Genomic DNA, 55587 nt, shown 5'->3' on the forward strand with positions numbered 1-55587 from the left:
AAGATGAAGGATACCGACACTTGAACCTGGAAGTTGTTCTCCCGATTCTGATCCCCCTGACCGCCGGCGCCCTGTCCCTGGCGCTGTGGCGCTCGGTTCAGCTGCAACGCCTGGTTGGCGTGGTAGCCACCGCTCTTTTGCTGGCCGCCAGCATCTGGCTGATGCGCTCAACCATCGACAAAGGCTTTCTGGTGGTTGAAATGGGCAGCTGGCCGGCGCCGTTCAGCATTGTGCTGGTGGCGGACATCCTCAGCGCCATCATGATTGTGCTGACTGGCATTATCGGGCTCGCCATCGCCATCTACTCCTTGGCTTCAACGCCTCCGGGCCACGAAAGGTTCGGCTACTACCCGCTGATGCACCTGTTGCTTGCCGGGGTCGCTGGTGCCTTCCTGACCGGCGATATTTTCAACCTCTTCGTCTGGTTTGAGGTCATGCTGCTGGCCTCCTTTGCCCTGCTCACCCTCGGTGGCGAGCGTGCCCAGATGGAAGGCGCCATCAAATACGTTACCCTGAACCTGTTTTCATCGGCCCTATTCCTGTCAGCCGTCGGCCTGCTGTACGGCATGGTGGGCACCCTCAACATGGCGGATATCGCCCAGAAGGTGAGCCGAGTTGAAGATCCCGGCATGATCACCGTTGTGTCGCTGATGTTCATGGTGTCGTTTGGCATCAAGGCGGCGGCATTCCCACTGTTTTTCTGGCTCCCGGCCTCGTACCACACCCCTCAGGTCGCAGTATCCGCACTGTTTGCGGGATTGCTGACGAAGGTCGGGGTGTATGCGCTCTATCGGGTATTTACACTGATATTCACCCAGGATGTGGAATACACCCACACCATCCTGCTCTGGGCGGCGGCACTGACCATGCTGACCGGTGTACTCGGCGCCGCCGCACAGTTCGAGTTCCGCAGGATTCTGTCCTTCCACATCGTCAGCCAGATCGGCTACATGCTTCTGGGACTAGCCTTGTTTACGCCCCTGGCGCTGATTGGCGGTGTGTTTTACATCATGCATCACATCATCGTTAAAACGAATCTGTTCCTGGTGAGCGGCATCACCTATCGCCTGCTGGGCAGCTATGAGCTGAAAGACCTGGGTGGCGTGTATCGGCAGCGCCCTTACCTGGCGTTACTATTCCTGATTCCGGCCCTGTCGCTGGCAGGTATTCCGCCCTTGTCCGGCTTTTTCGCCAAGTTCGTTGTTGTCCGTGCCACACTGGAATCCAGCGAATATCTTGTCGCAGCGGTCGCCCTGCTGGTGGGCTTGCTGACCCTCTACTCCATGATCAAGATCTGGGCGGAAGTGTTCTGGAAGAAAGTCCCCGAGCACGTTACCGACACCAGACGGCTCAATGGTGACATCAAAGACCAACGCAGTTGGGCCTACTACACCCCTGTGGTGGGGCTTGCGGTGTGTACACTGATCATTGGCCTCTATGGTCAGCCCATTTACGTGCTTGCAGAATCCGCCGCCGAGCAACTGATGAACCCGCAGCTTTACATAGAAGCGGTTCTGGGAGGGCAACCTGAATGATCGGCCTGTTCTGGAATTTACTGCTGGCTCTGGCCTGGGTAACCCTCACGGGCAGTATCACAGCCATGAACCTGCTCGCTGGTTTTATCTTTGGCTATGTCGCCCTCATGGTGCTGCAAAAACAGGTCCCGGTTTTGAAAGGGTATTCCCGCCGGATACCCCGCCTTGTCGCTTTCCTGCTGTATTTTCTGAAAGAACTGGTGAAGTCGAATCTGCGGGTCGCCTATGACATCGCAACGCCCGTCTGGCATATGAAGCCGGGGGTGATCGCGTTTCCGCTCCGGGCTGAGACCGACATGGAAATTCTGTTTGTCAGCAGTGTCATTTCTCTCACACCCGGGACACTGAGCCTGGATGTCTCTGACGATCGGAAGGTGCTGTTTATCCACGCCATGTTTCTTCACGACGAAGAGCAGCTCAGAAACGACCTGAGAGAACTCGAACGCCGAATCCTGAAGGTGACGCGCTAGGAGGCCAGTCATGCTGAATGTGGTGATCAATATTGTCTATCTCATGCTGTCACTGGCGTTGCTCTTCGCCTTCATTCGGCTCACCCGGGGGCCATCCCTGCCGGACCGGGTGGTCGCACTGGAGCTGATCGCCTCCATCGTGGTCGGCTATGTGGGAGTGCACGCGATTGACACCGGCGTGGCCAGTTTTCTGGATGTTGCCATCGTTATCGCTCTGACTGCCTTTCTGGCAGCCATCGGCTTCGCCAGATTCGTCGAGCGGGGAGGCGTAAAGAATGATTGAAATACTGGTATCGGTCCTGCTCCTGGTGGGCGCTGCTTTCATGGTACTGGCCGCCATCGGCGTTCTGAGGTTGCCCGACCTTCCCACCCGCATGCACGCCACCACCAAAGCCGGTGCCCTGGGCGCCATGATGACCATGGGTGGCGTGGCGTTCTATTTCGGGGACAGTACCGTGGCCGCGCGGGCGGTTGCCATTGTTATCTTCATTTTTCTGACAGCTCCGATCGCCGCTCATGTCATAGGCCGGGCCGGTTATTTCACCGGCGCCAAACTCTGGGCCGGCACCATCAAGGATGAGCTGCAGGAACGATATGACCCGGTTACCCACAAACTCAATAGCGGGCTCGAGGAGCTCAAGCACGGGCAGCCAACCCGAACTGGAAAAGGTACCTCAAACCAATAGTTTGTGATTGGCAGCACAGGAATTTCCAGTATAGTAGGCTGCAAACCATTTCAAGGAATACCAGACATGCTGACAGTCAATGAATACTTCGATGGCAAGGTAAAATCAGTGGCTTTCCAGTCCAGCACACTGCCTGCCACAGTCGGTGTTATCAGTGCCGGGGAATACGAATTCGGCACCTCAGAAAAAGAAACCATGACGGTCGTCAGCGGTGAACTGACCGTGCTGCTGCCAGGCCAGCAAGACTGGCAAACCTTCGGCGCCGGCGAGAGCTTTGAGGTAGCGGGGCAAGCAAGCTTCAAAGCAAAAACGGATGCCGATACTGCTTATCTCTGTACCTACGGATAAGCCCCACTCAGCCCGTCTTTCTTACCGTGACAACAAACATAAGCAGAGAAAGAGGACAACAACATGGCTCAACCCCGAATTCTCAAACCGGCTGACAATGCCCACCAGTACCAGCTCCTGATCAAGCGGTTACTGATGTCCGGCCCCCGCTACAACCCGGACCAGGAAATCGTTTACGCCGATCGCAGCAAGTACACCTACAAGGACCTTGTCGAACGCATCCATCGACTTGCCAATGCCCTGACTGACGCCGGTATCAAACCCGGCGATACCGTGGCTGTGATGGATTGGGATACCCCACGGTACCTTGAGTGTTTCTTTGCGATTCCGATGATTGGCGCCATACTGCACACGGTCAACGTGCGCCTGTCGCCGGAGCAGATCGTTTACACCATGAACCACGCCGAAGACGACGCGGTACTGGTGCACGATGACTTCCTGCCCATCATCGAGGGCGTGAAAGACGAGATCAAAACCGTCAAAACCTGGATTCAGGTAACCGACAGCGACAAGCCGGGCAACGCCTCTTTCGACACCCACGGCGAGTACGAAGCCCTGCTCGCGGGGGCCAGCGACCACTTCGACTTCCCCGATTTCGACGAGAACAGCGTCGCCACCACTTTCTACACCACCGGCACCACCGGTAACCCGAAAGGCGTGTATTTCAGCCACCGCCAGCTGGTACTGCATACGCTTTCCATGGCCGGCAGCATCTCCCATTTCGACGAAATGCCGCTGTTGCGTTCATCCTCGGTGTATATGCCGGTTACGCCCATGTTCCACGTTCACGCCTGGGGCGTGCCTTACGCGGCCACCATGATGGGAATAAAGCAGGTCTATCCCGGTCGCTATGAACCCGAGTTGCTGGTGGATCTGCTCAAGGAGCACAAAGTCAGTTTCTCCCACTGCGTGCCCACCATCATGCAGATGATGATGGCCACCGAGTCCATCAAGACCGCGGACCTGAGCAACTGGCATGTGCTCATCGGTGGCAGCGCCCTGACCAAAGGCCTGTGCGATGCGGGGGCGAAACTGGGCATCAAGATGTTCACCGGCTACGGCATGTCCGAAACCTGCCCGCTGCTGAGCACCACGCACCTCTCCCCGGCGGACCTTGAACTGCCCCTGGAGCAGCAAACCGCAATCCGGGTGAAGACCGGTAAAGCCGTGCCCATGGTGGAACTGGAAATTGTCGATCCTGACGGCAACCCCGTAGCCCATGATGGCGAAGCCAAGGGTGAAGTGGTCGCTCGCGCCCCCTGGTTGACCCAGAGTTACTTCAAACAACCGGACAAAGGCGAGGAACTGTGGGAAGGCGGCTGGTTACACACCGGTGATGTCGCCTCCATGGAGCCGGACAACACGCTGACCATCAAAGACCGCATCAAGGATGTGATCAAGACCGGAGGCGAATGGCTGTCGTCGCTCGACCTGGAGAACATGATCAGCCAGCACCCTGCCGTTGCCGGGGCTGCGGTGGTAGGTGTGCCCGATGAGAAATGGGGGGAACGTCCCTACGCCCTGATCACCCTGAAGCCCGGAGAATCCATCTCTGAGCAGGATATCAAGCAGCACCTGCAACAGTTTGTCGACAGTGGCGACATTAATAAATGGGCGATTCCCGAGCAGATGCGTTTTGTGGAAGACATTCCCAAAACCAGCGTCGGCAAGATCAACAAAAAACTGATTCGGGATCAGTTGAAAGACTAATCTTCCGGGGAAGCAAAAAACGCCGGCGTCCTGGCAACAGACGCCGGCGTTTTTATTTGTGTGCTACCGGAATCGTCGGCTGCTCAGAGGCCTGAGAAGGTGAAGTCCACCTCAGGATCCTTCCCAGCAACAATATCCGCCAGAGCGGCTGCCGAGCCACAGGAGTGGGTCCAGCCCAGGGTACCATGACCGGTGTTGAGGTACAGATTACTGAAGTGGCTTTTACCGATGTAGGGCACATTGGATGGCGTTGCTGGCCGCAAGCCGGTCCAGAATTCGGCTTGATCCCAATAGCCAGCCTCGGGCATGACTTCCGCAGCCCGACGGACAATCGCCCGACAACGGGTAAAGTTCAGGTCGCGACGGTAACCATTCAGTTCTGCTGTGCCAGCGACACGCATTCGGTCGCCCAGGCGCGAGTAAACCAGCTTGTATTCATCGTCGGTCAGGCTGACGTTAAAGGCCGCTTCTTCGTTTTTCACCGGCACGGTAATAGAGTAGCCCTTGGCCGGATAGATATTCAGGAACATCCCGAGCTGGCGGGCAAGTACCGCACTGAAACTGCCCAGGCTCAACACATAGCTGTCCGCCCGAAGGGTGTGGTGTTTGCCGTCCTTGAGCGCCAGCACTCCAAGGATCCGGTCACCCGCGCGATCAAAACCCAGCACTTCGGTGCCGTATTCAAAAGCCACCCCGGCTTCTTTACATTTCTCAGCCAGAGCCTGGGTAAACTTTCGGGCATCGCCGCTTTCGTCATCGGCGGTGTAAGTCGCGCCGGCAATACGATGACGGATCGGTTCAAGGGCCGGCTCCAGCTCAACCGCACGACCAGCATCGATAACCTGACGGTCACAGCCCAGATCACGCATGATGCGGGAAGGTTCCAGAGCCGCATCGAATTCGGCAGGGTTGGTGTAGAAATGCAGAATGCCCTTGGCTAACTGGTCATAATCGAGATTCAGTTCGTCTCGCAGTGACTGCAGGCATGTACGGCTGTAAGTGCCAAGATTGACCATCTGGCGGATATTATGGGCGGCTTTGGCAGAGGTACACTGAGCCAGGAACGACAGCGCCCAGCGCCACTGGTAAAGATCCATCCGCGGCCGGAACAACAGTGGGGCATCCGGCTGGAAAAGCCATTTTGCGACTTTCAGGGGCGCCGAAGGATTGGCCCACGGCTCGGCATGGGACACCGATACCTGCCCGCCATTGGCGTAGCTGGTTTCCAGCCCTGACTGGTTCTGTCGGTCGACCACGGTTACCTGGTGCCCCTGTTTCTGCAGGTACCACGCGGTGGTGATACCAACGACGCCTGCCCCAAGTACCGCTATGTGCATGCCTGCCTCCCCTGATTGATCAACTGTGGTAGCTTCAGAACGTTAGCCGCCCGCGCGCTTGACGGTCCAGCCTTTCTGCTCCAGTAACGGCACCAGAATATCTCGCTGGTCGCCCTGTATCTCCACCACTCCGTCTTTTACTGTACCACCTGTACCGCATTTGGCCTTTAGCTGTTTGGCGTAGGCTTTCAGTTCTTTGTCGTCGAGCGGAATACCGGTCACCAGGGTCACGCCCTTGCCTTTGCGCCCCTTTGTCTCCCGGCTGACGCGCACAATACCGTCTCCGGCCGGCCTCTGCGCTCCCCGGCAGGTGCAGTCATCCACCGGGTTACGGCACTCCGGGCACATCCGCCCCTGGTCCGTGGAGAACACAAGGCCGCCCTTGCGCTTGTTCATACCCATGATTACGCCTTTATCTGCAATCAGTTCAGGCCCGGAGGGTATTTGGAAAACATTTCCGAGACAACCTCGTCAATCAGTTTCCGACGGGTTTCCGGCGACTGGTTTTCATTGAGATAGCGTCGACTCGCGGCTTGCCAGACCACTTCCTCGGTGGTCCGATCAACCATTCTCACCACCAGTTTGCCCTCGGTTACCTCTCGCACTGGTGGCGGCGATGAGAGGCCCCAGCCGAAGTTGCCATGGCCGAACCCGAACCCCAGGCCAACGCCTACCTGCTCAAGCCGTTCCTCGGCCACAATCTGCCAGCTGATCAGAAGATCAGCTTCAGTTTCCGTCACTTTTTTCATGGCCTTCCGGTTCAGCTCGCGCTCTACCGCGTCCCGAACCCGGGCGTCATCCAGCGAGGTGAAACCAGAGTCCTGGGCGTTGCTGGCAAAGGCCCAGCTGCTGTAATTGCCAAAAACGGTGGCTGGATTGTAGTCGGTCACCACATTGCTGGCACAGCCGGTGATGGCCAACGCCAAAGCAGCGATCATGATAATACGCATAGGCTTAACTCCGTTGTTCCCATATGTCTCCAGTATACGCGTGCCCAGGGCTACCGGCCTGCCTCAGTGAGTCAGGTTTCAAAACGGTAATCCATCTTCTGGGACTCGCAAAACGCGCTGAAGTCCTGTTGCTGAGCCACAGGCAAGGAAACGCTGGCTGTCACCCGCGTAGTATAGGAAATCGCGTCGATGCGCCCTTCATGCCCGTCGCACCAGTGCCGCAGCGGTTGCTCATCGGCAAACCCGAACTGCACCGTTGCCTGCACACGTGCCTGCTGCACCACGCGGTCAACGGCGGACAAGACACTTTCAGCGGCGCCGGCATAGGCCCGAACCAGGCCACCGGCTCCAAGCTTGATACCACCAAAATAGCGGATAACGATCACCAGCACGTCTCCCATATCCTTGTGCTGGATCACGCCCAGAATGGGTTTGCCGGCGGTTCCGGAAGGCTCACCATCATCATTCATGGCAGCCTCGGCCGCAGAGCCGGGCCGGCCGATCTGATACCCCCAGCAGACATGACGGGCATCGGGGTAGTCACGGTGGGCCTGGTCAACGTATGTTCGTACGTCGTCCCGGTCACTGACGGGATACACTCGGGCAATAAAACGGCTTTTCTTCACTTCCGTTTCCCGCTCAAGGTATCCTGCAGGAATCGGGTAATCCTTACTCATGGGCGATCCTATGACGACCGAAGACAACGAACAGACCCAACCCGGGACCGCGGCCCCTGCGCGGATACGCAAGGCCGCCTGCGGCATCCGGTTTGATGAGGACGAGCTGCAGGAAGGCATTGATTTTTCTGCCGCCAGCAAGCTGAAACCGGGCAGTGACAACGCACCGGATCAAAGCCCGAACGCCGATTCCTCAGCCTCCGACAAAGACCGGTAGCTCAAGGATCACTTCCAGGCCACCCTCGTCCCGGTTGCGGGCACTGATGTGCCCGTCGTGGGCCTGAATGATATCACGGGCAATAGCGAGCCCCAGCCCCCAACCTTTGCCACCACGGGATTTGTCAGCCCGGAAAAAAGGCTCAAACAAGTGTTGTAGCAGGTCTTCAGGAGCACCCGGTCCCTCATCAGCGACGATCAAACGGATTCTCTCATTGCCCGTGGACAGAGAGAGCTTCACCGATTTGCCCGGCGGCGTGTGATCCAGGGCGTTTTGCAGCACGTTATCAAACGCACGCTGCAATAAACCACCGTCGCCAAGCACAGACACCGCTTTGCTCTCCTCCGAGGCCACCAGTTTGCAGTCCACGCGCTGGTGCTCAGCATAATCGGCGGCATCCTGAAGCACGTGATTGACCAGGACCATCGGCTTGACCGGCTCACGCGCCATATCATCGCCGTTCTCGGACACCCGGTACAGGGTCAGAATCTGGCCGGTCATGGTTTCCAGCCGCTCGTTCTGGCGCAGAATACTGGTCATCAATGCCTCATCGGCGCCGCTGTCCGAAGCCAGTTCAATCGCCACCCGCTGGCGTGCCAGCGGGGTACGAAGATCATGGGAGATATCCCGCAACAGCTGGTTCTGACGGTCCAGCAGCTGGCACAGCCGGTCTGTCATACCGTTGAATGCCGTCGCCAACTGGCCCACTTCATCACGGCGCCGGGCAATGCGACCAGCAACCCGCAGACCAGTATCCCCCCCGGCAATCGCCCGGGCGGTTCCCTCCATGTGTCTCAACGGCCGCGAGACCATTCGCGCAATCCACCAACAGGCCAGGGAGATCAACAGGAACGCCAGCCCCATCTCCACAAACCGGAACATTCTCGGGTCCAGCCAACCATCGCCGCCCATCCGGGGCCAGGCAACTAGCTGATAGCCCTCCTGCAGATCCAGAACGGCTGGTTTGTGGGGGTACCAACCGGACTGTATACGTTCCCGAATCGCCCGGGGCAGTCGATGCTGGCCCTGCTCCTTTTCGATCAGCATCAGGTGCAAATCCAGGCGTTCACCTTCCGAACGCAAAAAGCGCCAGGCATCCCCCCGACCCCGCTGTTCACGAATGACTAGAGCTTCGCGAGCCAGTTCCTGTAAACCCACCTGGCGTTCAATCGCCTGCCGTTCCCGGTCCAACAGATAACGCGAGGCAAGGTGGCTGGCCACCACGGTTACCGCCATGGCCAGCCAGATGGATAGAAAAATCCGCCAGAACAGAGGAAACATGAAACGCTTCATCATGTGGGTATCCGGTAGCTGTATCCCAGTCCTCGCACCGTCTCGATGCGGGGTGGGTCATCATTGCCCAGTTTCTTGCGAAGATTGCTGATGTGCATATCCAGAGTGCGGTCGTAGGCCTCAAGGCGGCGCCCCAGCGCCCACTGCATGAGATCGGTCTTGCGGACCACACTGCCGGCATGGGCCAGCAACACCTGAAGCACTTCATACTCGGTGCCCGTCAGTTCCACGGGCGCGTCATTCTGGTAGATGCGGCGCTGGCCGGGCTCCACCCGCAAGTCGCCATAAGTCCGGCTGGCGTCTACCTCGGTTTTCTGATCCCAGGCGATACGACGAAGCAGGGCCTGAAGCCGCGCCACCAGCTCTCTGGGATTGCAGGGCTTGGGAATGTAATCATCGGCGCCCACTTCAAAGCCGACGACTCGGTCGGTTTCATCGCCACGGGCCGTCAACAGGATCACGGGTAGGTGCGTCTTGCCCCGAAGTTGCCTCAGAACATCCAGACCATTGATATCGGGCAGCATGATATCGAGCACCACAATGTCACAATCCTGGCCCAGAGCGAGAGCCAGTCCATCACGACCATTGGCGGCCTCACGCACACTGAAGCCCTGGCTGGCAAGGTAACGGGCCAGCAGCTCCCGTAACTCGTCGTCATCTTCAATCAACAGTACCCGGTTCTGCATAGTCTTCTCTCTGGGATGTGACGGCCACAGTCTAGCATGGCCCTTCTGTACCGCTGCGGGCGGGCTCCCGGCCTTTACCGAACCTTTACGTAGCCCTGACACCATCTGACGTTGCACCGACGTAGCATGGTCATCATCCATTGTGAACAACGACGAGGAAAGACCCATGAAGGCAAAAACCACCCTGTTAACCGCCGGTGTACTGATGGCAAGCCTGGTGGCCGCCAGCCCGGCTGTTCTCGCGGAACGGCACGGCAAACACCACCAGAACGGCAAGTGGGACAAACAGGAAATGTGCGAGAACTTACGTGAAGGCAAAGGCCCCTTTAACCGTGAAGAGCGCCAGGCCGAGAGGGAAAAGTACCGGGCAGAAATGGCCGATCGCCTGAAACTGAATGAGGAGCAGCGCCAGATCTGGGCGGAGATCCACCAGGAAAGACAGATCAAACAGGAAAAACGCATGAATCAGTGGCAGGAAAAAATGCAGCAACGCTGTAGCAACAGTGGGAAGCAAGACAAGGAGTGATCAAATGGCGGGTTCTGGCGTATGGTAGAAGGTATTCGTCAACGACCTGAAACCAACCATGTCAGAAAACGCGCCACGCGAACTCACTCTGGAGACCCGAGCCAGTATTGCCGACATCCCGAAATCGGACTGGCAACAACTGGCGGGGGTCTCCAATCCGTTTCTTCGATACGAATTCTTTCAGTCACTGGAAGAGAGCGGCTGCGCCCGCACCGAAACGGGCTGGACCCCCAGCCACCTGGTATTCAAACACGAAGGCCGGATTGTGGGCCTGGCACCCGCCTACCTGAAAACCCACTCCATGGGTGAATATGTGTTCGACTGGTCCTGGGCCGAGGCCTACCAGCGATACGGCCTGCCCTATTATCCAAAGCTGTTGCTCGCCATTCCGTTCACGCCGTCTGCCGGACCACGGCTGCTGCTGGACGCCGAGGTCCGGCGACAGCTGACCCCCGAACGCCTGCACGACTTGCTGGATACCCTGACACACCACCTGGGGGCACACTCCTGGCACCTGCTGTTTCCCAACGCCGAAGACCAGCAACTGCTGGCGCATGACGATGAACTGCATCGCATCGGCTGCCAATTCCACTGGCACAACCACAACTACCACAGCTTCGACGATTTTCTGGCGGCATTGAATTCCCGCAAGCGTAAATCCATTCGCAAGGAACGCCGGCAAGTGGCGGAACAGGGCATCACCTTTGCCCGCTTCCATGGCAAGGATATTTCAGACCAGGTTCTTGCCGCCTTCTATGTGTTCTACCAGGCCACCTATCTGAAGCGGGGCCAGAGACCATACCTGAACAAACAGTTTTTCACGTTACTGAGAGGGCAGCTATCCGAGCATATGCACGTAATCATGGCGATCAAACAGGGCGAAATGATCGCCGGGGCCCTGTTTCTGTCGGGGCAAATCACACTTTACGGCCGATACTGGGGCTGTCTGGACGAGTACAATCACCTGCATTTCGAGACCTGTTACTATCAGGGAATCGAGCTGGCGCTGGCGCTTGGGCTGACACATTTTGATGCCGGCGCCCAAGGCGAACATAAACTGGTTCGGGGGTTTGAACCGGTGATCACCCATTCCTGGCACGGTATACAGCACCCCGGATTCCGGGACGCCATTGCCGACTTCATCCGGGAAGAAGCAGAGCAGGTACAAGGGTATTTTGCAGAGGCGGAAACCTTACTGCCGTTTAAACAACAAACACCGCAATAGTCTGTATACTGATTGACCAGGACGGACTTTAATCAGGTGAACGGCAATGGATACCGGTCTGCCAGGAAGCATACTCACCTCATTTGATCCACCCCTGATGGTGGCATTGGGTGCCTTTGTGCTGGCGCTTCTCAGCCTGATACTGGCATCCCGGTTACGGAACAAAAACCAGAGCCAGCTCAGCGCATTGAGGGAAAGGTCGGACACCCTCTGGCGTGAAATGGATGACATCCGGGTCAGCCAGTTCAACCGCTCAGATCATAGCCCGTCGACCAGCCATTCCTCACTGGACCAAGCCCGTTACCAAACGGAAATGGAAGCCTACCAGAAGACCTGGCCGGCCATCTGGCTTCTGCACGAACGCCTGGGGCAGTTTCTGCGAACTGTCGAAACCGGTGAATCCGCCAACGACTTACGTCTGGAGGCCAGAAACGCTGCGCTGGACGCCCGAAATCACCTGAACCAGCACCGCCCCTTCTGTCACGAAACGGTGGATGAACTGCTCACCCGGCTCATTGACGTGGAAATCAAGGCCCACCTCGCCGCCTGCCAGTACCTGGACCTGGTGAAGGAAGTCCGGCACGGCGCTTCCGATCACGACCGGAGAGTCCTGCACGACAAGTTTCACAGCCTGCATGAGGGCGAGGCTCGGGAGCTTTTGAATCACCTGGTGACCACCATCCGGCACCGCGCCATAAGAAGCGGCTAAGTTTGCTTAGCTATCGGCAATCCGGAAACCGATTTTCAGGCCCACCTGATAATGACCGACCTTTCCGTCGACAATGTGGCCACGGGTTTCCGTTACCTCGAACCACTCCATATTGCGAATACTTTTCCCGCACTCATCCAGCGCGTTCTGAATGGCATCTTCAATGCTCGTCTTTGATGAGCCTACGATTTCCACTTTTTTGTAGACATGGTGATCAGACATGACAGCCTCCTGACTCAAGAATATTTACACCTTGAGCCTAGAAGCCAGCGTGAGCTTGGGCAAACTACCATTCTTTAACCTGCTTCATCCATTGACCGTTAAAAGGCGTATCATCTCGCCTGTAGCATGCTGGAAGTACTCGAACCGGACCTGTAAATGAAACGACTTCTCAAATACGCCGCGGGCCTGCTCGGCGCCCTGCTGTTGCTTCTGGGCGGCCCCCTTCTGTTGGCCGCCAGCAGCAGCCTTGAGGTTGCGGAGAGCTGGCGTACCGCCAGCCGGGAAAGCGCCGGTATAGCGCCTCGACCCGAACAGGTGGAGGAAGCCATTATTCAGGTCTATGGCGCACGCGCCTGGAGCTGGCGAGGCTACTTTGCGGTACATACCTGGATTGCGACCAAAGAACAGGGCGCTGATTATTATCAGGTGCACGAGGTCACCGGCTGGCGCACCTACGTGGTCAATTCCCGCCCCGGCGACCCGGACAGACACTGGTACGGCGCCAGGCCGGAACTGTATGCAGATATTCGGGGAGAGAAAGCCGCGGCCTTGATTCCGCAGATCTACCAGGCAGTGGAAAATTATCCCTACCCCACCCAATACGAAGCCTGGCCGGGGCCAAACAGCAACACCTTCGTAGCCTGGGTGATACGGGAAACGCCGGATTTCGACGTAGCCCTGCCCAGCCACGCCATTGGCAAGGACTACCTGGGTGACCGGCTGATCGCCCCAAGCCCGGGTGGCGCGGGCTATCAGCTATCCCTGGGTGGATATTTCGGTGTCTTGGCCGGGGTTCGAGAGGGTCTGGAAGTGAATATTCTGGGGTTGTCGCTGGGTATCAATCCCATGGCGCTGGGTATCAAATTACCGGGACTCGGCGAGCTGGCCTTGCTTGACACCAACCCGATGCCCGAAGAAACCGCGCGCTAGGGGCTCTGGGTTGGGGGTGGCCTCCCAAAAATGTGGGAGGCCATGGATGGCCGGAGAGAAGCGCACATGGGTAAGGCAAGTGTTTATGAATCGAAGCTTCATACGCAGCCGAACGACAGCAATCTGTGATTGCTGGCTGGACCCGATTGCGGGTGCTTGTAGCGGTTTTTGGGAGGCCACCCCCAACCCAGAGCTGGCTCAGCTTCGGCATCAAGTTCAAAGCTTGGCGAATTCCAGATACCGACTGGCTGCCTGCTTCTTCTCATCCTGGCTGTTCAGCAACTCCAGCCGCAATTTATCAATGATCTTCAGATAACCATCCAGCGGGGACTTTTCTTCGCCCTGCTCTTTTGAAGCCTCAATAAACACCTGCTGCTTCTCACGAATTTCGTTCAGTTTTTCTATGGCATTGCGGATCGCTTCCTCTCGTGCAGAAGCTGCGCCGCTCATCTCGGGTTCAGCGTTACGAACCCCAAGAACGGTTTCCACCGCCGGGGCCGACTCGGTGTTCTGTTCCGCCAGGTCCAGCTCTTCCAGAGTCCGAACTTCACCGTCAGTGGTCAGGTAAATACCAGAGGCCTTGATCTGCCCCAGGGGCACGCCCTGAGGATTGGTCAGAGTGAAGCGGTCGTCCACGCTGTCGACATACAGTGCCTGGACACCAACCTCCGCCAGCGAGCGCAGATCCTGGCCGCCATCAGCCGTCTGTACCCACACCGACAGGGACTGAAAAATCTCATCGTTAGCATCTATCCAGCGATTACCATCGTCATCAAACGCAGCCAGCTCGCTGAAGCCAGATCCACTTTCCGGGCCGAACAATTCGCTGCCATCGTCCACTTTACCGTTACCATTGCGGTCAAAAACCAGATATCCGCTGCCCGCGCCCAGAGAGGCGAACTGCGCAGTCTCGCCGTTGCCCGTCATGTCGAATTCAAACAGGGTGTCGGTCAGTCTTGCGGTAGAAGCACCAAAGTTGATCACCAGCGGATCAGTCAGGGGACGCTCCTGAATCTGGATCAGCTCGGAATATTCATAGCTACGCGACTGGGACTGCCTGAGCGACAGGGTAAAGTCGATGGTTTCACCATTGTCGAGGGTAATACTGCCAGTCGACGCGAAGCTGCGGGTTTCGCTTTCGGAGTAGAACATATAGCGACCGGCAGAAACCGACAGACTCTTCGGCGATTCCGCGGCTGCTTCACCCCCCAGGGCGGCTCGGCTGACCATCAGCGCCTGCTGCCCCATCAGGAACAGCTCTGAAGACTTTTCGACCAGTTCTGAACTGGTGAAGGTGGCCGCTCGGTTGGCCCCGGTCACCTCACTGGTGCTGGAAAAGGCCATCTGCTCCTGGCTGCTGTAGCGATACGCCGCCTGTCGGATCAGCGACACTTCGGTGCCCCGATTGGTCTGCCCCTGCGGCTCCGGGGCGGCAGACTGGCGGATTCTCAGTTGGGAACTGTCAAACGCCGAGACCTGGCGGCTGCTGTCCTGAAACAGCGAAATCTGGCTGGATGCAATCATGGAGTGGTACCTCAGTGACACTTGGTCACTTAACGGCACCATCACCGAAAACTTGAGCAGATTTCAACCACACCCACCGACGACATCAGAGCAAATAACGAACCGTCGCAGCGGCCAGCAAGCCAATAGCGATAGCGGGAAGCGGCTTGTGGAGCACAAGCATGGAAACCGTCGTGGCTACCAGTGCTGCCAGCGCACCCAGATCGCCACCCACCGCCATGGGTACAATGATGGCGATCAGCACCGAGCTGGCCATGGTATTGATAAAACTCTCTACCCTCGGATTGATGCGCACAAACGACATCACGAACACGCCGCCAAAACGGGTAATCAGTGTCACCACGGTCATGATAGTGATCAGCGCCAGCACACCGAGGGTGGTAGTTTCAATGGTCACCAGACACCTCCCGCTGGCTATCCGCCACCTCGGTTTTGTGTTCCAGCCAGAACAAACCGACCAGACCACCAGCGATCGCGCCAACCACCACGTGCATATTGGGCGGTAGCCATTTCCAGGCGGCAAGGGAGGCTGCGCCGGAAACGCACCAGGCGACCAGCACCCGCGGGGATTTATTGCCACCCAGTGCCATGGCCAGCAGGAAGCAACCCAGCACCATATCCAGCCCGAAGGCTTTGGGGTTCTGTAACAAACCGCCGAAGTAGACACCCAGGGCTGTACCAACAATCCAGGCCAGCCACAGCACCAGACCACCCCCGATAATCACTTCGAGGTTGCGCCTGCCATTCTGATAATCCTGGGCCGAGACCGCCCAGTTGGCATCTGTGAGCAACAACAAAAGCGCGTAGCGGTGTCCGGGCGAGACTTCTCTCAGCATCGGGTAAAGCGAGGCGCCCATCAGCAAGTGCCTGGAATTGATGGCAAAAACCACGGCGATCAAAGGCAGAACCGAAACATCGGCCCCCCAGATATCCACCGCCGCAAACTGCGAAGCGCCGGCAAACACGGTCGTGCTCATCAGGATAGACTGCAGCGGCGTCAACCCTTCCTGAATGGCGGCCAGACCAAAGGCAGCACCAAACGCCACCACAAAGAATGAGATGGGGAGCAGGCGGAAGAACTCGGAACGGACTTTCCGCGAATCAAACTGATAAGGATAGGAGGCGACAGACATCTGAAGAAGCTAAGCCGGATAGTGCAAAACGCGTATAGGTAGAAACCACCATTAAGCGTTTTTTTCTTACCAGTGCTCAGGCAGTTAGATGATTAAATCAAACAAGTTCACAATTCCGCCGGCCGCCAAGGTTGACGTTCACGTAAACTTGCATTAGCTTGAATTTCGTCCAGCCCCAAAAGGGCAACCCGACCAATCCTTCGGGAGGACACCTGAAATCGACACCCTGGCCACAAGCCAGACCGACAAAAACAAGACAGAACCTGCCGCCGGGATCCGGCTGTGCGGGAGAGGATTTCAATATGCTGTTCAGCCATCCGGAGTTCGATCACCACGAACACCTGTCGTTTTTCTGCGATGCCGAAACCGGCCTCAAAGCCATCGTCGCTATTCACAACACCTCTCGCGGCCCCGCTTTAGGCGGTTGCCGAATGTTTCCTTACGCCAGTGATGAAGAAGCGCTGCGAGATGTGCTTCGCCTGTCCAGGGGCATGACCTACAAATCGGCCCTGGCCAATCTGGACCTGGGTGGTGGCAAATCCGTGATTATTGGCGATCCGCGCAAGCACAAAACACAAGCCCTGCTGGAGGCTATGGGCAAGCACCTGGAAAGCCTGGGAGGCCATTACATTGCGGCCGAAGACTCCGGCACCAGCGTGCCGGATCTGAAAGTGATGGGGCGCCATACCCGCCATGTGGCCGGCGTTGCCTACCGTACCGGATTCGACGGCACCCCCAGTAACGGGGATCCCTCTCCTGTCACCGCTTACGGCACCTTTGTTGGCCTCAGAGCAGCAGTAAAACACCGGCTCGGCAGCGACGACCTTACCGGCCTGAAAGTAGCCATCCAGGGCATCGGTAATGTCGGGTTCCGTCTGGCCCAACACCTGAAAGACGCTGGCGCTGAACTCTGGGTGAACGATATTCACGCCGACAACATGCAGCGGGCTGTCGACCAGCTCGGCGCACACGCCGCCTCGGCGGAAGACATACTGACTCTGCCCGTAGATGTTATCGCACCCTGCGCCATGGGCGCCGTCCTGAACGACCGCAGTATTCCTGCCATTCGCGCCGGTATCGTCGCAGGCGCGGCCAATAATCTGCTGGATCGCCCGGAACACGACGCGGCACTGAAACAGCGGGGCATTCTGTACGCTCCAGACTTTGCGATTAACGCCGGCGGCATCATTGATGTGTTCTACGAACGCACAGGCGCATCCCCGGAAAAAGTGCGCGCCCATGTGGAAACCATCGGCGATACCCTGACCGAAATTTTTAACCGTTCTGACCGCACCGGGCTCCCTACCGGTGAAATCGCCAATGAACTGGCTGAAGAGCGGTTCACCAAGCATGCCGCGGGTGCTGGGCTGGCGCCCCAGCGGCTGTCTCGCACCGGATAACCTGACACCGGTGCTTCCCCTTGGGAGCCGCAGTCTCTGCGGCTCCATTTTTAACCCCAGTAACAACAACAAGACCTTCGGGAGAAAACCATGTCTGTCTCATCATCCGGTTCTGCTGCCTATTCCGGCAGCCTTGAGGGCTCCAATGCCCAGCGCGGGCTCTGGTCATCACGGCTCGCGTTCATCCTCGCGGCCACCGGTTCCGCTGTGGGCCTCGGAAACATCTGGAAATTCCCCTACGTAACCGGCGAAAACGGCGGTGGCGCTTTTGTGTTGGTGTACCTGCTGTGTATCGCCATCATCGGTATTCCCATCATGATGGCCGAGGTGATGATCGGCCGTCGTGGTGGCCACAGCCCGGTTAACAGCATCAAGGCCATTGCCCAGCGGGACGGACTGAACCCGGCCTGGAAACTGGTTGGCGCCGTGGGCATTCTTGCAGGCTTCCTGATTCTGTCGTTTTACTCGGTAATTGGTGGCTGGGCCATTTCCTACGTTGGCACCACCGCCAGCGGCCAGCTCTCCGGCCAGACCGCAGACGCCGTGGGTGCTATTTTCTCGGGTCTGCTGAGCAATCCCGGCACCCTGTTGCTGTGGCACACCGTGTTCATGGCCCTGGTGATGCTGGTGGTTGCAAAAGGTGTGCGATCCGGCCTGGAACGGGCCGTCAGCATTCTGATGCCGGCACTGTTTGTACTGCTACTGATTGTGGTCGGCTACGCCATGACCACCGGCCACTTTGGCCAGGCGGCAGCCTTCCTGTTCCAGCCGGACTTCTCCAAGCTCACCACCTCCGGCGTACTGGTGGCACTGGGACACGCATTCTTTACTCTGAGCCTGGGTATGGCGGTGATGATGGCCTATGGTTCCTACCTGCCCAAGAAGATTTCCATCGCCAAAACCTCCATTACCGTCTCGGTGATTGATACCGGTGTCGCCCTGCTGGCCGGCCTCGCCATTTTCCCGATTGTCTTTGCCAACGGCCTCGAGCCCGGTGCTGGCCCTGGCCTGATTTTCCAGACCCTGCCCCTGGCCTTCGGTCAGATGCCCATGGGCTCACTGTTCGGCACCCTGTTCTTTGTACTTCTGATTTTCGCCGCCTGGACCTCTGGCATTTCCCTGCTGGAACCGATCGTTGAATGGCTGGAAGAACAAAAGGGCATGAACCGCACCGTCAGTACGCTGGCTGCCGGTGTGGTGTGCTGGGCTCTGGGTATTGCCTCTATTCTGTCGCTGAACCTGTGGGCGGATTTCGCACCACTGGGCTTCATCCCGATGCTGGAAGGCAAAACCATCTTCGACCTGCTGGACTTCTTCACCGCCAACATCCTGCTGCCGCTGGGCGGGCTACTGGTCGCGTTGATGGCGGGCTGGGTGATGTCGAAACCGGCCATGGAGAAGGAGCTGGCCCTGTCACCGGGTACGTTCAACCTGTGGTTTGTCACCGTGCGCTTCATCACCCCGATTGCGGTGGGCGTGGTGTTCATCTACAACCTGATGTAAATAACGCTCACAACTGATCGAGGGAGGCCTTCAGGGTCTCCCCGATCCTCGCGTTCAGTTTCAGATCCACCAGATCCTCAGCCCGGGTCCGCCCCAGATTCAGGGTGGCAATGGGCTTTTTCCACTCGCTGGCGTAGCGGCAGAAACGGAAGCCGGAATACACCATCAACGACGAACCGATCACCAACAGGCCATCGCTCGCCTTGAGTACATCAAGCGCAGAGTACACCCTGTCCTTTGGCACATAATCCCCGAAGAACACTACATCCGGTTTCAGGATACCGGCGCATCTGGGGCAGTCCACCGGTCGGAACTCGGAAAAATCCACATCCAGATCGGCATCCCCATCCGGTGCCGTCTCCGCTGTGTACTTCCGAAATCCGGGATTGAGCTCGGCGCAACGGTCATGTACCTCATCCCGGGGGCAACGATAGCCGCAGCCCATACACACGACTTCGTCCGCCCGCCCGTGTAGATCCGTCACCGCCCGGGTGCCCGCCTTCTGGTGAAGACGATCCACGTTCTGGGTAACCACCAGGCTGCTGTGGTTGAGCAGTTCCAGATCCGAAATGTAGTGATGGGACGGGTTAGGCGCGGCATTACGCATGACCGGCCAGCCAATCAGACTGCGCGCCCAGTATCGCTGGCGGGTGAGGAAGTCCTCCATGAACGCCTTATGCTGCACCGGTTGCTTACGCTTCCAGGCACCATCGCCATCACGATAATCCGGAATACCGGAATCCGTGCTCACGCCGGCTCCGGTGAGAATCATCAATCTTGGATGTTGTTGGATAAACTCCGCCAGCAACGCCCCGGCTTCGTTCGGGTTATGCATCACAGGCGGCGTTTCCAGCTCGGGCAGGCGCTGGCTGGAACTGAATGGGCGGGTTCGATGCTCAGTCATTTCCGTTACAACTCAGAGGCTCGGAATGTCAGGTTTCGGCGTCGGTGCACCGTTTCAGAATAGTACGCATCTTCTCCACACCGAGCTCATTCATCAACGCAATATTCCGGTCGGGAATACCATCTACGTCCGGATAGTGATCAATAGCCGCTTCCAGACTCGCCTCCCGCAACAGGTGCAGCATGGGGTACGGTGATCGATTGGTGTAGTTTTCCGCGGCCTCTGCATCGGTGCCGGCGAACTGATAGTCCGGATGGAAACTGGCAACCTGAAAGACACCTTCCAGCTCCAGATAGCTCAGCAAGGCATCCGCGGCATCGAGAAATTCGTTGTAAGCGAGAAAATCCTGCAACACACCAGGATGGATCAACAACGTGGTTTCGACGTCCGGCTCGTCTTCCAGGCGCTGCAACTCTGACTGCAACGCCTGTAGCAGCTCATCCTCGTTCTCCGCCTCGCTGACGACAAAACGCACGCGGTTCTTGACCAACTCGCGCTTGGCGAAGGGGCAGAGATTGTAACCAACCACCACATCTTCAACCCATTGCCGGGTGGCGCTTACAACCTGTGGTTCATTCATAGGTAGCCCTGGCTCCGAAGATAATCGTCATAGGAGCCACTGAAGTCAGTCACTCCATCAGCTGTGAGCTCAATAATCCGCGTCGCCAGCGAGGAGACAAACTCGCGATCATGGCTTACGAAAATCAGCGTTCCCGGATAGTTCTCCAGCGCCAGGTTCAAAGCCTCGATAGACTCCATATCCAGGTGGTTGGTGGGCTCGTCCATCAGCATCACATTCGGTTTCTGCAGGATCAGTTTGCCGAACAGCATGCGGCCCTGCTCACCCCCCGAGATTACCTTTACAGACTTGCCAATATCATCACCGGAAAACAGCATCCGCCCCAGCGTACCGCGCACTAATTGTTCGCCGCCGGTGGTCCATTGCGCCATCCAGTCGGTGAGGGTCTCGTCGCGGGCAAAATCCGCGGTGTGGTCCTGGGCGAAATATCCAACCTCGGCACTGTCGGTCCACTTCACCTCGCCGGAATCTGGCTCATAAGCGCCAGCCAGGCATTGCAGGAGTGTGGTTTTACCAATCCCGTTCGGGCCAATAACAGCCACGCGTTCTCCCGCCTCAATCTGCAGATCCAGGTTTTTGAACAAGGGGCCTTCATCGAAGCCCTTGGTCAGACCTTTCAGAGTCACGGCCTGACGATGCAGCTTCTTGCCCTGCTCGAAGCGGATAAAGGGACTCACGCGGCTTGAGGGCTTCACCTCTTCCAACTGGATCTTGTCGATCTGACGGGCGCGAGAGGTGGCCTGTTTGGCCTTGGAGGCGTTGGCGGAGAAGCGGCTGACGAACTGCTGCAATTCCGCAATCTGGGCTTTTTTCTTGGCGTTGTCCGCCAGCATGCGCTCTCGGGCCTGGGTGGCGGCGGTCATGTATTCGTCGTAGTTGCCGGGGAACAGACGCAGCTCACCATAATCCAGGTCCGCCATGTGGGTACATACACTGTTCAGAAAGTGACGGTCGTGAGAGATGATGATCATGGTGCTGTTGCGGGCCACCAGAATGTTTTCCAGCCAGCGGATGGTGTTGATGTCCAGGTGGTTGGTGGGCTCATCCAGCAACAGTACGTCGGGGTCAGAAAACAAAGCCTGTGCCAGCAGCACACGCAGTTTCCAGCCCGGCGCCAGAGCACTCATGGGGCCGTTGTGCTGCTCCAGAGGAATATCCAGGCCCAGCAGCAACTCACCGGCTCGGGATTCCGCGGTGTAGCCATCCATTTCGGCAAACTGCACTTCCAGGTCTGCCACGGCCATACCGTCTTCCTCACTCATCTCCGGCAGCGAATAAATGCGGTCCCGCTCTTTTTTCACATTCCAGAGTTCTTCGTGGCCCATAATCACAGTGTCCATCACTGAGCACTGTTCATAGGCAAACTGATCCTGACGGAGCTTACCCAGCCGGGTATTCGGTTCCAGCATGACCTGGCCCGCCGATGGCTCCAGATCACCACCCAGAATTTTCATCAGGGTGGATTTACCGCAACCATTCGCCCCGATCAGGCCGTAACGGTTGCCGTTGCCGAATTTGGCCGACACATTTTCAAACAGGGGCCGCGCCCCGAACTGCATGGTGAGATTGGCGGTGGAGATCAAGAAACAAACCTGTCGAAGTAGAGGCCGACGAGCGCCGGCGAAAAGAAAGCCGGCATTGTACAGGTTTGCACCAGAGACTGTGAGGCCGCAGAAACACGGACAAAAACCGCTTGCCTCAGGGCGCCGCTGCGGGCAGCATTCCGGTCTGTGTTCCATTCACCCAACGACAGGAAATTGATCATGGCACAAGCAACCGCACGCCACATTCTGGTAGACAGTGAAGCCAAGTGTGAGGAACTGAAGAAAGCCATCGAAGGTGGCCAGGGTTTCGCAGAAGTCGCCAAGCAGCACTCGTCCTGCCCTTCCGGCCGTAACGGCGGCGACCTGGGTTCTTTCGGGCCGGGCCAGATGGTTCCGGAGTTCGACAAAGCCGTTTTCAACAGCGAGCTCAATACTGTGATCGGCCCCATCAAGACCCAGTTTGGCTACCACCTGCTGGAAGTCACCAGCCGCAGCTGATCCGATGATTGGCCCGGCCGGTGTTCGGAATATCTCCGACGCCGGCCGGAGTGCGTCCTACTCCGATCCTGCCGGCGGTGCCATAAACCTCGATATCTGCCGTCCAATGCTCTCGACAGGCTCCATGATCGCCTGCTGAATACTGCTGGTCACAACCTGAGAAAACTGCTTACCGGCGGGGCTTTCGAGGAAGTCCAGGTACAATGCCAGCTCCTGGGCGCTGATCTTGTCGTAGGTATAAAGATAGCTGTCGTAGACCTGCTGGCCAACCACACCCCGAAGCATTCCTCGCTGGTTTTCGATACGGCGCTCCAACTGCTCATAGTGCATTGATTCGCTGCTGAGTGCCGACATGGCAGTGGCCAACCCCAACTGAACAGCAATGGTGGTATCCACCGCGCTTTCGGTTGCCCGGGCGGCCCGGTCGAATCGATCGAACATCTCGGCTTTGGGAGTGCCTTTGTACTTTCGATTCAATTCCGGCGCGCTGGCCTGAATCTGCGGCCAGGCTTCCGGCGCCGAGGCGGCAATCTCTGCGCTCGAAATTTTTCGGGCGACGGGTGTCTGGTACCACTCACTTACCGCCTGAAGCTGTTCGTCCGTCAGCTGTGCTTGCAGATCGGTAATGATCTGCTGCTCAATTTTGTCGGCGCTGAAACTGCTGCTCACGACATAGCCAACGGTATCCGCCACCATGGGCGGCACCTGACCGCGTTGTTTCAGCCCTTCCCGAATACCCTGGCTTAGCATCGCCGGGTATTGCTCAACAATGTCGTCAATCGGGGAGGCTTCGAGCACACTGGCGGCATCCGGGGCCGCCTGAGCTGAGCCCACGCCAAGCATGGCAACGACTAAAACAGGTTTAACTAGGGCCAATCGCTTCATTTACCTATCATCCTGACTAATGCAATAACTCTCTTATGCCATGGGCCCAAGGCTGGCAGCAAGCAATCCAGGGGTTCAGGAGATGACAGTTTGGTAGGAATACGCAACAGGTCAGGCCGAAAGAAAAAGAGCCGCCATAAGGCTGAAAAAGCACGCTGGCTTCGCTTGGCAAAATGGTATGGGCCACCGGTGGCCGGCCTACTGATCGGGATCTGGGCCACGCTCCGCTTCAGCCTGCTGGCTCCGGATCCCCCGGCGAGACCGGAAAATCTTTGCGACATTTTCCGGGAGCATCCGGTCTGGTACGACTATGCCAGCGGGTCACAACAACGCTGGGGAACCCCCATTGCCACCCAGATGGCCTTTGTCTATTACGAATCATCGTTTCGAAGCCATGCCAGACCACCGCGTACCCGGCTATGGGGTCTGATTCCGTGGGCAAGACCAACCACAGCCTTCGGTTACGCCCAGGCCCTTGATCCAGCCTGGCAGGAATACCTGGCAGCAAACGATGGTGACTGGCTGACGGTGCGCAGCGATATGCAGTATGCCCTGGATTTCGTCGGCTGGTATAACCGCCTGAGCCACCAGCAACTGGGTATCCCCTATACCGCCCCGAGGGAACTGTACCTGGCCTACCATGAAGGCAGAACCGGCTATGCCCGGCGCTCCTTCGACCGTAAGCCGCAGCTTCAGGCCCTGGCCAGCCGGGTCCGGGCCAGGGCTTACCGCTACCACAACCAGTTGCAGCAGTGCGAAGCGGAGTTCCAGTGCTGGCGCTGGTACCAGTTCTGGCCGTTCTGCTCGGCTGAAGACTGAGCTACAGGGCTCCCGAAATCTCGATCACCGACTCCAGACCCTGCAAGCGCTCTACCAGAAACTCCATGACCATTCTGACCCGGGCCATCTGCTGGGTATCCTGGTTTACATGGAGCCAGAGGTCGATGCTTTCGCCCTCCAGAGGATCGGACAGCCGCCGCAATTCCCTGGTGGCGTCGCCCAGGTAACAGGGCAGTACTGCCAGGCCTGCCCCGGCCCGGGCAAGGGCATGCATGGACTGCAGGCTATTGCAGCGAATCACCGACGTGACATTTTTCAGCTGTTTGCGGTACCAACGCCCCGTTGCCAGGTGGCTGAAGGATTCGTCTGGCAGTATCCAGGTACAGCCTTCCGGCTGATTCTCGATATCCATGTTCCGGTGCCGGCGGCAGTATTTTGCTGCGCCATAGACCGCGGATTCGATTGCGGCAATCCTCTCACCTTCCAGCGTTGCCTGGGGCTTGTTCTCCGGCCGAAGGGTAAGGTCGGCTTCCCGGTGGCTGAGATTGGCCACATCGTTATCAGTGAGAACCTCCAGCTCAATCTCGGGATAGGTGCGCACCATCTCGGCCAGAATCGGGCTGAGCAGTTCATTCATCATCACGTCTTCGGCGGCCACACGAACCTTGCCAACCGGTGCGGAATCATCCCCCACCAGTTTGCGTTCAAGGTTTTCCATATCGGTAGCCAGCCGTTCAGCCTCCCGAAAGGCCATTTCTCCCACGGGTGTGAGCTGCAATCCGCTCTGGTTACGCTCAAAAAATTGCACCCCCAGCGACTCTTCCATCTGATCAAGTCGCCGTAAAACAGTCGTTTGGTGAACACCCAGAATTTCACCGGCTTTTGCAAGCGTTCCGCCTATTGCAAGGGCCCTTATATATCGAAGATAATCCCAGTCCATAATCACTGCATATTTGCAACAAGGGTACGGATTTTAACGTATTCAAGCTGCAAAAAAGAATCCTTAGAATTGAACGTAAATTAAAGATAGATCGCTAACAATCCACCAGATGAAGGAGGAAGGCGCTATGACTCAGAACCATATCGCAACCGTTAAACCGCTGCCGTCCAGTATCCTCCACAACAGTACTGAGGTCAGGCGCCAGTATACCCGCGCTGCCGCAAGGCAGGCGATGCAGTTTATCAGCCGCAAGGTGCGAATTTTCAATCGCAAGGCGGTAGCCGTGGCGCAGGATATGCCCCAGGTTCAGGGCGGCCACTAAAACAGACTGCACGCCTTTCGGGGTTGCTGAATAAAAAACGCCGGCATGTTTCCATGCCGGCGTTTTTTTTGTTCGCTTGTACCCGGTCAGAATTCCCAGATCACTTTGCGTTTCTGCTCAAACCACTCGTCCATCTTGCGGTTGTAGAAATCCTCGATGACATTGCGTTTGATCTTCATGGTGGGCGTGAGCATACCGTTTTCCATGGTCCAGGGTTCACGTACCACGACGACAAAAGCCACCTTTTCGTGGGACTCACATTCCGCATTCACGGAGTCCAGTTCCTCCGCCAGCTCTTGTTCCAGCTCGCTGCGACTGCCTCCCCGCTCCAGTTCATCGCGGGCCTCCTCGGAGAGCAGTACCATCAGGCACGGCTGGGGCTGGTTGGCACCCGCCACACACACCACTTCCGCCTTGGGGTGATTGAACCGGTTCTCGATAGGCACCGGCACCACGTATTTCCCCTTTGATGTTTTGAACAGGTCTTTTACCCGCCCGGTAATGCGCAGGCATCCATCACGGTCAATTTCACCCATGTCACCGGTTTTGAGAAAACCGTCATCCGTCAGGTCTTCCCGGGTTTTTTCCTCGTTCTTGTAATAACCGAGCATCTGGCCCGGACTCCTCACCTGAACCTCGCCTCCTTCCCCGATTCGATGCTCAACACCCGGGTTGGCCATACCAACGGTGCCCACCTTGGCCTGGCCCGGACGGTTGGCATGGGAATAGCCGAAGTTCTCGGACATGCCGTAGACCTCCAGCAACTCCAGACCAAGGTTTCGGTACCAGCCGATGATCTCTGCCGAGAGCGGAGCCGCACCGGTGAGTGCCGCCCGGCAATGATCCAGCCCCAGCTGTTTGAGCACCTTCTTCTTAACCAGCGTGTTCAGAATCGGGATATTGAACAGCAATTTCTGCTTCTTGGGCGGCAACTTCGCATTCACCCCCAGGTAGAATTTCATCCACAGGCGAGGCACCGAGAAAAACAGGGTTGGCCGGGCCCGCTGCAGATCCTCCTGAAAGGTATCCAGCGAGTTGGCAAAGTACAGATGGAAACCGTAATACAGTGACTGGGTCTCCACCGCCGCCCGTTCGGCCACATGGGCCAGGGGCAGATAGGACAACATACGTTCGCTGGCCGATACGGGGAATAGCTGCTGCAGCCCGTCAGCAACCGAGATCATGGTCCGGAAGCTGTGCATCACGCCTTTCGGCCGCCCGGTACTGCCAGAGGTGTAAACAATGGTGGCCAGATCATCGGGATCGGGCAGTTTCGGTATCGCCGGGGACTGTTCGGCGATGATGTCCTGCCATTTGGGCGTGTCGTCCCGAGGCGATAGGGGCAGCGAGATAATCGGTAATTGCTCGGGAATATGGCCTTTGATGTCATGCCAGCCATCGGCCGTGCCATCGAGTTTGCCGAGAAACAGCATCTGAGTTTCACTGTGGTCCAGAATATAGGCTGCGGTCTCGCCATTCAGAGTTGGATAGAGCGGTACGCTGACGTGCCCTGCTGCCCAGATGGCCAGATCGGACAGAATCCAGTGGGCGCTGTTTTTGCCCAGAATCCCGATATTGCTTCGCTGAGGCAACCCCAGCGTGTTCAGGTGGGCGGCCATGCGCGACACCTGGTCGGCGGCTTCACGCCAGGTAATATCTTCAACACGCCCGTCTGGGTAGGGCTGGGTCAAAAAAACGTTGTCGGGAGTATGCTCTGCCCAGTAATAAAGGCAATGCAGTGAAGTCTGCTTGTTCGGGTCTACGGCCATTGTGCGTCCTTGTTATTGTTTTCTTCCTCTCCATACTAGCCAACTTTCCGACTCCCTCAATAGCAATAACAATCCCGGTGATTGGCCGTTTAGCTCGAATCTGAGACCTGTCACTCAAAATACTTCGTGACATCCGTCAAGTCTGGTCTAGATTGAAAGTTGCAGCGTAAAGATTGTCATCACCTCAGGAGGTCGTTATGAAATCGTCAACGCGCTCTGTTCTGATCTTTCCGGCCTGGGCCCTGATTCTGGTCGGTTCCGGTGCCTTCCTCTACAGCGCCTGGGCAGGCATGCTCGGCTCCTGACCGTCAAACGCTAACGTTTGAAGCGGGTTTCCAGCACGACGGCTGAATTGGTTCGTTCGACGCCTTCGAGATTGCCGATGTCGTCCAGCACCTTACTTAACTCCTCCAGAGTACGGGCCTGGACAATCGCTATAAGGTCATATTCCCCGCTCACGGCAAATAACTGTGCCACCTGGCTGATACGCTCCAGTTCCGTGTTGGTTCGGGCGGTCAGCTTCTGCCGGACCTTGATAGACACGTGGGCTTCCACCTGCCCTTGCAGATAATCCCCTCCCAGAATCACTGAATAGCCGCGAATGACGCCGCTGGCCTCCAGCCTGGCAATGCGATTCTGAATCGTTGATCGGGACACGTGCAGTGCTTTGGCCAGTTCGGTCACACTCGTACGGGCATTGCGCCGGAGCAGAGCAAGCAGTTTCTGATCGCGACTTTCTGTCATTTTGATCCCCAAACTTATCATTTCAACAAAACAATAGATCATTTCGAACATTCTGACACTGCAAACCGGCGGCTTACGCACTCATACTGATAAAAAACAATTTTGAGGTGCCGCCATGATTATTCGCCCGGTTCGTCATGACGACCTGAACGATCTGTACGAGATAGCCTGCGAGTCCGGCCCGGGATTTACTTCCCTGATGCCGGACAAAGACCGGCTATCCCGAAAAATTGAGGGCTCAATTCGCAGCTTCCGCTCACAGGCCGTCGACCACAGCGAACAACGCTACCTGTTTGTGCTTGAAGAGGAGACTTCCGGGCAGATCATGGGCACAACCGGCATTACCTCTGGAACCGGCCGGTCGCAACCGCTTTACCATTTTCGCCACAGCACCCTCACTCATCACTCCAGAGAGTTGGGGCTACGGCGCTCCGTGGGCGCGCTCACCCGCTGCGTGCACTACCGGAACTGTACGGAGTTCTGCTCACTGTATCTGCGCCCGGCTTTTCGCCGCGCCAATGCCGGCAAATTACTCTCCAAAGTCCGCTTCGCCTTTATCGCCCAACATCTGGACCGCTTTCCGAACCTGGCCATTGCCCAGATGCGGGGTGTGGCCGATGAACTCGGCCAGTCGCCCTTCTGGGACTGGCTGCGGGATCACTTTATTGATCTGGAGTTCAGCCATGTCACGCAACTGGCGGGTGCTGGTTCACTGGACTTCGTCGAGGACCTGATGCCTTCATTACCTCTCTATACTCATTTAATGAGCAATCCGGCCCGGGCTGTCATCGGTCAGGTGCATCCGGACACCAGGCCCGCGCTGGCCATGCTCAAGGCAGAGGGGTTCCGCCATCGGGGAATGGTGGATCTGTTCGACGCCGGCCCCACCGTTGAATGCCGGACAGATGACATCCGCAGTGTCCGGGAAGCTGCACTGATGTCGGCAGAGATCAGCACAACCGGAAACCAACACCTTACAGACACAGGCCGCCCGGTGCTTGTGACTAATACCGGGCTCGAGGGCTTTCGCGCGATGGTTGTGAATACAGACACTCACGCCCTGGCCAGCGGCCGGATCGAGCTTTCAACCAAGCAAGCCGATGCGCTGGACCTCAGTGTGGGCGCATCAGTACGAGCCCTGCCCCTGGGCCAGCAAGCCATTCCGGCGGCCTCAATCCATGTCACAGATTCTGCGGAGGTTCACTATGCACTCTGACGTCGACACCCTGTTTCGCGCGCTCTGGGAAGACTACCGGGCCGTAACACCTTCGGCAGACCGCATTCATGCCCTGCTGGCCGAGCGCGAGAACACCGCCATCGTCAATGATCATATCGCCCTGAGAACCTTCAACCCGGCGCCGGTGGGTCTGGACGCCCTGGCTGCGCATTTCCTGGCTTTAGGTTACCAACCCTGTGGCGAATACCATTTTGAAGCCAAGAAGCTCTACGCCCGGCATTACGAGCACCCGGACCCGGAGGTGCCAAAAGTGTTTATCTCCGAACTGCTGGTCGAACAATGCTCAGACCAGCTGCAAGCGGTAGTGCAGGGTCTGGTAGACCAGATCGACCCGAAAAGGGTACAGGCTGATGACTTTCTCTACTCAGGCCGACACTGGAATCTGGATTACTCAACCTATCGACAGTTGCTTGAGGAAAGTGAATACGCCGGCTGGCTGGCAGCCTGGGGCTATCGCGCCAACCACTTTACCGTGAGCATAAACCACCTGGACACGATTCACTCGGTACCAGACATCAACACGCTGCTGAAAGAACAGGGTTTTTCCGTGAATGCCAGTGGTGGAGAAGTGAAAGGTTCACCGCAGGACTGCCTGGAACAGTCGTCCACTATGGCCGACCGTGTTACCGCGCACTTTACCGACCAGGACGCAGTCATTCCGAGCTGCTTTTACGAATTTGCCAAGCGCTACCCAATGGCCAACGGCAAACTCTATAGCGGTTTTGTTGCCGCCTCCGCCGATCGGATTTTCGAGAGCACCCATAGTTAAACCAGGGAAGGCTTAAGGCCAGCCTTCCTCACCCAGCAGCGGGACAAAGCGTACATCGCCGTAGCTCGCCTGCTCATACTCGGAATCCGACAGCCGGGTGATGCAGAGCAGTTGCTGAAGGCCGCCCTCTGTGCCCACCGGAATCACCAGCCGCCCGCCGACCGCCAGTTGTTGCTTGAGGGCCGCTGGCACCGCAGGGGCTCCGGCAGCCACGCAGATGCCATCAAATGGTGCTGCCTCTGGCCAGCCTAACGTACCGTCTGCGCATTTCACATGCACCTGGGTGAAGCCTGTTCGGTCCAGATTTTTGCGCGCCTGGGCCGCCAGTTCCGGAATACGCTCAATGGAAAAAACTTCCAGAGCGAGACTGGCCAGGACGGCGGCGGCGTAGCCCGAACCAGTGCCAATATCGAGCACTCGCTCGCGGCCCTTTAGACACAGAGCTTCTGCCATCAGGGCAACGATGTAAGGCTGAGAAATGGTCTGACCCTGGCCAATGGGTACCGGGTGGTCCTCATAAGCCTCGAAGCGCAGATGTTCGGGAACAAACTGCTCTCTGGGCACACGCTCCATGGCCTCCAGCACCCGTCCATCGGAAATACCCCGAGGCACCAGCTGGCACCGGACCATGGCCCGTCGCATATCACTCAGATCCTGTCCGTCTTTGTTCATAAGGTGTCCCTCCTCATGCTTACCTGTCGTTACAAAGGCATAACTTTTTTACAACAGTGCGAACACCCGGGACTGACTACTTTTTAACCACAGGTTACTCCTGATGCCGACACAGGAGAACCAGACAACAACAAAAAGATCAGGGCCCATAAACCGGCCCGAATGGAGCGCAGACCATGTCAACATCCGTGGATCATCTTCAGGAACGTACCCAGGACGCCAGCGACCTGCTAACGGACATCGTACCCTCGGCCATTACGCTCGCCACCATGCTACGCCACCGGAAAATGGCGGCCTGGTTGCGGGAAGAATTTGATGGCTACACCGACAAGGACAAGGCCCCGCCCTACCGACGCGACCTGCCCGGTCACATTGTTGCAAAATCACCCCAGTACGGCTGGATTCCAGCGCCGGTGGATGAGCGCCAGACCGCGGAATACGGTCACCTGGACCTTCCGGAGGGCATCAAGTCCCTGGAGCAGGTGTGCCTGAACTGCAAGAAAGGCAATGGTCATCGGGCGTTGCTGGACAAAGACGACATGGCCCATGTGCAAAAGCAAATCAACCTCAAGGCGGAACTGGCGATCAATCTCAGCCGTGAAGTTTACTGCCGCCTGCTGCGCACCATCCGCTCGGCGATCTACCTGTGGACAGAGTCCCTGGCCGACGCCGGCATGACCGGGGAACACAATCATTACAGCCCGGAAGAACGTAAGACCGTGGAGCACCTGGACACCCCTGAGGCTTTCTGGCGCCAGGCCATGGAACAGGTGGATGAACTGCCCGTGCCCGATGTCAGGGAACTGGGTTTCCTTGAACGTATGTTTGGGCGCGCTGGCTAAGCCCCAGCCATTGCCGCCCGCAGCCTCGGGCGGCAGAAGCCAACCGCGCTTTGCCCCTACCGGGATTGAACGATCAGGCTATACTGCCGTCAGATAGACTGCCCAGGCATTACGGACACCGCAGGGACAGCCTTTGATCGTACACCGCAATAGAGGCGCAGAATGCAGGAAGCTCGTTACCCACTCACCCTGTACTGGCTTCTCCTGGCTCTGGTGTTTGCGGTTCCGGCCAGGGCCCAGGGCAATGATGGACTGATCAACCGCATTGAAGCCCTGCAGGCTGGTTACCCGGTATCGGTGCTGGAATCCCGGCTATATGCCAAGGAAGCGCTGACGCGATTCTACGAAGCCAGAGGGTACACGCTGGCCTGGGAGGACCCAAGCAATCGCAGGGAATTGCTCGAAGCCATCAGGGAAGTGGCCGGTGACGGCCTCAACCCCGGCGACTACCACTACGACACCCTTGCAGCACTCGCCCTGAAAGACCTGAATGACAGTGCCGAGGAATTACAGACCGACCTTGACCTTGTACTCTCGGATGCCTTCCTGCTACTGGCGTCCCACCTGCACCACGGCAAGGTCAACCCCACAACCATCCATGCGGAATGGACCGCCAACCGCCAGCAAAGGGAGATGCAGTCGGTCTTGGCCGAAGCCCTGGCCAGCGGCACCGTCTACACCACCCTGCAGGATCTGAAACCCCGCTCTGCGGCCTACCATCAACTGGTACAACGACGTAAAGCGCTGGGTGAGCTGATCAGCGCAGACTGGCCGGCTATCGTTTCGGGACCAAGTATCCGACCAGGCGATACCGATAACCGCATACCCGACATTCGTCGCCGCCTGGCAATGCTGGGCGACCTCTCCGGCGACTCGCCAGAAGCCTCGAATCACCAACACTACGACGACGCCCTGGCCACTGCGATCCCCTTATTCCAGGCCCGACACGGCCTGGAACCAGATGGAATCGTCGGCCGGGACACTCTGACAGCGCTGAACCTGTTGCCCCTGGAACGGATATACCGCCTGGACGCCAACCTGGAACGGTGGCGGTGGTTACCGGAATCCCTGGGAGAAACCTATGTCGTCGTTAACATCGCCGGTTTTGAGCTGGTGCTCGTAGAGAGCGGCGAGCAGGTCCATCGCCAACGGGTAATTGTTGGCAGGCCATACCGGCAGACGCCAGTATTCAGCGATCGCATTCGCTACCTGGTTTTCAATCCGACCTGGACGGTACCCCGGAAGCTGATGATCGAAGACCAGCTACCGATCATACGGTCAGATCCGGAGTATCTGGAGCGCCTGGGCTTCAAGGTTTTCAGAGGCTGGGGCGCAAACCAGAGCGAAGTCGATCCAGCAGAAATCGACTGGACGAAACTCTCGAAGAACAACTTTCCCTACCAGCTGATTCAGCAGCCCGGCCCCCAGAATGCGCTGGGCCAGGTCAAATTCATGTTCCCGAACCAGTACGATATCTACCTCCACGATACCCCGGCGCAATCGTTGTTCAGTCGGCTGGAGCGAACCCTGAGCTCCGGCTGCATCCGTCTGGAACGCCCCTTTGAGCTGGCCGAACGATTGCTGGCAAACACCAACGGATGGAACAAAAAGCGAATTGAGCAGACCCTGGCAACCGCCGAACCGGCAACCGTAGTGCTATCGGAACCGGTGCCTGTGTACCTGCAATACTGGACCACCTGGATTGATCCGGCCGGCGTTCTCCAGTTCCGGAACGATGTGTATGATCGTGACCGCCGTTTGCTGCAGGCACTGCGTGCAGATTCTGAGGGTAAAGCGTCACTGACACCAAGGAGCCTCTGATGAGACTGAAGCTTACAATGCTGGCGATCTCGGCCATCGTACTGTCCGGATGCCAGAACCTTCCGAACGCAAAGGAAGGGGCCAACCGTAATGTTGTTTTTCTCAAGGCCACACACTGTCTGGAGGAACCCGTCGGCGACCAGGATCGTATTCATTTTGGCCCCTGCCTGAAGATTACCGACATCAATGGAGAAGCGCCGACCGTGCGCAGCGACGGCTTTATTGAGCTGCCCGTTGCCCGGCCTGTAACCCTCGGTACCAGCTGTGTCTACCGCCATGCCGATGGCACTCCGATTCCTGCAACCGTGGGCACCGCAGAGTTTCAGGTGGACAGCACCACGTTTCCGGAAGGCGGCCAGCGTTGGTACCTGCATGCCCACGAGCAGGCACGAGGTGTCGTTGGCTGTCAGCCAACACTCTCCACGTCGGTGTTTCCGACCCGAAAAACGGACTGAAAAGAACTCTATTGCGGCGATGGCCAAATGACGGGGCCGTTACCATCCCTCCACAAAACCCGCTGAAAATTGCGTACCTGGAAGCCCTGTGCCACGGTTAAAAAGCAACCCTTGAAAGGAGGACACGAAATGCTCTATTGGGCTATTGTTTGTCTCGTAATTGCAGTGATCGCAGGTATTCTGGGTTTTGGCGGTATTGCAGGCACAGCAGCCGGCTTCGCGAAGATACTGTTTTTCGTCTTTCTGGTGCTTCTGGTGGTGTCGCTGGTCGTTAACGCCCTGCGCGGTAAGGGGCCAAAGGTATAGCATCAGCGATTTAACGGTCGTGGCCCTCCAGTAACCACGAGGGCCACCCCGGCTACCGCCACCACTCCCCCGGCAATGGCCAACGGCCCCAACCGCTCATTGAACAGAATAAAGGCTTCCAGAGCCGTTACCGGTGGCACCAGATAAAACAGACTGGCCACCTGCGAAGCCGCACCACGACGAATAAGCCACATCAAAATCAGAATGGCACTTACCGACAGCCCGAACACCAGCCATCCCAGCGCCAGACTGAATTGCACTGTCCATTCGATGTGCCGGGTCTCCAGCGTAAAAGCACCAATCGCGAAGAACGCTGCAGCCGCTGTGTACTGAATCATGGTGCCAGATATCAGGTCCACTCCGGTTCCGAAGCGCTTCTGATAGACCGTACCCAGGGAAATGCCGATCAACGACAAGCCTGCCCACAGAATGGTGACCGGTGAAAAACTACCGCCATTGGCACCGCTGCCCAACTTTTCCGCCAGCACCAACGCCACTCCGGCCAGCCCCATGACCAGCCCCAGCCACTGCCTGCCAGCAACCGACTCCCGCAGAATCAGAACGGCTGCCAGCGCTGTTACCAGCGGTTGCAAGCCAACAATCAGTGAGACCAGGCCCGAGGGCATGCCCTGATCGATGGCATAGAACACCCCGCCCAGATAGGTTCCCTGCACCAACAACCCGGTAATCGCCAGATGCCCGGCCCCACGCCAGCCCGGCCAACGGGATTTCATGGCCACGGCGAGAATAGCCAACGGCACCAGCGTCAGCAGCATACGGATCAGCAGCAGGGTAAAGGGTTCCGCATAAGGCAGACCATACTTGGCGCCAATGAACCCGGTGCTCCACAACCAGACAAACAGGGCGGGCACAAAAAAGGAGTAATAGATCGGTGGCATAAGTCCTGGCAGAGGCTGGAAAAAGAGCCTCGACTATACCCGGCCAATCAGGCCGGGAACAGGTACAGCCTTGCCATTACAGAGCCACAGTCACCCTATGGGGCGGTGAGCATTGTCTGAAGCTTCTGGGTAAACTCCACCGCTTCGCAACCAAGCGGCGTCAGGTAACCACCATCCTTCTGGCTTATCAGCCCCTTGGCAAACAAGGATTCCGCCGCGCGCAGCGTTTCCGGCGCCGCACTGTGAGCGTGCACCTTGATGCCCTCCTGAGTAGAGGCGGACGGAAACTGCAGCAACAGGTTCAGCTCAGCAAGGTGGTTTGGAGAGAACGGCATAAAAGCTCCTTATCGTCAGCGTTCTCTGCAGTTTAGCCCAAACAGTCGTGGACCGAAGCGGAATCACAAAGAAATTGATCCAGATGCATAGTTTGCCTGACTATCCTATGGTTATTGTCTTCAAAGGCCCGATCTCTGCCTGTCACCGACACAGAAAAACGGCAACACGGACACGTTGATCATGGATAACACACCAGCTCAGACCACCGACAATGCACCTCGCTCGCTGCGCCATCTGAGCGTCTACCTGGCCACACTGGTCAAAGGCAGGCTTTGGCTTAAAGTGCTCATTGGCATGGGGCTTGGTCTGGTGGTGGGCACACTGCTTGGTCCTTCGGTCGGCCTGGTCGAACCGGAAACAGGCACCTTGATCGGCAACTGGCTGGCGTTTCCGGGGCAACTCTTCCTCGCCACTATACAGATGATCGTCATACCACTGGTGATTGCCTCGGTGGTGCGAGGACTGGCCGCCAGCGACAACCTGGAACAACTCCGGAAAATGGGGACCCGGGTTACCCTGTTTTTTGTCATTACAACCGCCATTGCGGCCACCATCGGGCTCTGGGTGGGCGGCCTGGTTAACCCGGGGGATCTGATGACCGGGCTGACCACACCGCCAGCCGATGCCGCGCCGGTGGCCGCCGACATCCCCGGCCTGGACGCCCTCCCCCAGACACTGATTGGACTTCTGCCCGGTAACCCCCTGGACGCCATGGTGGAAGGGCAGATGCTGCAGGTGGTGATTTTCTCCATCATCATCGGCGTTGCGCTGGTGAGTATGTCGGGCGACAAAGCCAAACCGATGCTGGACCTGCTCGATTCACTGCAGCAAATCTGCATGACCGTGGTTCGCTGGGCCATGCGCCTTGCGCCCTATGCCGTGTTTGGCCTGATGGCGCAACTCACAACTACCCTGGGTTTTCGTGCCATGATTGGCATGGCCTCCTATGTGGCAACGGTGCTGTTCGGCCTCGCCGTCCTGATGGGGTTTTATCTGGTCATTCTCAAACTGCTGGCAGGTGTACGGCCACTGCAGTTCCTGAGGGATACCCGTGATGTCTTGCTGCTGGCATTCTCAACCTCCAGCTCCGCCGCTGTCATGCCCCTGTCTATCCGTACCGCAGAGGACAAACTGGGAGTGCGCCCCTCGGTTTCCCAGTTTGTAGTCCCCCTGGGCGCCACCATCAACATGAATGGCACTGCGCTTTATCAGGCCGTCGCGACCGTTTTCCTGGCCCAGGTCTACGGCATCGACCTCAGTGTTGGCAGTATGGCCCTGGTGGTCGCCATGGCAGTGGGTGCCTCCATAGGGTCGCCGGCTACCCCGGGGGTTGGCATTGTCATTCTGGCAATGGTACTGCAATCGGTGGGTGTACCAGCCGCAGGTATTGCCTTGATCATGGGCGTGGACCGAATTCTGGATATGTGCCGAACCGCCATCAATGTGACCGGCGACCTGGTTGCCTGCCGGCTGCTGGAGAACTGGTCGGGCAAGCGAATTCCGCCGCCGGCCGGACCGAGTGCTGTCGATGCCTGAAGACAACGGCCAGTTTGTGACCCCATGAACAATCGGTATCATGAAGGCACGAAACTCCTACACTTGAACGGCCATCTACCGCGATAATAGACGTAGTGTGTCATTCAGAAACTATGCTTCGGGTTCTTGATGAATTTCAGCGGTACATCCCTGACGACTAGAGTCACCATTGCCCTTGTCACCGGACTCCTTCTCGCGGCAGCGACGGCCCATGCCGACAGCATCAAACGCATCGTGCATCCGGACGGACGGGTGGAATTCACCAATGTGAAAAGCAAAAGCCAGCCACGAGCCTCCACCAAGAGTGAAACCGTGTATCGTTACACCGACGAGCACGGTGTCGTGGCCTACAGCAGTCAGCGCCCGGGCAACGCCGACTTCGATGTTATCCGCTTCCACTGCTACGCCTGTGACCCGGAATCCAACGTCGACTGGCACAAAACGCCATTGTTCCTGAGCCCCTACCGCAGTGAAATCCAGACCGCGGCAGCTGAATTCAATGTTGACCCGGCCCTGGTGCGAGCCGTTATCCATGCCGAGTCTGCCTTCAACCCCAAGGCCATTTCACCCGTCGGTGCCCAGGGACTGATGCAGCTGATGCCGGGGACGGCACAGGAACTGGGCGTAAAAGACCCGCTGGAGGCCAGCGAAAACATCCGCGGCGGTGTCGACTATCTGGCCAAAATGCTCAAACGCTTTAATGGTGACACTCGCCTGGCGACCGCCGCCTATAACGCCGGCCCCGGCGCCGTTGGCCGCTACAGGGGCATTCCGCCTTACGCGGAAACCAAAGCCTACGTGGAACGTGTAGGTATCCTGCACCAGCGCTACGCCGCCAACTGATGGGCACCATCATCAAACGGCCCGATATCAAGGGCGATATCGTGCATGTCGCCAACGACCGCTACGGCAATATTCTGGTGATTGATGATCGCAAACACCGGATTCTCAGTTTTGATTCCGTGTTTGAGCAAAGCAAAATTCTGCGTCGGGCACCCCATGTTCCCGTCCACGAATACAGCCGGGCCATGCTGCTACCCATTGCTTTCGCCAGGCCCGACCACATCACTGTGCTTGGTTTGGGCGCAGGCGTCGTCGCCCACGGCATACACCGCCTGTTACCCGACAGTCAGGTTCATGTGGTGGAGTTGCGTCAAAAAGTGTTCGAGACCGCACGGGACTGGTTCTCGTTCCCACAACATGAGCGCCTTCATGTCACCGTCGCTGATGCCTGGCACACACTGGAAACGCTTCCGGTGGCCAGCACCGCCATGATTGTCACGGATCTGTACAGCGCAGACCGGATGTCGCCCCTTCAAGCCCAACGCCGGTTCATCAAGGCCTGTGCCCGGGCACTCAAACCTGACGGCTGGCTCGTTCTTAACTATCACCGCATGCCGGAGCCGGACGGTAATCTGCTGCGCGAGCTGAAACGCCAGTTCCCGTGTCTGCTCACCTTCAAAAGCAAAACCAACAACTGGGTTATCTATGGCTGTAATCGGGCGTTTGATCCCTGGCAGATACCCGACGCAGTCCTCAAGGCATTGGAAGAACAACTGCCGGTTGGATGGCCAGCGCTGATGAAAAAAATCCGGGTCTTATAAAATCCGCCCTCTACCGACCACGAAAAATCTTACTCCGTTTTACATTTTTTTATGTAATTGCCGGTAATTGTTCACAGTTTTCAGGCTAAACTCTGCGCCTCTCTACACCCTCTCTTACTCATGTAAAGGAACAAAGCATGGCATTTGAGTACGGAGCTCAAAAACTCAACATCCGGAATCCATTCCGGTTCGAAGGGCTGGTCCGGTCCATTCGTGGTGCAATTCTGCTGGCGATTGGCGTCTATCTCCTGTTTCAGATTCAACCTCTGCTTGGTACCGACAAACCCAGGGCCTGGGTTAACCTGTTGATCGGAGGCCTGTTTGTAACGGGCGGGTTGAAGGCGCTGGGCGGAGGCCTGTTCCAGGTCATGCGTTTCTTCGTGGGCCGCGCCGCACCGGCCTCACTGGCCAAAAACGTTGCCCGTGAAGCCGTGAACGAACGCGAGCCGACCCTGTATAACTCCAAAATGCTCCACAACATGCTCATGAGCAAGAGCAATCCGACCTTTATCGAGCCCACCGGCTGGTTCGCCCGGGCGGTTCACTCGGTCTTTCCCAACCTGATTGTCACCCCCTGGCCAATTCGCAACGTCGCTCAGAATCTGGCCATGAAACTGACCAAGAGCTTCGTGGCCATCGCCGCCTTTCTGGTGGCCAGCCTGGTGGTCACCATGGTGTTCTCGGGCACCGAAGGCGCGGATGTTGGCAGCACGGTTATCTCACTGATCCTGCAAGCGTCATTGCTGGTGTACCTGGGACTGTTGTGGGTCAAACTCGGTAACCCGCTGTCCCGCAGTAACATGACCACTCTGGGCCAGACCACCAGCAAGGGACTGGCGCTGGTGATCATCGGTGCCATCGCGGTGCCCATACTGACTGCCCAGGGCTGGCTTGGCTTCTGGGACAGTCTGCACGTCAGTGCCCGCCAGGATTTGGCAGGCCTGATGCCCCTGCTTGAACCGGTTTTCCGTACCGGGTCCCTGCTGACCCTGACTATCGTCTGTGCTCTGGCGACAGCGGCCATTGCGGTGGTTTTAATCAAAGCACGCATTGGCATGGTGCCCATCGCAACCAGCAGCTCTGAACTTAACAACAGCTGGCGATTCGATCTGCACCCACGCCAGATTTTCACGACGCTGCGCGACCTGGTGTTGATGCAAAAACGTCAGCAAGAGCTGCCGAACCGGGTATATCTGGACAGCAACGACACCGGTGATGCCAACCGGGAGAATGAGCAATTCAACGGCGACCTTCTGGTCGAGATACAACCTGTTGTCGAAGACCGCGAAGAGCCAAAATCCCTGCGTTGGGCCCGGGCAAGCGGAACCATCGCTGGCCAGATACTCCTGTTGGCGGGTGCCCTGCTGCTCTGGCTGGGTGCCGATCGCGTGATGGACCATGTTTACGCTCTGGATCAGCTTCGCGCTACCCGGCTCGATGTCGACCAGGCATTGAACCTGCTGTTCATCCCCGCAGGCGCCACTGCCGCCATCCTGCTTGCCAGCTTGCTATTGCTCGGCTTCGGCCGGACACTGTCCAGAATCTGCCATCTGTTCTGGGCCGAGATCTTCTTCAAGTCCAACCTGTTCGATATGCACTGTGAAGGCACGGTGATGCGGGCAACTCATTACCGCGGCGCCGACCGTCACAGTGCGTCCAGTGAACAGGATGTCTTCAGTTTCGACGCCACTTACTTCGCTCTGGCAACCGAAGCGGTCAGCTCAACGTTTGCGGTCTCTGGCCAGCAAAACCTGGAGCAGCCGAGGTATCTGCTGTCCCTGTCGCCATGCGATGGATTCATCAACAGCGTGGTTGGCGACCTGGAAGACCAGTTCCGTCGCCGCAACGACGAAATAAAGAGCGAAAAGCAGGCCGACCGGGAACAGCGGCTCGACTATATCCGCCAGGAGCAGGAAGCGCGCAGAACCGGGGATATGGCTGCCCAGGGCCTGGTTGCACCAGAGCAACGGGCATCACTGGAATCAGACGTGGTGTCAGATCAGGACCGTGAGAAGATTGCCCGCTGGGAGGGCGACACAGCCGATAGCTGATGGCAAATCAGACAGCACACCAGGAGCTCTTCGGAGCTCCTTTTTTGTCGGGCACAACATGAAGCTCTTACGGATACTCACCAATCAGAACGGTATTAGCCGCCGACAGGCCAAGGCCCTGCTCGCCGCCGGCCGTGTTCATGTTGATGGCGAGCGCTGCCATGATCCGGACCTTGACATCCCGCGGTTTCGTGAAGTGTGCGTTGACCAGCGAATCATCCAGAGCGCGGCCCCTTCGTATTACCTGATGCTGAATAAACCATCGGGCTATCTGAGCGCCACCCGGGATGACCAGCATCCCACCGTTATGGAACTGATTGACCCATTGCTTCGGCCGCATGTGCACATCGCAGGGCGACTGGACAGGGCAAGCACCGGACTATTGATCCTCACCAGTGACGGGGTCTGGAGCCGACGGCTGACCGAACCGGCGGTTAAAATCCCCAAGGTATACCGGGTAACCACGGCTTACGCCATCTCACCGGAGACAGAGGATCGGTTCAGGGAAGGCATCTGGTTCGAGTACGAACAACTCAGAACCTCGCCCGCGTCGCTGGAGCCATTAGGAGAGCGGGAAGTGCGGCTGACGATCTACGAGGGTCGCTATCATCAGGTAAAACGCATGTTTCACGCCGTGGGCAACCGGGTGACCTCATTGCACAGGGAAAGCATGGGCGGGCTGACTGTGGATGGGCTAGAGCCTGGCAGCTACCGCCATCTCAGCGCACAAGAGGTCAGCTCAATCGGCTGACCTCTTGCCATATCATCAGGCGCGGCTGAGGAATTTGCGCTCTTCCACGTTCACGCGAATTCGGTCACCCGTGGAAATGTGCTCAGGAACCTGTACCACCAGGCCTGTGGTCAGGCGGGCGGGTTTGGTTCTGGCGGTTGCCGAGCCACCCTTGATGGACGGGTCGGTTTCCTCAATGGTCAGTTCCACCGTCGGCGGCAGGTCAATGGCCACCGGGTTTTCGCTGACCAGAATCACCATTACCCCTTGGGTGTCCTCAGTAATGAACAGCAACTCATCCTCAATGGCACTGCGGTTGAGCATGTACTGAGTAAAGTCTTCGGTATCCATGAACACATACTCATCACCATCAGCGTAGGAGAAGGTCGCTTCCCGGCGCACCAGGTCGGCCAGATTGAGCATGTCCGAGTCCTTGAAGGTCTCATCCAGTTTCTGGTTGGTGACCACATCGTACATGCGCATCCGGTAAAGGCTGCCTCCGGCACGGCCCTGGGGCACGGAGCGCTCGATATCCTTCACGAAATAGACGCGGCCTTCGTATTCAACCGCCTGATTCTTTTTGATTTCACTTGCTTTAGGCATGACATCCGGTTCCAGAATAGTTAGTCATCACGGGCGCTGGTATACCACGACTGGCGGTAATATGCGATAGCCCTCAGCCACTCGCCTTCGACAATTCATCCCGGGTGCGCAAACGCCCCTCACGGCGTATCTGTGCCTTGGCATAACGGCGCTTCTGGTCCTCGGTTTCCGGGATTACCTGGGGCACATCCACCGGCTTGCCGTGTTCATCCAGTGCCACAAAGGTAAAGAAGGCAGACAGAATATGGCGAGTCTCGCCGGTATAGCTGTTCTCGGCCTCCACTTTCGCACCGATCTCCATGGAGGAGCCCCAACTACGGTTCAACGACAGATTGAACAACAAGGTGTCATTGCCTTTGGCGGGAGCGCGAAAATGAATGGAATCCACCGCCGCCGTCACACAGACATGGGCCGAGTGCCGCTCCGCGACCACCAGTGCCAAGCGGTCACACTTCGCCATGATCATGCCCCCGAACACCGTATTGTGGGAGTTCATGTCGTTGGGGAACACTTTATACACATGCTTTTCAATAGCTGAAGCAGAAACAGCTTTTGCAGGTTTATCGGTCATGAAATGGTCATTCCTTTGTGTGTTTACCCACACTTTCTGTGGATAACTTTGTTAGCAAGGCAAGGACATGCGATCACAGGCGGCATAAACACTGCGTTTGCGATCCCTGCGGTTAATTTGATCAGATATACTGCACGTTTTAATGACAACAACAAAGCGGGCATTACCCCCGAAAGGATTCACATACCGGAAAGGAGTTTCCCATGATCATCTGCGGCCCTATCGTACGCCACTCCAATCGCACCGTGCTCAACCTATGGCTGGTATTAGACCAGCGTCCCGAGAGCATTCAACTGAATACCTATCTGGATGATGCCAGAGCATCACCAGTTACCAGAGACTGCGACGCCGAGTTCATACCAGCAGGCGATAACTGCTATATCTGCATGCTGTCGACGGACCTTCCCCTCGACAACGCCGAGCCTTATCACCAAACCAATGAGCTCTTCTATGAAATAGTACTGGATGGCGAGCCCTTTGGAGACAGCCAGCTGCTGGCGACACTTTGCCCTGGCACGGACAAGCTGCCCAGTGTTTACCTGCCCCGGGAACATCGGCATTTCATTCAGGCCTCCTGCCGGCGCCCTCACTCCCCGGGACAAGACAAAAAGCCGGACCAACTCGCCCGGGGCGCCCGTTTGCTGGCGGAGAATCTTCGCAAGGAGAGCCGGCCAAGCCAGCTGTTTCTGACCGGCGACCAGATCTACGCCGACGATGTGTCACCCTTGCTGCTGGATTATCTGGGCAAGCTGCAGAAACACCTTGGACTGGCCGATGATCTGAAAAACCTGCCGGCGGGCAAAGACCTGCACCGGCTGTCGAAACTGGATGACCGTCACTGGGTAACCCGAAGCCCCTACGGATTCAGCTCCAGCGCCAAAAGCTCCCACCTGCTGACCCGGGCCGAATACCTGAGCATGTACCTGTTTGCCTTCTCAGGCGCCGGACACCAGTTCGGCCTCGACTTCCAGGGCCATGACGAACTCAAGCCACGGCTTGCCAAACAGCCTGCCAATACCCGGGATGGCCGGAACCCGCCGGTGCAATATGTCTACACGGAGAGACAACACGCAGAAGACCACCGTAATCTGTCTGGCTTTGCAAATCTGGCCCGCTCGGAGGTCCGCCAACTGCTCGCCAACACGGTGACCTACATGATCTTTGATGACCATGAAGTCACCGACGACTGGAACATCTCGAAACAGAACGCCCGGCAACTGAGCACCACGCCCATTGGCCGGTACGTGCTGATCAACGCTCTGCAGACTTACTTCCTCTGCCAGCACTGGGGCAATCAGCCCTCTCTGGTGAAGTCCGAAGTGGCAAAACTCAAAACGCTTCTCGAACAGGATACGCCAGCCGACCACAAAGAATGGGACTGGTTGCTTGAGCGGTACTGGGGCTACGAACTGGAACAGACACCGCCGGTGGCGGTGCTGGATACCCGCACGCACCGGGAATTCAGCAAGCGAGGCAAACACTCCCTTGGCCTGATGTCTGATCAGCAGATCCAGCAACTGGGCCAGCGACTCTCCGGGTTTCATCAGTGTCGCACGCTGATTGTGGTCTCACCGACCCCCACCTACGGGTTCAGTCATATCGAATACCTGCAGCTGAATTTTCCCATGTTCAAACGCACTCTGGATCGGGAACCTTGGAGTGCGGACACGGCATCGCTCGAGGCTCTGAAATCATCCTGCTGTCAGTTACCCGGTGTTGAGCATGTGGTGGTTTTCTCTGGCGACGTACACTACGCCTTTGCCCGAAGACGTCAAACCAGCCAGGGGCCCGTTCTCTGGCAGATCTGCAGCAGCGCCTGCAACAACGTACCCATGGGTGAGAATATCGGCTTGAGGGCCATCAACAGGATCGGAGAGTTACTGGGCAAAAACCAGGAAAGCTACCTGCTGCCGGAAGACAGCGACTTCTTCCTGACCAGTGACCGCAATATCGGCACCTTGATGCTTGACGATCAGGGCTGCCCGGTCCAGGCGGGATTGCTGTGTGCGGGAGAAAACGGCAGTTACCAGAAGCGCTACGATCTGGTGAACTACCGGGAAACCAACTGAAGCGACAGGAGCCACCAGACAGGTGGCCCCGGCAGGGATCAGCCCAGTACGTCGAAGTGGGCTGCATCCTGCTCAATGCACCAGTCCAGCTTCTCCAGATAAGCGGCCTTGGTTTTGAGCTTGGTTTGCTTGTGGGCGCGCATGTTCAGTTGCTTCATTTGCGTTGCCACCGCTGTGGCGCGCTCCGCCAACTGTTCCGGCGCCACAATTTCATCCAGGAAGCCGGCCGCAATAGCCGTTTCCGGGTTAAAGATCTCAGCGTTTACCACCGAGCGGTAGAAGTAAGGGGCCGGCATACGATGGCGCGCAATCTCAATGCCCGCATGGTGCATGGTCATACCAATGGCCACTTCATTCAGGCCCAGCTTGAAGCCACCCTCTACCCCGATTCGATAATCCACTGAAAGCAGAACGAACGCGCCCTTGGCGATGGCGTGGCCACTGCAGGCGGCAATAACCGGCAGCGGAAATGCAGCCAGACGACGGGTAAACGTAGAGCCCACCTTAACCAGCGCCATGGCCTCTTTCGGGCCTTTCTGCATTTCCTTGAGATCATAGCCGCCGGAAAACATCCCCGGCTGGCCCGTGAGAATGACAATGGCCTTATCCTGCTCTGCCTGGTCCAGCGCGGCATTCAGCGCGTCAAATACCTCATGGCTCAGAGCATTAGCCTTGCCATTGTTCACGGTAATGGTGGCAATGCCGTCGTTCAGTTCGTAAGTTACGAGTTCTGTCACCTGGATTTCCTCATCTACTGCCAGAATTAAGTGAGTGTTTGTTAACTGTATAGCGAACACCGGTCATGGGCAACGCCAAAATCCCGATCAACGGTCTCAGGATTCTGACGCCTTCCCGGAGCCAGAGGTTCGCCGGTACATCCACGCCAGGCCAAGCAGCGCCAGCCCCAGCCCCATAAAGGCAGCAACCCGCCACAGTCCCTGCAGCCCGGCCATATCCACCAGAAAGATCTTGCCGATGACCAGACCAAGCAGAATCATTCCTGCCTTGTGCAGCAGTTCGCTCTGGTTACGTGTGGACCAAAGGATCGCGGCAATCGAGTAGAGCATACCAATCACCGAGTAGGTATAGAGCTCGCCCTCCCCCATTCCACTGGACAGAGTCATCGCACTGCCCTGCCACAGATGCCGGATTTCGAGCAAAGTGAACACCCCGAAAGCCACTGCAGCCGTACAAAGAGACCAGCGAACGGGCACAAGATCGGAGTATCGAGCGCTGGCCAGAGCCAGAAGGACCGGCGCGCCATACGCCAGCAACAGCAGATTGAATACCGGAGTACTGCCAATAGTGCCGTCGGTCCACCAGGGGTTGTGCACCACGGCAACAACGAGATAACTCAGAACAGCGATCACCGTCAGTGCCCTCGCCAGCAACCGGTAAAGCCACCCCAGCGTTCCCGCGACCCTGGACCGGAAAACGTAGACGATGCTCAAAGCGCCCCAGAGCACGGTATTGATTGACGCCTCGGTGACGCCATATTGCCGCGCAAAAATATCACCATTGTATAGCCAGTAACGAAGCTCCACGCCCAGGAACAGAACCAGCAGATGCAAGGTGACAGCTTCCAGCCAGGGCCGAATGGCCTCCTTTCTGGCCAGCCAGGTAGCAGCGCCAGCAAACAGCGTGGCCCCTCCGTAGGTCCAAAGGGACCAATGCCCACCCGCATCGTAGCTCTGCAACCATGGATTGAAGGTCAGTCTCGCCACCACAATGGCCAGTAAAACCTTGAGAATCAGGAACAGCTCGGGCGCCTGGTATCGGCGTCCAAGCCAGACCAGGCTGACGAACTGAGTGGCCAGCGCCAATGTCATTGACGCTTCCTGCAACCACATGGCAACCGCCATGGAATAGCACGCGTGGGCAGCCAGTATCGCCCAGACCAGGCCAACGCGATAACCTTGCGAGTGCTCCAAGCGCCAGGCAACGACACCATAGACCGCCGCCGCCAGGAGCGCGACCAACGCCCAGTTGCCTGCAGCCTGCCCGCCCTGAACAAGCAACCACCCCAGTAACAGCCAGATAACGGGCGCCAGCATCGCCAGCGACGCCCACCGCCTCAGCTCCAGCTGCGTCCGCCACTGCCAGAGGACGCTCAATACCACCAGCACAGAGGCAAGAATCAGATAGGTGATGAAGGGCTGCTGGAAACTCTGTCCCAACGGCCTGAACAGAACGTCCTGACTCAGATCGGCAGAATAGACAAGCCAGCCGGCAAACGTGGCCAACACCGCGGCCCAGGGCAAAAACCACAGTCGCTGTCGGCTTTGGGGCAACAATACGGCGACCGGTAGCATCCATAGCCACGCCAGAAAAGCGGGATCATCCGTCGATTGCCAGGCAATAGACGCTCCCCAGGCCAACAGTGTTGCCAGCAAGGCGTCTCTTCGACGCTGCAGGGGAAGCAGGCCATCTCCGGGCAAGACCGAAAACAACAGGAAAAGCACGGGAAGATAACAGGACACCGCCAGGCCGTGGCGTCCACTAACGGCAACCAGAAGCCACCAGAGTCCGGCGCCGGCCAGGGTGCCAAACCAAAGCCAGGGACGGTAGACATACTGCATCAACAGCAGGGAGCTGACGGTGATCACAACGCTGTAACTCAGCACAAAGACGGCACTTCCGCCTTCGCCCCCGACCAGCAGCGGCACCAGATAGGCACCCGATAGCCCCATAATGGCCAGTAATGGGCCATGCACAAGCGCCAGAAACATGGTCGCGACGGAAACCAGTGCCAGCGCGAAAAGCGCCGGTACGGGCCCGATCAATCCATAATGATGAACGCCCGCCAACAAGGCTGCATAGAGTGTGACACTGCCACCGCCGGTCAGTGCTGCAAAGACCTGATCCGAACCCATGTGACGCCGACGAAGATATTCCGCGCCTGCATGCAGCCCCAACCCGGTCAACAACGCCATCAGCAACTGATGCACTGGTCCGATAAGTCCGGCGGAAATCGAATGGCTCACCATAAAGATCCCGGCAAGACTGACACTCAGCGCGCCAATCCAGACCATCCAGTTGGCTTTGAATGCCGCCACGCCACGGGATACCAGAGCATCCGACCGATTCACGGGAACGGCAATTGCTGTGTCTTCCGCGACCGGCTCCCGAGATGTCTCTGCGTCTGTCGTTTCTGCCACCGAACTTGCTGGCTCCCGCACGTACCCGACATCCGCCGGCACATCCGGGGTGGCCGGCGTCACCGGATCCGGCAGAGAAACCCCGGTATCGCGAAGCCTGGAAACCTCTGCCCGGAGGTCGGCGACTTCCAGAGCCAGATCCTCGACCCGGGAGGCGTGACGGTCTCTTTGCCGGAACGCCAGAAAGCCCAGAAGTGAGCCCACAGGCACCAGCAGCACGCCAGCTCCGATAACGAGAAAGAGTAATGCTTCCAATGGACGTTTCCTTGTCTTGTCGTTACTTCAGGGTTGCACCACCCCGGATTGAGGCACCAGGCAATTGATCATGGTAATCGACAGATCCCGGAATACCGCTTCCGACATCACGTTATCCGGAAACTGGCCGACCATCGTTCGCCGGCAGGATGAGGATCGACTGTTTGCTCGCTGCACACAATCGTTGAATGTCTCCCCGCTATCCCGTCCCGTCGCCTCGCTGCAAAAAACGGGAACCCGGCTGACAACAAAATCAAGTACCTCCCCCCGGCTTGCAGGGCTGGTCGCCAGGTTACTGAAACGCTCTGCACTGGCCGGAGCCGGGGTTCCCCTGGTCTGGTCCCACAATACGTAGAGCAATGCGGCAGAAACCAGCGTTACTGTGACAACGGGCATCTTCATTACAAATCCTTAAAACAGAGTGGCGCGCCATTGTAAAGAAGAACAATCCGAGCTGCCTCATTGAACACCGGTTGAATACCATAGTGAACTCCCAAATTCTGAACCGAAAACGGAGCATCCTCATGAAAGGGAAACTCGGACTTCTCGCTGCCATGCTCGTTCTGGCCGGCTGTGCCACCGCTTCCGAGCAACTGCGCGTTTACACCGAACAATATCCTCCTTATAACATGACCACCAGCGGTCAGCCCTTTGCCCATTCAGAATCCGAAATCACCGGCCTCTGCACCGATGTGCTCAAAGCTGTTCTAGAGAATGCCAAGGTCGACTACAGCATCAAGCTGCGAGACCTCAGCTATGGCATGAACCGCGCTCAACGGCACGAAGACCATGGTATCTACTGCGTATCCAAGACAGACGAACGGGAGCCCTTCTTTGAATGGGTGGGACCACTCTCCAGCATCAAGTGGACCCTGTTTGCCAAGCCCGGCTCCAGCATCAAACTGGACGATCTTGAGGATGCCCGTGACTACCGTATTGGTGGCTACAAAGGCGATGTGATGACGGGATACCTGGAAGACAAAGGATTCGACGTTTCCGCCATAACCAACAATGGACTGAATGCCAAGCGGCTGGAACAGGATCAGATCGATCTATGGGTGGCCGATGGCCTGGCAGGCCCCTACCTGGCCGCCGATGCCTCCGACGTGACCGGCCTTGAGGCAGTTCTTGTTTTCCGCGAAACCCCGATGTATCTGGCCATTAACAAGGACTTTGATCCCGACTTGATCAAAGCCCTTAATACGGCTTACCAGGCTATGCAGGAAAGCGGTGAGATAGACACCATTTCGCGTTCTTACGGGCTCTGATCGCCAAGTGGCTTTTGCCGGCCCCGCCAGCTCTCAGGCTAACGCGGGGCCAGCAGCTTACGCATTGCTCACCTGAAACTGACCGGTGAGGTTTTTCAGCTTGTTTGCCGAAACGTGCGTCATTTCCGAACTCGCCGTCAAACCCGCGATCACCGTCGTCATGAAGCTTACGCTGTCAGCAACGCCACTGGTCTGTGAACTCTGAACAGCGTTGGTTTCCGCGATGCCCGAGATCGCCCGGAAGAGCTTGTCGACCATGTGATGCAGCTCTGCGTTGTCATCCGACGCCGCCCGGGCCTGAGCCAGACGGGCCTCCATCTCTGCCATGCCTTCTTCCATTGTGGTTACGGCGCGCTGAGTTTCTTCCCGCACCCGATACAGACGCTCATCAATTTCCGTCGTGGCCTGGGCTGTCCGACTGGCCAGTTGCCGGACCTCATCGGCGACGACTGCAAATCCCCGCCCTGCCTCACCAGCCCGAGCCGCTTCTATGGCTGCATTGAGCGCTAGAAGATTGGTCTGGGCAGCAATGTCGTTAATCATTTCAGCCGCCTTGCCGATCTCGTCCGTGCGTTCACTCGCGGCGCGAATACCCTCGGCCGAACGCACGATAACGTCGCGAATGCTCTCGGTTTCACGGCTGACACGGGCAAACTGATCTTTGGCACGAGCCACCACATCTTCCATGCTAACTCGCATTTCCTGCGCTGTGGTCGAGGCATTTTCGATTTCGTTCTGCTGCAGATCAGCGCCCTTCAGCATCTGCTCTATGTCGTGTACCACCTGCTGAATCTTTTCATCCGCCTGGCGGTTCTGACCCACAAGGTGTTCACTGGCGGAGCGGGATTCACCCGCAAGACTGATGACCTGCCCCACCATGCCGTCGAGGGTATCCAGAAAGCTGTTCATCCAGCGCGCGAGATCCCCGCTCTCATCCCGCTTGGTCTTGCCGACATCGAGACGCTGGCGCAGATTCCCGCCTCCTTCGGCAATGTTCCGTATGACATCCGCGAGTGATGACAGGCTATCTGCCAATGGCTTGGCGGAACTTGCCCGGAAGATGACAAGCCCCAGGAGCGCAACCATCGCGTTCACGGAGGCTTCCAGCCACAGAGGAGCACCGCTTGCCGAAACCGCTACGTTGGCTGCCCAGATAAGCGCCATAAGGACCCCGAGCCGCGCCGTCAGTCGATAGCTGACCGAACGTTTCCGATACACCTCCTCCAGGTCGCCTTCACACATCATGCCCCAACGATCAGGAGACCCGGGTAACTGGAAGGTCACGCCCTTGCCAATCACCGGTATATGGCGATAGTCGGAATAGCCGGGGTACTTAACGTAGAGGTTTTCACCACGGGCCATGGTTTCCCGTACCCCCGGGTGCAACTGCCCCGTAGCCGGGTCGGTAAAACGTATTTCGAATTCGGTGTGTTCCCGAATCCGTACTGTACCGAAGCCCGTACGGATTCCGTCTTTGAGGTTGTCGCCGTGACTGAAGGTAGCGTCTTCAAACCGCGAGCGCGACAGGGCAACTCCCGGTCTGATCGATGGATCAAACTGACTGTCGATCATGAAAATGTAGTTGTCGCCAGACTCTTCAAAAATGTGCCCGGCCTCGCGCTGAATCAGGTCACTCATGACATCGTTCGGAACCCGGGCACAGACTGCCGCTGCCTGATTGCCAGCAAGAGCGACCGGCTGGTAGAACATCAGCGTGACATCGTCATGAAATCTGGAAGTTGTGGCACCAAGCTGCAAGGTGACCGGGTCACTGTAGGGCCCGTGGAGGAACCGCTCTCTCACCCCTCGTTGCACGGCCGCGGGCATGAGGCCTGCGGCTCCGTTTCTGCCGGTCACCGTCGAGGCGACAACAGAGCCATCTTCTTTCACAACGAAAAGCTCGGAAATTTCCCGGAGGCGCGTAACGGCCGAATCCAGTACCTCTGAAATGCTATCGTGTTCGCTACCCTCAAGTCGTGCCGCAAGCCCCTCAAGGAAGGCCCACTTGCCATTTGCCCAGTTAATCAGCGCTTCGCGACGGGTTTTCGCGATGCTCTCGAATATCTCTTCATTCGTTGCATATTGCTGGCGGTTCAAAAAACAGGACCATCCCATCCGCAACTTACCTGTGGCCCCAAACCAGGGCAACCAACCCCGCTCATCGGATGAAAGGTTCATGGAATCACTGCGTAAAGTCATAGCGCGCCTTCCTCAATCGGTACTGCATGCCTGCACTACAACGAGGTGGTGCAAACATACCTGCTTTCAGAAGGAAGCTAAGCAAAGAGCGGGCCTGAACCGGCGGACCGGTCAAAACCTGAAGGGAAGTAGCAACTGCCGGATTCAAACGATGAGAGAGGCGCACCATCGGGGTGCGCCATCAAAAATATGCACTAAAGAAGGGCGAGGCGCCCCTGGGCTCAGCGGGTCTTCAGATTCTCCAGAAACTCAGCCATTTCTGCTTGCATGTCGACAACACGTTGCCGCCATTCCGCCTTGTAGGCCGCAAACTCCTCGCTCAATTCGCCCAATTGCAGCTGGGCTTCGGCGGCGGTCGCGGTGCTCTCCGCAAGCGTCTTCAAGTTGACTTCAGACAACTGCTCCCGCTGGTCTTCAAGCCTGATTACCGTTTCGTTCAAGGTACGTCTGTCCTGCGGCGTTGCAGATGGGGTAGATTTAAGCGCTTCCCGCAGGGATTCAGACAGCTCTTCCAGATGCTGGCTCAGCTGGTCACCGTACTCTTCAGGCAACGCCGACATATCTTCATTCATACTCTGGGCCTGTTGCTGCAACTCCCGCCCCAGCCTCTCAAGCTCTACCGCCATCTCATCGGATTGATTTGCCCAGCGACTCTTGAGATCTTCACCCAGTTTTTCCAGCTGCCCAACAAGACTTCCCCAAACCGGGCCCTGTTTCAGGGCATCGCCGGTGCGATAATAATCCACCAGCCAGTCGTCACCTTTACGTACCAGATAGGTTAAGGACTCCGTGGCTTCGTTCTGGCCCTCCAGACCACTCAGGGTGGTGGTTACCCGGGCCAGATTGTCATCAATGACCACACGCCCCCACTCAATGCTCACGTTCTGCCATTGCTGTTCAAAACCATCGAATGCCGCTTCATCGACCAGGGTTGAATAATCTGCGGCCGCTTCAGCATCCTCTTCAAGTACAGCTTGCCAAAACGCTTCCGATACTTCCTGGGGCGATTCCGGGCGACTGCACCCTGTCGCCATGAGTACGGAAAACACCAGAAAAGGAAAAAGTACATATTTCATTGATCAACCTCATCGATCGCTCGGGAACAGTGACCCGGATTTTACATCAGGTGAAGGACAGCATTAGCGACGATTGCCCATCGTTAAGATATCGTCGTACTCCCACACTCTCACCACTGCACCGCCCGAAGTGATTCCGCTAATGGTCTCGAGCTCGTTGACCATGGCCGACGCTACGGCTTCCGCTTCAATCGCCCGATATTTTCTCAGTGGCCCGATCAACGCCCGATTCGCAACCGGCATGACGGCCACACCAAGAGCCTCGGCCGTTCGAGCCTCCTTGCGCTGCCCCAGCAACAGGCTCGGGTGGTAGATCGCAAGATAAGGAAATTTCAGCGCCCGGACATTGTCCTCAAGCTCTCCTTTGACTCGATTGTAGAAAACCGGGGATTGCGAAGATGCTCCGATGGCCGACATCAGAATCAATGCCCGTGCACCGGCGTTACGGGCCATCTGAGCTGCCTTCAATGCATAGTCATGATCGACCTTGCGAAAGGCTTCTCTGGAGCCTGCCTTTTTCAGGGTCGTTCCAAGGCAACAGATCAGGACATCCACCTGGAAAGCGTCAGGCTGAGCCTCCATCGCATCAAAATCCATGAAGCGCTGCTCCAGTTTCGGATTTTCCACGACCATCGACCGGCGAACCGGAGCGATCACAGTCGATATCTCCGGCTGCTCGAGGAGCTTCTCCACCACCATGCCTCCGGTCAGGCCGGTAGCGCCTAAAACCATCACCTTCATTCGGTGTCTCCCTGTGTTCATCGCTTCTGATTGGTTGCCGGATTGCGTAGGATGATACTCGTAAACACTCGAATCCGAGCTCTCAACACGTGCCACTATGCTGAAATTATCCAATGCCGTCGAACTGGCAGACTGGGAAATCCAGATTACGCAGATACGATCCCAGGGGGCCGGCGGTCAGAATGTGAATAAGGTTGCCTCTGCCGTACACCTCCGGTTCGACATCCTGCATTCCACCCTGCCGCCGTTTTACAAAGAACGTTTGATGGCATTGTCCGACCAGCGCATCAGTAAAGACGGCGTGATTGTGATCAAAGGGCAGTCTTTCCGCACGTTTGAGCAGAACAAAGAGGACGCGCTGAACCGACTCAAGACTCTCATTCAGGAGGCAGTAAAACCGCAAAAAGCCCGCCGGCCAACGCGGCCGACGAAATCCTCCCAACGGCGGCGTGTGGATAACAAAACCCGCCGTGGAGAGATCAAATCCCTGAGGGGAAAAGTAAAAACCTAAGCCAGCCCCTGCTCTTTCGCCAGGGCTGCTGCGGCCCGGGGACCGGTCCACAGAGAAGGGAGAATAATCAACGACACCGGAATGGCTGTGATCACAATGAACTGTTGCAACACCCCAATCTGACCGGCCCCCATATAGAGAAGAATCGCGGCCATCAGTGCCATGGCGCCACCCCAGAAAACGCGAATCCAGGGTTGCGGCTCGTCATGGCCGGCCCCCACCATCGCAATGGAGTAGCTCATCGAATCTCCGGTTGTCGCCACAAAGATGGTGGTCAGCAACAGGATTGCGGCCGCCATCCAGGTGCCTCCCGGCAGTGCCTGCGCAACCGTCAATGTGGCGACGTCAAACCGGAAATTGTTCAAAGCGTCGGTCAAATCAAACGTGCCGGACAGCTGATGGTATATGCCAGAGCCACCCAGCAACGTGAACCAGATGGTCGTGGCGATGGGTGCCAGTATGGCGACTGCCATGATGGTTTCACGGATGGTTCTACCCCGTGAGATTCTCGATACAAACACTGCCATCAAGGGGGTATAGCCAATAAACCAGGCAAAGAAAAACACCGTCCACCACTTCATCCACCAATCGGGCGCCGTCTGTGCTGTCATGGTCGCCATGGAAAAAAACGAGCCCAGATATTCGCCCATGGATTGCAGGTAGACATCCGTAAGGAATAGCGTGGGGCCAAACACAAAAATAACGCCGGCAATAACCAGCGCCAGGATGACGTTGAAACGACTGAGCAGCTGGATACCCCGATGCAGCCCGGTCATTGCGGATGTCATGTATACCCCTGCCAGCACAGCCAGAACCATGAGCTGAGTACCGTAGCCATCGGAGACACCGAACAGCTCATGCAATCCAAAGCTCATTTGTGTCGCCAGAAAGCCGATCGGGCCCACGGTGCCGGCAACCACTGCGATCACGCAGGCAGCATCCACCACTCCACCCAGGCGCCCGCTGACAACACGCTCGCCTAGCACGGGATAAAGCAGCGTCCGTGGCTGCAGTGGCTGCCCTTGTGAGTAGTGCGCGCGCGAGAGCACGATGGCCGTTAGTGAGCCAAGCACAGCCCAGGCTAGAAACCCCCAGTGCATAAATGACTGGGCAAGCGCAGGTGCAACGGCGGCAGGGGACGCTGCCTCGGTGTCGAACGCCGGCGGGGTGACCACAAAATGATAGACCGGCTCACCTGCTGCGAAGAAGACTCCGCCACCGGCCAGCAACGTACACATGATCATCGATAGCCAGCGGAACCGGCCAATCTCCGGCTCATCCAGCCCTCCAATCCTGGCCCGACCGGCACCGCTTACGCCCGTGGCAACCGCCACAAAAAACGTGAGCAGCAGGAACAGCTGGAAAAAAGAACCAAGATATTTTGCGGTCCACGAAAAACCGTGACCAATCAGGTCAGCCACGTAATCGGCATCGACAACAGAAGCACCAACAAACAGCAGAATAAAGCCAATGGTCAGAACCAGCACAACGGGATCACTGTCGCTCCAGACGCTCTCGCTTGCCTTGGGTTTAGGGATAGTCTCGGCGGTCATTGGGAATGGGTCCTTGGGGCAAAAAGGGCGCGACACTACCGGAACTCTTAAGCGATTGCACCCAACTACGGGGAATTACGAACCTGCACAGCTGCGGATCACTCAGCGGTTTGCCCACAGAATCTGTGGATAACTCTGTGCGAAGTCTCAGGACAGGTTCGCCCGACCCTCGTCATCCCTGGGGCGCCCAATGTTGGAGGCAATTTGATCAGGTTGTCCGATTCCGCCAACGGGGCCTGACAAGCTGACGCAAATGAGCTCAGAAATTCAAGGCGGCT

Annotated in this window: 59 protein-coding genes; 30 read left to right on the forward strand and 29 right to left on the reverse strand. The window is 57.4% G+C overall.

Annotated elements, in window-relative coordinates; genetic code table 11:
• Window positions 1–20 precede the first annotated feature (20 nt).
• The 6 genes from B3Y70_RS01560 (at window position 21) to B3Y70_RS01585 (ending at window position 4749) form a co-directional block, all read left to right on the forward strand.
• A complete protein-coding gene (locus B3Y70_RS01560; protein WP_011786302.1) occupies window positions 21–1535 on the forward strand; it encodes a Na+/H+ antiporter subunit D in 1515 nt (504 codons plus the stop codon).
• Window positions 1532–2005, forward strand: a complete 474-nt coding sequence (locus tag B3Y70_RS01565; RefSeq protein ID WP_153741004.1) for a Na+/H+ antiporter subunit E — start codon at window positions 1532–1534, stop codon at window positions 2003–2005. The genes B3Y70_RS01560 and B3Y70_RS01565 overlap by 4 nt, the downstream gene beginning before the upstream one ends.
• Before the next feature lie 10 nt (window positions 2006–2015).
• Window positions 2016–2288, forward strand: coding sequence for a monovalent cation/H+ antiporter complex subunit F (locus tag B3Y70_RS01570; protein WP_011786304.1), 273 nt, complete (start codon window positions 2016–2018; stop codon window positions 2286–2288).
• Window positions 2281–2691 (forward strand): monovalent cation/H(+) antiporter subunit G, encoded by a 411-nt coding sequence (gene mnhG / locus B3Y70_RS01575; RefSeq protein ID WP_222448906.1) that lies wholly within the window; start codon window positions 2281–2283, stop codon window positions 2689–2691. The genes B3Y70_RS01570 and mnhG overlap by 8 nt, the downstream gene beginning before the upstream one ends.
• A 66-nt stretch (window positions 2692–2757) precedes the next feature.
• Window positions 2758–3039, forward strand: a complete 282-nt coding sequence (locus B3Y70_RS01580) for a pyrimidine/purine nucleoside phosphorylase (protein WP_224849776.1) — start codon at window positions 2758–2760, stop codon at window positions 3037–3039.
• A gap of 63 nt (window positions 3040–3102) precedes the next feature.
• Window positions 3103–4749, forward strand: coding sequence for a fatty acid--CoA ligase (locus B3Y70_RS01585; RefSeq protein WP_121207194.1), 1647 nt, complete (start codon window positions 3103–3105; stop codon window positions 4747–4749).
• Window positions 4750–4832: 83 nt separating this feature from the next.
• Here the strand turns inward: B3Y70_RS01585 and B3Y70_RS01590 are convergent, their stop codons facing one another.
• From B3Y70_RS01590 to B3Y70_RS01605, 4 genes are all read right to left on the reverse strand, one after another.
• Entirely contained in the window at window positions 4833–6086 is a 1254-nt protein-coding gene (locus B3Y70_RS01590; RefSeq protein WP_183576593.1) for a D-amino acid dehydrogenase, read from the reverse strand.
• A 42-nt stretch (window positions 6087–6128) separates the two neighbouring features.
• Window positions 6129–6488, reverse strand: a complete 360-nt coding sequence (locus tag B3Y70_RS01595; RefSeq protein WP_011786309.1) for a translation initiation factor Sui1 — start codon at window positions 6486–6488, stop codon at window positions 6129–6131.
• Between the two features lie 20 nt (window positions 6489–6508).
• Entirely contained in the window at window positions 6509–7036 is a 528-nt protein-coding gene (locus B3Y70_RS01600; protein ID WP_153741000.1) for a DUF4136 domain-containing protein, read from the reverse strand.
• 71 nt (window positions 7037–7107) lie between these two features.
• The gene (locus B3Y70_RS01605; RefSeq protein ID WP_022991475.1) at window positions 7108–7713 is read right to left on the reverse strand and encodes a YigZ family protein; all 606 of its coding nucleotides are present in this window, start codon (window positions 7711–7713) and stop codon (window positions 7108–7110) included.
• A gap of 10 nt (window positions 7714–7723) precedes the next feature.
• Between B3Y70_RS01605 and B3Y70_RS01610 the strand changes: the two genes are divergently transcribed.
• Entirely contained in the window at window positions 7724–7930 is a 207-nt protein-coding gene (locus B3Y70_RS01610; protein WP_223268788.1) for a hypothetical protein, read from the forward strand.
• On the opposite strand, the gene B3Y70_RS01615 is transcribed toward B3Y70_RS01610, so the two are convergent.
• Complete coding sequence (locus B3Y70_RS01615; RefSeq protein WP_199452379.1) at window positions 7907–9226, reverse strand: sensor histidine kinase; 1320 nt, start codon at window positions 9224–9226, stop codon at window positions 7907–7909. The genes B3Y70_RS01610 and B3Y70_RS01615 overlap by 24 nt on opposite strands.
• The gene (locus tag B3Y70_RS01620; RefSeq protein ID WP_199452380.1) at window positions 9223–9909 is read right to left on the reverse strand and encodes a response regulator transcription factor; all 687 of its coding nucleotides are present in this window, start codon (window positions 9907–9909) and stop codon (window positions 9223–9225) included. The genes B3Y70_RS01615 and B3Y70_RS01620 overlap by 4 nt, the downstream gene beginning before the upstream one ends.
• A gap of 166 nt (window positions 9910–10075) precedes the next feature.
• On the opposite strand from B3Y70_RS01620, the gene B3Y70_RS01625 reads away from it, so the two are divergent.
• Genes B3Y70_RS01625 through B3Y70_RS01635 form a run of 3 tightly spaced genes read left to right on the forward strand, consistent with a single transcriptional unit; the run spans window position 10076 to window position 12369 of the window.
• Window positions 10076–10435 (forward strand): hypothetical protein, encoded by a 360-nt coding sequence (locus tag B3Y70_RS01625; RefSeq protein ID WP_273030457.1) that lies wholly within the window; start codon window positions 10076–10078, stop codon window positions 10433–10435.
• Between the two features lie 58 nt (window positions 10436–10493).
• Window positions 10494–11660, forward strand: a complete 1167-nt coding sequence (locus tag B3Y70_RS01630; RefSeq protein ID WP_273030458.1) for a GNAT family N-acetyltransferase — start codon at window positions 10494–10496, stop codon at window positions 11658–11660.
• A gap of 46 nt (window positions 11661–11706) precedes the next feature.
• Window positions 11707–12369, forward strand: a complete 663-nt coding sequence (locus B3Y70_RS01635; protein ID WP_014422232.1) for a hypothetical protein — start codon at window positions 11707–11709, stop codon at window positions 12367–12369.
• 6 nt (window positions 12370–12375) lie between these two features.
• Here the strand turns inward: B3Y70_RS01635 and B3Y70_RS01640 are convergent, their stop codons facing one another.
• Window positions 12376–12591: a dodecin gene (locus B3Y70_RS01640; protein WP_014422233.1), complete on the reverse strand. Its 216-nt coding sequence runs from the start codon at window positions 12589–12591 to the stop codon at window positions 12376–12378.
• 156 nt (window positions 12592–12747) lie between these two features.
• Here B3Y70_RS01640 and B3Y70_RS01645 point away from each other — a divergent pair, with 156 nt between their 5' ends.
• The gene (locus tag B3Y70_RS01645; RefSeq protein ID WP_113879963.1) at window positions 12748–13521 is read left to right on the forward strand and encodes a DUF3750 domain-containing protein; all 774 of its coding nucleotides are present in this window, start codon (window positions 12748–12750) and stop codon (window positions 13519–13521) included.
• Between the two features lie 216 nt (window positions 13522–13737).
• On the opposite strand, the gene B3Y70_RS01650 is transcribed toward B3Y70_RS01645, so the two are convergent.
• The 3 genes from B3Y70_RS01650 to B3Y70_RS01660 all read right to left on the reverse strand — a co-directional run bounded on the left by B3Y70_RS01650 (window position 13738) and on the right by B3Y70_RS01660 (window position 16178).
• A complete protein-coding gene (locus B3Y70_RS01650; RefSeq protein ID WP_199452383.1) occupies window positions 13738–15045 on the reverse strand; it encodes a hypothetical protein in 1308 nt (435 codons plus the stop codon).
• A gap of 85 nt (window positions 15046–15130) precedes the next feature.
• Window positions 15131–15442, reverse strand: coding sequence for an AzlD family protein (locus B3Y70_RS01655; RefSeq protein WP_014422237.1), 312 nt, complete (start codon window positions 15440–15442; stop codon window positions 15131–15133).
• Window positions 15432–16178 (reverse strand): AzlC family ABC transporter permease, encoded by a 747-nt coding sequence (locus tag B3Y70_RS01660; RefSeq protein WP_153740994.1) that lies wholly within the window; start codon window positions 16176–16178, stop codon window positions 15432–15434. The genes B3Y70_RS01655 and B3Y70_RS01660 overlap by 11 nt, the downstream gene beginning before the upstream one ends.
• Before the next feature lie 302 nt (window positions 16179–16480).
• Here B3Y70_RS01660 and B3Y70_RS01665 point away from each other — a divergent pair, with 302 nt between their 5' ends.
• Window positions 16481–17578, forward strand: a complete 1098-nt coding sequence (locus B3Y70_RS01665) for a Leu/Phe/Val dehydrogenase (protein WP_153740993.1) — start codon at window positions 16481–16483, stop codon at window positions 17576–17578.
• Window positions 17579–17668: 90 nt separating this feature from the next.
• On the forward strand, window positions 17669–19081 hold the full coding sequence (locus tag B3Y70_RS01670) for a sodium-dependent transporter (protein ID WP_023011167.1): 1413 nt from the start codon (window positions 17669–17671) through the stop codon (window positions 19079–19081).
• A 7-nt stretch (window positions 19082–19088) separates the two neighbouring features.
• On the opposite strand, the gene B3Y70_RS01675 is transcribed toward B3Y70_RS01670, so the two are convergent.
• The 3 genes from B3Y70_RS01675 to B3Y70_RS01685 are packed head-to-tail and all read right to left on the reverse strand — an operon-like array spanning window position 19089 to window position 22148.
• Window positions 19089–19985, reverse strand: coding sequence for an NAD-dependent protein deacetylase (locus B3Y70_RS01675; protein ID WP_023009147.1), 897 nt, complete (start codon window positions 19983–19985; stop codon window positions 19089–19091).
• A gap of 28 nt (window positions 19986–20013) precedes the next feature.
• Complete coding sequence (locus B3Y70_RS01680) at window positions 20014–20565, reverse strand: DUF1415 domain-containing protein (protein WP_183576603.1); 552 nt, start codon at window positions 20563–20565, stop codon at window positions 20014–20016.
• Complete coding sequence (locus tag B3Y70_RS01685; RefSeq protein WP_023009149.1) at window positions 20562–22148, reverse strand: ABC-F family ATPase; 1587 nt, start codon at window positions 22146–22148, stop codon at window positions 20562–20564. Before B3Y70_RS01685 ends, B3Y70_RS01680 begins: the two co-directional genes overlap by 4 nt.
• Window positions 22149–22328: 180 nt before the next feature.
• Between B3Y70_RS01685 and B3Y70_RS01690 the strand changes: the two genes are divergently transcribed.
• Window positions 22329–22607, forward strand: a complete 279-nt coding sequence (locus B3Y70_RS01690; protein WP_199452385.1) for a peptidylprolyl isomerase — start codon at window positions 22329–22331, stop codon at window positions 22605–22607.
• 57 nt (window positions 22608–22664) lie between these two features.
• Here B3Y70_RS01690 and B3Y70_RS01695 read toward each other — a convergent pair whose 3' ends face one another.
• On the reverse strand, window positions 22665–23492 hold the full coding sequence (locus tag B3Y70_RS01695; RefSeq protein WP_011786327.1) for a DUF2059 domain-containing protein: 828 nt from the start codon (window positions 23490–23492) through the stop codon (window positions 22665–22667).
• Window positions 23493–23681: 189 nt separating this feature from the next.
• On the opposite strand from B3Y70_RS01695, the gene B3Y70_RS01700 reads away from it, so the two are divergent.
• Window positions 23682–24311, forward strand: a complete 630-nt coding sequence (locus B3Y70_RS01700; RefSeq protein ID WP_183576605.1) for a lysozyme-like domain containing protein — start codon at window positions 23682–23684, stop codon at window positions 24309–24311.
• Window position 24312: 1 nt separating this feature from the next.
• Here the strand turns inward: B3Y70_RS01700 and B3Y70_RS01705 are convergent, their stop codons facing one another.
• Window positions 24313–25212 (reverse strand): LysR family transcriptional regulator, encoded by a 900-nt coding sequence (locus B3Y70_RS01705; RefSeq protein ID WP_031210210.1) that lies wholly within the window; start codon window positions 25210–25212, stop codon window positions 24313–24315.
• A gap of 127 nt (window positions 25213–25339) precedes the next feature.
• Here B3Y70_RS01705 and B3Y70_RS01710 point away from each other — a divergent pair, with 127 nt between their 5' ends.
• Window positions 25340–25534 carry a hypothetical protein gene (locus B3Y70_RS01710; RefSeq protein WP_014422246.1) on the forward strand — a complete coding sequence of 65 codons (195 nt, stop codon included), beginning with the start codon at window positions 25340–25342 and terminating at the stop codon, window positions 25532–25534.
• An 86-nt stretch (window positions 25535–25620) separates the two neighbouring features.
• On the opposite strand, the gene B3Y70_RS01715 is transcribed toward B3Y70_RS01710, so the two are convergent.
• Together B3Y70_RS01715 and B3Y70_RS01720 are read right to left on the reverse strand one after the other, a co-directional pair.
• The gene (locus B3Y70_RS01715) at window positions 25621–27303 is read right to left on the reverse strand and encodes an AMP-binding protein (protein WP_199452386.1); all 1683 of its coding nucleotides are present in this window, start codon (window positions 27301–27303) and stop codon (window positions 25621–25623) included.
• Window positions 27304–27618: 315 nt separating this feature from the next.
• Window positions 27619–28047: an Lrp/AsnC family transcriptional regulator gene (locus tag B3Y70_RS01720; protein ID WP_031211329.1), complete on the reverse strand. Its 429-nt coding sequence runs from the start codon at window positions 28045–28047 to the stop codon at window positions 27619–27621.
• A 115-nt stretch (window positions 28048–28162) separates the two neighbouring features.
• Here B3Y70_RS01720 and B3Y70_RS01725 point away from each other — a divergent pair, with 115 nt between their 5' ends.
• On the forward strand, window positions 28163–29263 hold the full coding sequence (locus tag B3Y70_RS01725; RefSeq protein WP_199452387.1) for an arginine N-succinyltransferase: 1101 nt from the start codon (window positions 28163–28165) through the stop codon (window positions 29261–29263).
• On the forward strand, window positions 29253–30053 hold the full coding sequence (locus tag B3Y70_RS01730) for a DUF1338 domain-containing protein (RefSeq protein ID WP_199452388.1): 801 nt from the start codon (window positions 29253–29255) through the stop codon (window positions 30051–30053). The genes B3Y70_RS01725 and B3Y70_RS01730 overlap by 11 nt, the downstream gene beginning before the upstream one ends.
• Before the next feature lie 12 nt (window positions 30054–30065).
• Here B3Y70_RS01730 and B3Y70_RS01735 read toward each other — a convergent pair whose 3' ends face one another.
• Entirely contained in the window at window positions 30066–30725 is a 660-nt protein-coding gene (locus tag B3Y70_RS01735; protein ID WP_023009156.1) for a protein-L-isoaspartate(D-aspartate) O-methyltransferase, read from the reverse strand.
• 176 nt (window positions 30726–30901) lie between these two features.
• Between B3Y70_RS01735 and B3Y70_RS01740 the strand changes: the two genes are divergently transcribed.
• The 4 genes from B3Y70_RS01740 (at window position 30902) to B3Y70_RS01755 (ending at window position 34149) form a co-directional block, all read left to right on the forward strand.
• A complete protein-coding gene (locus B3Y70_RS01740; protein ID WP_023009157.1) occupies window positions 30902–31567 on the forward strand; it encodes a hypothetical protein in 666 nt (221 codons plus the stop codon).
• A 162-nt stretch (window positions 31568–31729) separates the two neighbouring features.
• Window positions 31730–33388: a L,D-transpeptidase family protein gene (locus B3Y70_RS01745; RefSeq protein WP_199452389.1), complete on the forward strand. Its 1659-nt coding sequence runs from the start codon at window positions 31730–31732 to the stop codon at window positions 33386–33388.
• A complete protein-coding gene (locus B3Y70_RS01750) occupies window positions 33388–33843 on the forward strand; it encodes a hypothetical protein (RefSeq protein ID WP_199452390.1) in 456 nt (151 codons plus the stop codon). The genes B3Y70_RS01745 and B3Y70_RS01750 overlap by 1 nt, the downstream gene beginning before the upstream one ends.
• Window positions 33844–33972: 129 nt before the next feature.
• A complete protein-coding gene (locus B3Y70_RS01755) occupies window positions 33973–34149 on the forward strand; it encodes a DUF1328 domain-containing protein (RefSeq protein WP_011786343.1) in 177 nt (58 codons plus the stop codon).
• 2 nt (window positions 34150–34151) lie between these two features.
• Here B3Y70_RS01755 and B3Y70_RS01760 read toward each other — a convergent pair whose 3' ends face one another.
• Window positions 34152–35048: a DMT family transporter gene (locus B3Y70_RS01760; protein ID WP_011786344.1), complete on the reverse strand. Its 897-nt coding sequence runs from the start codon at window positions 35046–35048 to the stop codon at window positions 34152–34154.
• 95 nt (window positions 35049–35143) lie between these two features.
• Window positions 35144–35383 (reverse strand): TIGR02647 family protein, encoded by a 240-nt coding sequence (locus tag B3Y70_RS01765; protein WP_011786345.1) that lies wholly within the window; start codon window positions 35381–35383, stop codon window positions 35144–35146.
• Between the two features lie 181 nt (window positions 35384–35564).
• Here B3Y70_RS01765 and B3Y70_RS01770 point away from each other — a divergent pair, with 181 nt between their 5' ends.
• The 5 genes from B3Y70_RS01770 (at window position 35565) to B3Y70_RS01790 (ending at window position 41326) form a co-directional block, all read left to right on the forward strand.
• Window positions 35565–36920: a dicarboxylate/amino acid:cation symporter gene (locus B3Y70_RS01770; protein ID WP_114434135.1), complete on the forward strand. Its 1356-nt coding sequence runs from the start codon at window positions 35565–35567 to the stop codon at window positions 36918–36920.
• Window positions 36921–37049: 129 nt separating this feature from the next.
• Window positions 37050–37763, forward strand: coding sequence for a lytic transglycosylase domain-containing protein (locus B3Y70_RS01775; RefSeq protein WP_114434134.1), 714 nt, complete (start codon window positions 37050–37052; stop codon window positions 37761–37763).
• On the forward strand, window positions 37763–38524 hold the full coding sequence (locus B3Y70_RS01780) for a spermidine synthase (protein WP_114434133.1): 762 nt from the start codon (window positions 37763–37765) through the stop codon (window positions 38522–38524). Before B3Y70_RS01775 ends, B3Y70_RS01780 begins: the two co-directional genes overlap by 1 nt.
• A gap of 137 nt (window positions 38525–38661) precedes the next feature.
• Window positions 38662–40575, forward strand: coding sequence for a hypothetical protein (locus B3Y70_RS01785; RefSeq protein WP_199452391.1), 1914 nt, complete (start codon window positions 38662–38664; stop codon window positions 40573–40575).
• A gap of 58 nt (window positions 40576–40633) precedes the next feature.
• The gene (locus B3Y70_RS01790) at window positions 40634–41326 is read left to right on the forward strand and encodes a pseudouridine synthase (protein WP_011786350.1); all 693 of its coding nucleotides are present in this window, start codon (window positions 40634–40636) and stop codon (window positions 41324–41326) included.
• Between the two features lie 15 nt (window positions 41327–41341).
• On the opposite strand, the gene yeiP is transcribed toward B3Y70_RS01790, so the two are convergent.
• Complete coding sequence (gene yeiP / locus B3Y70_RS01795) at window positions 41342–41908, reverse strand: elongation factor P-like protein YeiP (RefSeq protein ID WP_011786351.1); 567 nt, start codon at window positions 41906–41908, stop codon at window positions 41342–41344.
• Between the two features lie 73 nt (window positions 41909–41981).
• A complete protein-coding gene (locus B3Y70_RS01800) occupies window positions 41982–42479 on the reverse strand; it encodes an acyl-CoA thioesterase (protein WP_011786352.1) in 498 nt (165 codons plus the stop codon).
• Window positions 42480–42682: 203 nt separating this feature from the next.
• On the opposite strand from B3Y70_RS01800, the gene B3Y70_RS01805 reads away from it, so the two are divergent.
• On the forward strand, window positions 42683–44548 hold the full coding sequence (locus B3Y70_RS01805) for an alkaline phosphatase D family protein (RefSeq protein WP_199452392.1): 1866 nt from the start codon (window positions 42683–42685) through the stop codon (window positions 44546–44548).
• A gap of 38 nt (window positions 44549–44586) precedes the next feature.
• On the opposite strand, the gene B3Y70_RS01810 is transcribed toward B3Y70_RS01805, so the two are convergent.
• From B3Y70_RS01810 to B3Y70_RS01820, 3 genes are all read right to left on the reverse strand, one after another.
• On the reverse strand, window positions 44587–45285 hold the full coding sequence (locus B3Y70_RS01810; protein ID WP_219193720.1) for a crotonase/enoyl-CoA hydratase family protein: 699 nt from the start codon (window positions 45283–45285) through the stop codon (window positions 44587–44589).
• Window positions 45286–45381: 96 nt separating this feature from the next.
• Window positions 45382–47961, reverse strand: a complete 2580-nt coding sequence (locus tag B3Y70_RS01815) for a DUF2339 domain-containing protein (protein ID WP_286715214.1) — start codon at window positions 47959–47961, stop codon at window positions 45382–45384.
• 27 nt (window positions 47962–47988) lie between these two features.
• Window positions 47989–48363: a hypothetical protein gene (locus B3Y70_RS01820; RefSeq protein ID WP_153740975.1), complete on the reverse strand. Its 375-nt coding sequence runs from the start codon at window positions 48361–48363 to the stop codon at window positions 47989–47991.
• Window positions 48364–48485: 122 nt separating this feature from the next.
• Here B3Y70_RS01820 and B3Y70_RS01825 point away from each other — a divergent pair, with 122 nt between their 5' ends.
• Window positions 48486–49229, forward strand: coding sequence for a substrate-binding periplasmic protein (locus B3Y70_RS01825; RefSeq protein ID WP_199452394.1), 744 nt, complete (start codon window positions 48486–48488; stop codon window positions 49227–49229).
• A 57-nt stretch (window positions 49230–49286) separates the two neighbouring features.
• Here B3Y70_RS01825 and B3Y70_RS01830 read toward each other — a convergent pair whose 3' ends face one another.
• From B3Y70_RS01830 to B3Y70_RS01840, 3 genes are all read right to left on the reverse strand, one after another.
• Entirely contained in the window at window positions 49287–51428 is a 2142-nt protein-coding gene (locus B3Y70_RS01830) for a methyl-accepting chemotaxis protein (RefSeq protein WP_153740973.1), read from the reverse strand.
• A 221-nt stretch (window positions 51429–51649) separates the two neighbouring features.
• Window positions 51650–52504 carry a hypothetical protein gene (locus tag B3Y70_RS01835; RefSeq protein ID WP_153740972.1) on the reverse strand — a complete coding sequence of 285 codons (855 nt, stop codon included), beginning with the start codon at window positions 52502–52504 and terminating at the stop codon, window positions 51650–51652.
• Between the two features lie 63 nt (window positions 52505–52567).
• Window positions 52568–53245, reverse strand: coding sequence for an NAD(P)H-binding protein (locus B3Y70_RS01840; protein WP_153740971.1), 678 nt, complete (start codon window positions 53243–53245; stop codon window positions 52568–52570).
• 97 nt (window positions 53246–53342) lie between these two features.
• On the opposite strand from B3Y70_RS01840, the gene arfB reads away from it, so the two are divergent.
• Window positions 53343–53756, forward strand: coding sequence for an alternative ribosome rescue aminoacyl-tRNA hydrolase ArfB (gene arfB / locus B3Y70_RS01845; RefSeq protein ID WP_011786361.1), 414 nt, complete (start codon window positions 53343–53345; stop codon window positions 53754–53756).
• Here arfB and B3Y70_RS01850 read toward each other — a convergent pair.
• Window positions 53753–55309, reverse strand: a complete 1557-nt coding sequence (locus B3Y70_RS01850; protein WP_153740970.1) for a BCCT family transporter — start codon at window positions 55307–55309, stop codon at window positions 53753–53755. The two genes, arfB and B3Y70_RS01850, sit on opposite strands and share 4 nt — an antisense overlap.
• Window positions 55310–55587 lie beyond the last annotated feature (278 nt).

Origin of the sequence: Marinobacter sp. UBA5687 (assembly GCF_002420325.1) — a bacterium.
In the GTDB taxonomy this organism is placed as follows: Bacteria; Pseudomonadota; Gammaproteobacteria; order Pseudomonadales; family Oleiphilaceae; genus Marinobacter; species Marinobacter nauticus.

Coding starts and splice junctions, on each gene's coding strand:
- B3Y70_RS01565 (WP_153741004.1), top strand. CDS start 1,532: ATGATCGGCCTGTTCTGGAATTTACTGCTGGCTCTGGCCTGGGTAACC.
- B3Y70_RS01570 (WP_011786304.1), top strand. CDS start 2,016: ATGCTGAATGTGGTGATCAATATTGTCTATCTCATGCTGTCACTGGCG.
- mnhG (WP_222448906.1), top strand. CDS start 2,281: ATGATTGAAATACTGGTATCGGTCCTGCTCCTGGTGGGCGCTGCTTTC.
- B3Y70_RS01580 (WP_224849776.1), top strand. CDS start 2,758: ATGCTGACAGTCAATGAATACTTCGATGGCAAGGTAAAATCAGTGGCT.
- B3Y70_RS01585 (WP_121207194.1), top strand. CDS start 3,103: ATGGCTCAACCCCGAATTCTCAAACCGGCTGACAATGCCCACCAGTAC.
- B3Y70_RS01590 (WP_183576593.1), bottom strand. CDS start 6,086: ATGCACATAGCGGTACTTGGGGCAGGCGTCGTTGGTATCACCACCGCG.
- B3Y70_RS01595 (WP_011786309.1), bottom strand. CDS start 6,488: ATGGGTATGAACAAGCGCAAGGGCGGCCTTGTGTTCTCCACGGACCAG.
- B3Y70_RS01600 (WP_153741000.1), bottom strand. CDS start 7,036: ATGCGTATTATCATGATCGCTGCTTTGGCGTTGGCCATCACCGGCTGT.
- B3Y70_RS01605 (WP_022991475.1), bottom strand. CDS start 7,713: ATGAGTAAGGATTACCCGATTCCTGCAGGATACCTTGAGCGGGAAACG.
- B3Y70_RS01610 (WP_223268788.1), top strand. CDS start 7,724: ATGACGACCGAAGACAACGAACAGACCCAACCCGGGACCGCGGCCCCT.
- B3Y70_RS01615 (WP_199452379.1), bottom strand. CDS start 9,226: ATGATGAAGCGTTTCATGTTTCCTCTGTTCTGGCGGATTTTTCTATCC.
- B3Y70_RS01620 (WP_199452380.1), bottom strand. CDS start 9,909: ATGCAGAACCGGGTACTGTTGATTGAAGATGACGACGAGTTACGGGAG.
- B3Y70_RS01625 (WP_273030457.1), top strand. CDS start 10,076: ATGAAGGCAAAAACCACCCTGTTAACCGCCGGTGTACTGATGGCAAGC.
- B3Y70_RS01630 (WP_273030458.1), top strand. CDS start 10,494: ATGTCAGAAAACGCGCCACGCGAACTCACTCTGGAGACCCGAGCCAGT.
- B3Y70_RS01635 (WP_014422232.1), top strand. CDS start 11,707: ATGGATACCGGTCTGCCAGGAAGCATACTCACCTCATTTGATCCACCC.
- B3Y70_RS01640 (WP_014422233.1), bottom strand. CDS start 12,591: ATGTCTGATCACCATGTCTACAAAAAAGTGGAAATCGTAGGCTCATCA.
- B3Y70_RS01645 (WP_113879963.1), top strand. CDS start 12,748: ATGAAACGACTTCTCAAATACGCCGCGGGCCTGCTCGGCGCCCTGCTG.
- B3Y70_RS01650 (WP_199452383.1), bottom strand. CDS start 15,045: ATGATTGCATCCAGCCAGATTTCGCTGTTTCAGGACAGCAGCCGCCAG.
- B3Y70_RS01660 (WP_153740994.1), bottom strand. CDS start 16,178: ATGTCTGTCGCCTCCTATCCTTATCAGTTTGATTCGCGGAAAGTCCGT.
- B3Y70_RS01665 (WP_153740993.1), top strand. CDS start 16,481: ATGCTGTTCAGCCATCCGGAGTTCGATCACCACGAACACCTGTCGTTT.
- B3Y70_RS01670 (WP_023011167.1), top strand. CDS start 17,669: ATGTCTGTCTCATCATCCGGTTCTGCTGCCTATTCCGGCAGCCTTGAG.
- B3Y70_RS01675 (WP_023009147.1), bottom strand. CDS start 19,985: ATGACTGAGCATCGAACCCGCCCATTCAGTTCCAGCCAGCGCCTGCCC.
- B3Y70_RS01680 (WP_183576603.1), bottom strand. CDS start 20,565: ATGAATGAACCACAGGTTGTAAGCGCCACCCGGCAATGGGTTGAAGAT.
- B3Y70_RS01690 (WP_199452385.1), top strand. CDS start 22,329: ATGGCACAAGCAACCGCACGCCACATTCTGGTAGACAGTGAAGCCAAG.
- B3Y70_RS01695 (WP_011786327.1), bottom strand. CDS start 23,492: ATGAAGCGATTGGCCCTAGTTAAACCTGTTTTAGTCGTTGCCATGCTT.
- B3Y70_RS01705 (WP_031210210.1), bottom strand. CDS start 25,212: ATGGACTGGGATTATCTTCGATATATAAGGGCCCTTGCAATAGGCGGA.
- B3Y70_RS01710 (WP_014422246.1), top strand. CDS start 25,340: ATGACTCAGAACCATATCGCAACCGTTAAACCGCTGCCGTCCAGTATC.
- B3Y70_RS01715 (WP_199452386.1), bottom strand. CDS start 27,303: ATGGCCGTAGACCCGAACAAGCAGACTTCACTGCATTGCCTTTATTAC.
- B3Y70_RS01720 (WP_031211329.1), bottom strand. CDS start 28,047: ATGACAGAAAGTCGCGATCAGAAACTGCTTGCTCTGCTCCGGCGCAAT.
- B3Y70_RS01725 (WP_199452387.1), top strand. CDS start 28,163: ATGATTATTCGCCCGGTTCGTCATGACGACCTGAACGATCTGTACGAG.
- B3Y70_RS01730 (WP_199452388.1), top strand. CDS start 29,253: ATGCACTCTGACGTCGACACCCTGTTTCGCGCGCTCTGGGAAGACTAC.
- B3Y70_RS01735 (WP_023009156.1), bottom strand. CDS start 30,725: ATGAACAAAGACGGACAGGATCTGAGTGATATGCGACGGGCCATGGTC.
- B3Y70_RS01740 (WP_023009157.1), top strand. CDS start 30,902: ATGTCAACATCCGTGGATCATCTTCAGGAACGTACCCAGGACGCCAGC.
- B3Y70_RS01745 (WP_199452389.1), top strand. CDS start 31,730: ATGCAGGAAGCTCGTTACCCACTCACCCTGTACTGGCTTCTCCTGGCT.
- B3Y70_RS01750 (WP_199452390.1), top strand. CDS start 33,388: ATGAGACTGAAGCTTACAATGCTGGCGATCTCGGCCATCGTACTGTCC.
- B3Y70_RS01755 (WP_011786343.1), top strand. CDS start 33,973: ATGCTCTATTGGGCTATTGTTTGTCTCGTAATTGCAGTGATCGCAGGT.
- B3Y70_RS01760 (WP_011786344.1), bottom strand. CDS start 35,048: ATGCCACCGATCTATTACTCCTTTTTTGTGCCCGCCCTGTTTGTCTGG.
- B3Y70_RS01765 (WP_011786345.1), bottom strand. CDS start 35,383: ATGCCGTTCTCTCCAAACCACCTTGCTGAGCTGAACCTGTTGCTGCAG.
- B3Y70_RS01770 (WP_114434135.1), top strand. CDS start 35,565: ATGGATAACACACCAGCTCAGACCACCGACAATGCACCTCGCTCGCTG.
- B3Y70_RS01775 (WP_114434134.1), top strand. CDS start 37,050: ATGAATTTCAGCGGTACATCCCTGACGACTAGAGTCACCATTGCCCTT.
- B3Y70_RS01780 (WP_114434133.1), top strand. CDS start 37,763: ATGGGCACCATCATCAAACGGCCCGATATCAAGGGCGATATCGTGCAT.
- B3Y70_RS01785 (WP_199452391.1), top strand. CDS start 38,662: ATGGCATTTGAGTACGGAGCTCAAAAACTCAACATCCGGAATCCATTC.
- B3Y70_RS01790 (WP_011786350.1), top strand. CDS start 40,634: ATGAAGCTCTTACGGATACTCACCAATCAGAACGGTATTAGCCGCCGA.
- yeiP (WP_011786351.1), bottom strand. CDS start 41,908: ATGCCTAAAGCAAGTGAAATCAAAAAGAATCAGGCGGTTGAATACGAA.
- B3Y70_RS01800 (WP_011786352.1), bottom strand. CDS start 42,479: ATGACCGATAAACCTGCAAAAGCTGTTTCTGCTTCAGCTATTGAAAAG.
- B3Y70_RS01805 (WP_199452392.1), top strand. CDS start 42,683: ATGATCATCTGCGGCCCTATCGTACGCCACTCCAATCGCACCGTGCTC.
- B3Y70_RS01820 (WP_153740975.1), bottom strand. CDS start 48,363: ATGAAGATGCCCGTTGTCACAGTAACGCTGGTTTCTGCCGCATTGCTC.
- B3Y70_RS01825 (WP_199452394.1), top strand. CDS start 48,486: ATGAAAGGGAAACTCGGACTTCTCGCTGCCATGCTCGTTCTGGCCGGC.
- B3Y70_RS01830 (WP_153740973.1), bottom strand. CDS start 51,428: ATGACTTTACGCAGTGATTCCATGAACCTTTCATCCGATGAGCGGGGT.
- B3Y70_RS01835 (WP_153740972.1), bottom strand. CDS start 52,504: ATGAAATATGTACTTTTTCCTTTTCTGGTGTTTTCCGTACTCATGGCG.
- B3Y70_RS01840 (WP_153740971.1), bottom strand. CDS start 53,245: ATGAAGGTGATGGTTTTAGGCGCTACCGGCCTGACCGGAGGCATGGTG.
- arfB (WP_011786361.1), top strand. CDS start 53,343: ATGCTGAAATTATCCAATGCCGTCGAACTGGCAGACTGGGAAATCCAG.
- B3Y70_RS01850 (WP_153740970.1), bottom strand. CDS start 55,309: ATGACCGCCGAGACTATCCCTAAACCCAAGGCAAGCGAGAGCGTCTGG.